Here is a 50,769-nt window from a genome sequence, read left to right as displayed (position 1 = left end):
ATGCCATGGTGAGATTAACCATCTCATGTGGGTTCAAAAATCTTGCATCCCTTGAGATTTGGAAGTCCCGCCCACTCCGCTCTATACATGGATAAAAATAAAGGTTTAAAAATGTTCATAGAAATACTTTTAGCAACATTGGTTGGTATAACCGCCGGGATCATCACCGGCTTAACTCCCGGTATCCATATCAATTTAGTTTGCGCGGTAGTGTTGACAGCAAGCTCACTTATTTTAAAATATATTTCTCCGCTTAGTTTAGGATGTTTTACTATTGCAATGGCAATAACCCATACATTTCTTGATGCATTACCGAGTATTTATTTAGGCGCGCCATCTGAAGATCAAATATTAAATGCATTGCCAGGACATAGGATGCTCTTGGAAGGAAAAGCCCATGAAGCAGTTGTTTTAACCATTATAGGCAGTTTTTTTGGATTAATAATGACAATAATATTTTTTCCGGTGATAATAAAAAGTATGGACTTTCTTTATCCCTTGACTAAAGATTACATGGGCATTGCTCTAGTCATAGTAGTTTGTTTTCTTATTTTCAGAGAACCAACTTTGCATAAAAAATGCTGGAGTTTTATGTTATTTTTCACTTCAGGTATTTTAGGTATCTTGGTGTTAAATTTTCCTGAGATAAAACAGCCATTATTTCATCTGCTGAGCGGCTTGTTTGGATTAAGTTTATTAGTGATGAGTATTTTGGAAAAATCAACTATTCCTCAACAAACATCAGTTCAAGAGATTATCATTTCAAAACTTATTTTAATAAAAAGCACCATCGGAGCTGTGCTTGCAGGGTACTTTGCAGGCTTTCTTCCTGGTTTTGGGAGCAGCCAGGCTGCAATCGTTGCTCAAACATTTCTTAAAAATATAGAAGATAAAGGTTTTCTCATATTAGTGGGAGGTATCAATACCGTGAATATGGTTGTTTCAATTGCTACTATTTATCTTTTAGAAAAAGCAAGAAATGGTGCTGTTTTAACGGTGGGGAAAATAATGGGGAAAGTTTCTTTTGAAGTGATGATATTATTTTTAATAGTTAGTATTATAGTTGCTGGAATTGCTGCATTACTGTCATTGTCATTATCTAAAATATTTGCGTATCTTATTTCAAAAGCGCCTTATGCAAAAATAATTACAGGTATTATAATATTTATTATATTATTAAGTTTTTACTTTGATGGTTTGATTGGATTATTGATATTAGGTACTGCAACAGCAGTTGGCATAACAGCATCATTGCAAAAAATTGGCAAGAATCATCTCATGGGATGTTTGTTAGTGCCAGTTATAGTGTATTTTATAGGGTAAAAACTACATTTTTACCGGAGCCTCTCCTTTAATCAAATCTTTAAATAATTCCAATGCTTGTTTTCCAGAGTTGATTACTTTCTTTACAAAACCAAACGCAATGTCATGTAATCCATTGTTTGCAGGAATAAAATCCAAATTAATATTATCTTTAAGATTGGCAATGTTATGTTTAATAATTGCTTCCATCCATGGAATCTCAAAGGCAAATGCTTTTGCTTCCTCGTCATGCTTGTTGTCAAGAGTATTAGATAATACATGGCCGATTTCATGACCAACAACAAGCATAACTCTATCTAAATCTCCTTCTTTGACAAATACTTGCCGTGTTTTATTTAAAGAAAATCCTTGGATGCCATTGCTCCATTCGCTGCTGAATTGTCCATGTATTCTCTGCAATTGCTCTGCTGAGGATATCGTAATTGATATGTCGTCAGGTAATTCATTTCCCGTTGTTAATTTAAATGCTTCCAGAATATACTGTTTAATCTGTTCAGCATTGCCAATAAACTGCGTTACTGGTCGATAAATATGAAGAAAATTATCAACAACATGATGATATTCACGAGGTGGGTGCGGTAGGTACGCAGATAAACAGCTCTTAACTCCATAATATTGTTGTTTTTGATGGATACTATCTAAATTAATTACTTCAGTTTGGGAATCTGAAGCCCTAGTACTAGGGGATACATAATGAAAAACAAGATCATCAAGTCCTGGAGAAGAATCAGAGTGATAAGTATTTGAGAAAGAAGTATGGTTAGGAACATAAACTTGTTGTTGATAAATCATGTTATTTACCATTTTGCAAAGATATGTCTCCATAACCTGGTAATTTCTGATTCATATCTATAATCCCTAGAGATTTCTTCACAGTTTCCGGTAATGTTCCTGTTGATCTATTTGTCATTTGTGCAATAGGATCATAACCTTGAACCATACTGCTACCGTTATAACTAAGTGGACTTCCGTGACTTAATCCAAAACTGCCATATGCCTGTGCTGTAGGCATTGAAGGCGGTGTTTGCAAGATGCTTATATATAATTCAGCCATAGTTATTCACCATTATAATATATGCCATTGTTATAAGTTGCCATATAATCGTTTAATGTGCTAATATGATCTATCTGTCACAGTATAAATCAAACGGATATTTAAAGAATTAGGGATTCTAATAACAGTTAGTGGGACTAATAAATCATAGAAAAGTTTATATATTAATGTATCATTAATCATGAATAATGAGGGATAACATGATTGTAACTATAAGTAGGGGTCAACAAATAACCATACCTGCAAAATTGAGAAGTGCATTAGGATTAAAAATAGGTAGCAAAGTAGAGATTGAAGAAAAAGATAATATGTTACTAATAAAACCTATAGGTAATGAATTAGAAAAAATGTTTGAAAAAACAAAGCATATTCAACCAAAAAAAGTACTAACTGCTCAAGAGATGGATAACTACAATGAGAAGATGTTCAGATGAAATTTGTTGATAGTAATATTGTAGCGTATGCATTTTATGCAAATGAATTTCAAGAGAAATGTCAGAGGACAATCAGAGAAGAAAACCTCATTACTGATGCAATTGTTTTAGTTGAAGCATTTAACATCATTGAATTTCAAACATCAAGAGAAAATGCAACTCTCTGCATTAAAGCTCTATTAAAATCAAATATCACTATTAAAGAGGTTAATATTAATATTATTTTTGAGTCGTTAAAAAGAGCTAACAAATATCCTCAACTCAAGTTTATTGATTTAATTCATTATACGATTGCTCTTTTAGAAGATTGTGATAGTGTTTTAAGTTACGATCATGATTTTAATAATCTTGAAATTCCTAGAGAAGAACTTGTATGATGTTCATATCAACTTCAACTTCTTAGCTTTTCTATGTAATACTTCATACCGCAATCCTATAGTACGCGCTGTTTTAGCTATGTTATGTTCGTGAAATTTCAAAGCTTCTTCTACATATTTCTTTTCAAATTCCAGTAATGCTTCGCTTAATGATAATGGCTGTTCAGGTAATTCTTTAAGAATTTCATCTGAAAGAACATCAACATTTCTATACAAGCTTCGTAGCTTCTCAGGATGCAGCACTTCTTTGTATTTGTCAAGAACCTGTTCAATTTCAACATTTAACGCAGACAACTGTACTGCATAAGGCTTTACCATCTCTTGTTTTATTTTATGTGCATCAATATGTAAATCATTGAGTAAGCGATGAATAGAACGCCGATCAGTCTGCGTTAAACGAGCAACTTCAGTAATATTGCCAAAGTGTAATTTCAATAATTTTTCTAAATATTGCTGTTTAAATTTTTTTTTTGCATCTTTAAATGGAAGTGTCATGTCGATTTTAATTCCTAATAAAGTTGGCTTGTGAAGCAATGAGGTTATATCTTCATTCAATTTCTCAACTGAAACGCCAAGGAATTTGCTTGTTGTTTCTTTAATAATAGGTTTTACTTTTTTAGTAATGACTTCTTCTAATGCTTGTTTTGCTACCATGTTTAACATCTATGATCACGGAACTTTATAAATATTAAGTTACTATTCCACAATAATAATAAACGTTTATATACGTACTTCAATATGGGATGAAATAATGAAGTCTGAGATTAAACGTAAAGAACCTCCTTATAAAGCAAATTATACTACTGAGGATTATGATGTTGCCCGTAGTTTTAGCACTAAAGTGTATAATGAGTTTGGTGGATTTATACGTGCAATTATGATTTTTGGCGGTGGATCTCAGATGAACACCAAAGGAGATATTGATATTCTTATCATTGTTGATAATGTTTCATTTTATTTAACTCCTGAAATTATAGAAACATATCGCATTATTGTTGAGAAATGCGCAATTGAAACCTCAAATAGATTGCATATAACTACATTAAGGCTTACCAGTTTTTGGGAATATGTCCGCATTGGTGATCCTATCATTATGAATATGCTCAGATCAGGCGTTGGATTAATTGACACAGGTTTTGTCTTTCCCTTGCAATTATTATTATTTGAAGGAAGAATACGACCAACACCAGAATCAGTCAATGCTTATTTTGGGAAAAGCAAGGCAGCATATTACAGCGCCAGATCAAGAATGATGCAGGGCGTTATGGATTTATATTGGGCAGTAATGGATTGCGCTCATGCTGCATTAATGCATGCTGGTGAAATTCCTGCAACACCGCAAGGAACTGCTGATAAATTATACGAACGATTTGTAAAAACCAATAAATTGGATAAAAAATATCCTGAAATGTTGAGAAAATTTTATGATATCTCTAAAAAAATACTTCACCGAGAACTAAAAGAGATTAAAGGCGAGCAATTAGATAAAATGATAACTGATGCCAAGGAGTTTATTGCTGCAATGAATGCAGTATGCGGAAGAAAGGTATAGATTTACGTACGTAATAAGTCTGGAGTTTTAGCACCTACTTTTGTGAAGCTTTTCTTATATTTGCTGTGAGGATTTTTCGGAGTTCCAGAGAGAAAAATCCAACCGAAATCCACTTAAAAAGTTGAACCGGCGCTAAAACCAAAAGGGGACTTATTACGTACAGATTTACGGCACAATCCAAAAAACGAGTGATATTGCGAAAATGCTTTCGGCAGCCACCATCGGCTCGGCTTAAGATGCAGTTATCGATTGTGCTATCCTCTCTGGAACCTCGGATAGCACTCGATGAAAGATAAGAAGAGCCTCGCAAAAAAGATGGTGGCACTTTTCGCAATATCACTTACAAATTGGATTGTGCCAGATTTACGTAAACCTTTTAAATAACTACCTAATTATTCCTAAGATGCCAGGGCAATACCAATTGATTAAAGATTGCAAGATAGGTAAAGATACTAAAATATGGCATTATGTTAATCTTTATGGCTGTGAAATAGGTAATAATTCTATGGTCGGTAGTTTTGTTGAGATACAACCAGAAGTCAAGATTGGCAATAATTGCAGAATTCAATCACATACTTTTATCTGTTCGTTAGTCACTATTGAAGACAATGTTTTTGTTGGACATGGTGTGATGTTTATTAACGATATTAAACCTCCTGGAGGAAAGGATAATTGGAAACCAACACTTATTAAAAAAGGTGTTTCTATAGGGAGTAATGCAACGATTATGCCAGTAACTATTGGAGAGAACTCTATTATTGGCGCTGGCGCAGTTGTCACTAAAGATGTTCCCAATAAGGTGATTGTTGCAGGAGTTCCAGCGCAAATAATCAAAAGATTAAAATAGAAGGAGATAAAGACTTCGTCTTTATCTAAGGTGAAACAATGGTTACAAAACAAGATAAACAAGAAAAGCAGGAATCAGTTGCTCCAGCAAATGTTAGCAAGGATGAACAAGTTGGTTTTCATAAAGGGGCTTTGGCTACTTTAGCAAAAGAACGTGAAGAAATGGTTAAAATAATTTCTATTGTTGAACAGCTTATGCAGATGCATATTAAAGCCTTGAAAGACCTTGGTATTGATTTAGAAGCGCAGGCGCGTGAAATGGCAAAAAAACAGCAAGGAACTGAGAAGAAACCAGCATCAGCTTCAGGTAAATTAGATCAGTTGTTATAACTACTATGTTATTATTTTCTTATTTTTCCTGATGCTCTCTTTAGAGAACTTTGCAAAATACTCGCATAGCTCGGGTTACTGCCAGTTCGCATTGAGATTTCCATTTAACAAAGCAATTTTCTCTCTGGAACTCTGAAAATTGCTCAATAAGTATTTCGAAAATGCTCACCATTTTGGCAGTAACCATAATTTTGCAAAGTTCTCTTTATTCTTTCGGAAGAACAAGTACCTGATAACTTCTATGATTAGAAGGAAAATAATCTGCGTGTTGAGGTGATAGTTCTAAATGTAATGTTTTAATTTCAGCAGCTAACGGTGGAACACTATTAGTTATACGTCGAGGATTAAGATACAATCTTTGCATTGTTGTTTGCCTTAATAATAATTTCAATAGTACTACTGGACATCCATATAACGGACAAATATAATCAATAAAACCAGTGTCACCATCGTCTTCATGTTGTTTGAATATTCTAATATATCCTTTAGTGTCACCATCTAAATAAATGAAATATTTTACTGCAGGATTATGTTGAAAATCATCACACGCAATTTTACTCTTATCATATGCTGGAAATACTGAACCAAACGATGAATCAGGGGTTATACAACTATTCGTGCTGCGTAACACCTCTTCAAGTTCTCCCCACTCAGTAACTTCAGCAAACTCCATAGTATAATACTAAGAAACAGGTCATATCTTTTAAATATTAATCTTTATATACTACTTACTTCTTTAAGTAACATTATGGGTTTTCGCTATCAAACTGATGGATTATGTTATGTTTGTGGTATACAAACTGAATTTTATTGCGACCATTGTAGGCGATACACTTGTGAAAATCATCGTGTCGATCAGGAAATTTCTGCTGGGCCAGGTAGAAATGTCCCAAAATTCTTTCGTTTTTGCCAAGAATGTCACAAAAAGGGGAAAACTAAACCAATTGACCCCTACCGTCATATTAGAAATCTAGATCATACTTAATTTTACGATATATTTATATAACTAAAGTTCTCAAATTTATAAAATTTAAGAACTTTAGTTATATAAACTATTTAAAAAAGGTTGGTATGTAATGCGTAAAGCTAAGAAAAAAGCAGCTCGTAAACGATTATCTTCATCAAAATCTCCTAATGAAAGAAATACGCATATCTTAGTGTTTGTAGTTGTGATCTCTTTAGTGCTTTTTTATTTTTCTATATTTAAATCAGGCGAGTTGTCTCTTTCATCATCAAAAGATATTTCAGGAAAAGGTTATTTTGGTAGTCTCCAATGCGGGGAAGTTGTTTGTGATTACAAAATTACTGATCAAGCGAATAAAGATCAGCTTGTTTCTTTGTCCGAAGGCAGTACTACTGAGTTAAATACCGCTGACCATACACTTGAGGTTACCCTTGTTGGAAAAGGAGATATTCCAGATTCTTGTAAAACGCATTTCAAATGGTGCAATATAAATAATGGAGAATGTCTCGAAGAAGACAAAAATATGATTAATGGACAAATAGCAGCATATTCTTATGGTATGTCAGTTACTTTGGATCAAGGCTTTTGCTTTGAACCCATTATTCCTCCCTGTTTAACTGACGCAGACTGTACTGAGAAAGAAATCTGTGAAATTTCATCGGGGAAGTGCATTATATCATCACCGCTTTTAGAAGATTGTATTCAACATAGTGATTGTAGTGAAGGAAAAGTATGTGAGAACAATCAATGTGTCAATGAAAAAGATGTTATTTGTGTTGATACCGATGTTATTAGCAGCAATGATCTTCTTCCGGGAGGAATAGATGTTTCCCTTGACCAAGCCCAATATATCAATTATCATGAACCTGGCAAAGTGACTACAGAATCGAATAATTTTTCTGATGCATGTATGAATATTACTGGTACTATGTATCTTATTGAACAATTTTGCGATCCGACAACAAAACAACATGGAACCTTAAAATACCTTTGTCCTGAAGATGAAATCTGCAGTCGAGGAGAGTGCATTCCTGAAACATTTCTTCAGCCCCCCCTTAAAGGAAATTGTCAAGACACAGATATTATTTCTCAAAATGATCCGCTCTCTTCAGGGATAGTTCCTTCTTTAAGCCAAACAACTTATGTTAACTATGGCGTCAAAGGTACTGTTTATTATAATGAACAAAATTACACAGATGCTTGTTCAGGCATATATTTAACCGAATATTTTTGTGACGTGAAAACTAATCTTCCAGGGAAAATCCAAATGGTTTGCCCTCAAGCAACGCGGTGCAATCCTGACAAAGGTGCCTGCATTTCAACAGATGCTCTGATTCCAACTCCAAAACAAGAACCTGTTGATCTTTGTTTAGCATTAGCTATCAAATGTCCTGCAGGAAGCAGCTGTTTCGCAGGAAATTGTTATCAAACAGACAATAAAGGAAACATTGGTGAAAATACTTGTGCTGAAAAATGTCCTTTTAATACTGTTTGTTTTAGGGGAATATGTTCAGGAATTACATCACTGCCACAAGACATTGGAAAACTACTGGAAAAAAATAAAGTTGACTTGTGCAAAAACATTAATTGTCTGGCAAATCAAGCATGTTTGAAAGGAATTTGCTTGAATAAAAATCCTGATGGAAGCCTTGGTGATGGAACCTGTAGCAATGCATGTCCAAAAGATAATATCTGCTTAAATAAAGAATGCCTTTTAGCTGATGATGTTGTTATAAATCCAGCTCAAACACCAAAAGAAGATGCACTTCCTAGTGAAGGTGATACTTGTATTGACAGCAAATCTTGCGCAGCAGGTTTATCATGCCAGCAAAATATTTGCGCTAAGATTACCTGCTCTTCAAAGCAAGATCCTCTTTGTCCTGAGAATTCAGAATGTAACAGTAACAGCAAACAATGTGAGCCTACCAATTGTAATGCAGAAAAAGTTTGTAAAGGATATTACTATTGCGCTGAAAATATTTGCCAACCAATGTATGGTGTAACAATTTCTCCAAAAGAACCTTTTGATTCTGAAGCTCTTACTGCTAGTTCTTCAGCATATGGTGGTAAAGGAATTGTTGAGGATGCAGTTACTGTTTATAATTGGTATAAAAATAACAATTCAATTACTGTTTTTAATATTCCTGTTGATGCATCCCACGTTAAGGAAACTAAAAATAGTATCAAAGATATTAGTGGGAATAATTTATTTGTAGAAAAATATGGTGGTCAGCTTTATTCAGATGCAAGCTTGCCAACGGATAAGTACAGTTTATCCATTTCAGGCAATAATGAATATCTTAAAATACCTTTTAGTTCTGAATTAAATGTTGATGCATTTACTCTGGAATTGATGATTAATCCGCAAAAATTAACGGGTAAAAGATATATTATTGGTGTTGAAAATGCATTTAGCCTGATTCATGATTCAGAAAAAGGATTATTGTTTACTATTCATGGTGTTAAAGGAGGAACAGCAAATGTATCCTTGGCACCGCTAAAAGAAAAACAGTGGTATCATGTAGCACTCCAATATACAGCAAAAATCCAAGGCTCAGAATTATCTTTATTTGTTGATGGAACTCTTGTTGCAACAGAATCGAGTAAGGTGGTTATGCAGGATATTGAGAACGATCTCTATATTGGTTTATCACCAGAAAAGAAACAAGCCTTTGAGGGTTATCTAGACGAGTTACGCATGTATTCTTTCTTAGTTCCAGAGATGCAACTTAAGAAAAATGTTAAAGGATTTGATACAATTCATGAAAGTCTTACTAGTGCAGGAGATGTATGGAAAGTTGTAGTGTATGTGTATGATGATCAAGGAAAGCTGGTTATAAATAAAAATATTAAATCTTATGATCAAGTTGAGATCCAAAAGAATCAACCTCAGCAAGATGTTAAAAAAGATAACAGCGATGATAAAAAAGGTGGCAAGAAAACACCTAGTAATTTGTATAAAGGCAATATATTTGATAAAACAACGTCAAGCGCTTCAGTTGTTTCAAAGAATAAACCTAATTATTTTAGCATAACTAAACTAGAGAAAAAACAAAAATCAAGCGCTAAAGCAGCTGCATCAAAACCTGTTATTCAGCAAACAAAAGCTATTAAGGAGGAAGCAGTTAAACCAACTTGTTCTGACAACATCAAAAATCAAGACGAAACCAATATAGACTGTGGCGGTTCATGCGAACCTTGCAGTGAAGAACAAGCGAAACTTGCGCGCTGGTGGATATGGGTTGTGCTAGCTGTAAGCTTATTTGGTATTCTAGTATTAATTGGTGAAGCACGTGTTTATAACTTATTTTCACGCACTCCTAAATTAACAACCTCAAAACAAGTACCGCAAACAACTATTGTGCCTAAAGAAGATGGCGCTCTTGCATTTATGAAAGAACAGCTTAATCAGGGCATTAAAAAAGATGAAATTATTGATCATATGCTTGCTGCAGGATGGGATGAAGAGTTTATTCATAATCTTTTTGACAAACATTTTGAGCATATGTTGTCAGAACGCGACAAAGCACAGCTCACTAAATTTGTTGATTATTATAAGAAGAAAGGCATGTCTTCTGAAGAAATTAAGCAGACGTTAGAAGACGGCGGATGGGATAAGGATGTATTGGATAAGTTATTAGGGAAATAACTTATCCAATACATTTATAAAGTTCAAAGATAAAAATCAATAAAAAAGAGTGTGTAGGGATGAAGCATAAACATAAAATAGGCTTAACCATAGTTTATTTGATTATTATAATCATATTTACCTTCTATTTTACCATATACATTGACTTAACTCCAGAACAGCGAGATAAAGATATGTTTGGGAAAGCAATTAATTGGCTTTTGAAAGAAGATTTAGCTGGAAAAGGTGGAAGCATAGTAAGTGCTCCATTCTCTCAACCAAGTTATTCTATGTTAGATTCTGAATTTACCACTTTTCTCAATCAACAGTTGCCTCCAGAAAAAACCAAGTTATTGTTTGAACAGTTTTATACGCTGCAAATATTTGGGCAATCAATTAATAAGTTCCAAACATTAATCCCTTTTATTATTTCTTACTCATCTACGGGAAAATCAATCACCGAGCAATTTCTTGAGTTTTATGTACCCCTGTATGATCAACAAATAGCAACGCTGTTTGTCCATGATACCACTATTCCAAGAACTGATTTAGTTGGATTAGGTGGTGGAACCATTGATATTTGTCAATTTAATTATGGTGTTTCAATAGGAGTTCCTTTTTGTGAGAATGGTCAAAAGATAGTCAAATGTAAAGATTATGGCAAAGGTGTAGCAGGTACTGATATAGTTAATACTTGTAATAATCTAGGATGTGATGTAAATACTGATACCTGTAACCAACCTACTGGCACCTGCCAAAGTTTATATGGTGCTCCTCAAGGTGGTGTAGGTTGTTGGGATGGAAATGATATTACACGATGCCATGATGGAAAACTTCTTCTCTTAAAGGATTGTCCTAATGGATGTCAAAAAGGAACTACAACATGCAAAGCTCAGCAAGCAACATCTTCTACTCTTTCAGGAAAAGTATATCTCCGTTATGATACAACACCAGAATCAGGTTTGTACTTATATGGTGAATTTGATGATAAACCTTATTACTTAGGATCTGAAAAAGAGTTTGCAGAATTAGATCAAGTCATAGTTAAATATACAGATAATACAGAAAGTGAATCTAAACTAACCTGTTCAAATGGAAAATGTCTTATAGGTGGACAAGGAAAAATAAAGATTAAACCCATGAGTTGGTGTATGCCTCTTACAGTATTAATTGATTTTTTATATGAACCCAACGATGTATTTGCACCTACTTTTTCAATCGACTTAAATGCTGATAATAATTATTTTTATGGTTCATCAGATTGGAATAACGATGCAATACACGATCCTTATGATCCATTGCTCAGTAATGTTCAATGTGAAAATGGAAAAATAAAACTAATAACTCAATCTAATCCAGCAGAGAAATTAGCCAATTATGCAAAATGTAATACTGATGCACAATGTAGTAGTGAACTATGTACTGAATTAACTGGTAAAACAGGTCCAATAGGTCCTTATGGTCAATCAGTAACAAGTACAGGAAAATATTGTATCCCCTGTAATGAAGAATTAGATTTTGAAGATAATGGATTACACTTTTATTATAGCAAAGGATTTATGTGTAATCAAGGATTAGGACAAATATATCCTACTACTTGTAATTACAAGCATTCATGTATTTCTTGTGATGGACGTGGTGATTATCCTGAATGTGTTGAAGCTTGTAAACAAAATCCTAATTATAAATTCTGTATCCCTCAAGGCTGCACTGACAATTATTGTCCACAGCAAAAAGGTCTAGCAGATGAAAATGGTTGTGCTAATCAACTTCCTTATATCATAGATCCTACAACAGGGGCTACAACATTCAAACCATTTGAATCAAAAGGAAATAATCAGGAATATCGGTTTGTTGATCAGTCAGTAAAACTGTGTCCAGGAACATATCAATTTGATAAACCATTGATATTTATGTCTAAAGAGAAAGGCAAGGATTTAGTATTAGATTGCCAAGGTTCAACAGTAAAGTACGCATCAAATACCTATTTTACTACTCCTTTTATTACTCCTTTGGATGCAGGTGAAAATCTCATCATTAAAAACTGCAATTTTGAAGGGTTTAATACGGTATTTGGAGCATCATATGGAAAAAACATTGCATTCTTGAACAATAAATTCACTAATGTTGCAACAATCGCTCAATTTGATTATAGTAAAGGTATTATTTTTGATGGGAACAATGTTATGAGTTCAAAATATACAGCTCCTGATGGAAAAGTAACTAACAGTGCAGGCACTCTGTTCTTTAATAATGTTGATCTCGTTACTTTTATTAATAATAATCTGTACATAAGCGGCACAGTAAAATTCAATGGTGGCAGCAATCATATCATCTACAAAAATAATCTTCAAGGCGGTTATTATGAGTTTTCAGATTCAAAAGTAGTTTCAGTTTCAGACAACACGTTTGCACCATTAAAATATCCAAGCCAAGCAGATGCGGTATTTTTTGAATCAGTTGGTAATCTTGTAGTGATTAATAATAATTTTGCACTTCCCTCAGTAGGTGCTGATACCTTGGAAAAACCAATGTTTGTATCTAATAGTTATCAAACAACAATTCAGCCAAATTTCTTAGGTGTTACTGGTGGAATGTTTACTAATGAAGAAATACTTAATGAACCACTTTATTTTGAAGATAATGAATTAGCTAATTATTTTATCAGCATTCCAGAAGATAAAATTCAATTATCTGGCTCTGTAGGAGCATTTTACTATACTTTTGATCCGAAAGTGCTGCATCTTGATCAAACACCTGCTTATTTTGCAACAATTACGGTTAATGATAGTATTGATAAAGTGTATGCTGAATATACAGCTCCTGATAAAAATAATAAAAAGATTTATTTTGGTTTTGCTAAGAAAGATGATAATTATATCCAACCAAAATTACAGAACGATGTATTTCAACCTGATTATATTATTGGTGTTAAACATAATACTAAAAATTATGCAACAGAAGATATTCTTGTAGATCAAGAACAGAAGATTTTTGTTGAAGATATGTGCTTCCAAACTCCATCTGAGTTTGATGTCATGTACAAATATTATGATTTTAATACACAACAATATGTTGGAATTATAGCACCTAAAAAAGAACAATATGAGGCTGATATTAACGAATTAAAAGGAGCAAAGCTAAGCTGTGAAGGAGGAGATTATAAAACTCCTTGTAATAGTGATGCTGATTGTTTAAATGACGAATATGTTTGTAATGTAGATACTTGTGTTTTAAAAAGTACATTAGGGACTTTTGAATCGGAATGTGAACAAGCTTCTGACTGTGATGATGGATTTTATTGCAAACCGGAATATCAAGCTGGTTATTTTGTGGGTGGACTATGTTTAGCTTTGCCTGATTCATGTTCTGGTGCAAATGATTGCCCTCAATTTTATACTTGTGAAAGTGGCGACTGTGTTTTAACTGGTAACCAAGATTTTAATTGTGTTGATAGTGATGTTGGACCTAAATTTGAAAACTATGCTTATTATAATACTGGAGTTCCTGGTATAGCAAAAGGATATTATCCTGCACTTAATACTGTAGATACTAATTTAGATTATTGTGTAGATGAGAATAATCTCATGGAATTTATGTGTGATCTTAATTCAAATATATTAGATTATGATCAACAAGATTGCGAACATGGATGTGTAGATGGTTATTGTAAACAACCTTGCAGTGTAACACAACCATGTCCAAATGGATTTACTTGTTTTAATTCAGGAACAGAAAACTATTGCAAACCTGATGTATCTCCATTAGATGATATTTCATGCACTACTAATGATCAATGCCCATTCCCAGCAATATGCGAGAATAAAAATTGCATAATTCCTGATGAAATTCCAGAATGCACTAAAGACATACACTGCACATCTGGAGAGAAATGTGAAAATGGTGGATGTGTTCTTGACATAGATACTAAAGGAAAGACATCCTGCAATCAAGATAGTGATTGTGGAAGTGGTTATTACTGTCCGCAGTATGGTGATCTACTCATACTCCCACTTTGCACACCTTTACCATCAAGCTGTACTGATGATGCTTCATGCAACAGCAATAATTACTATTGCGGATCCGATAAAGTATGCAAGCCATTAATCTCAAAAACATGTTCAGCTGATGTCGACTGCAAAGATTCAAAATATACCTGTACTTCAAATAAATGCAGCTTAAAAGTGGATAAACTCCCAACAGGAGAATTGTATTATTACACTGCTTCTGATGGAAACCAAAAATTAAATGTAACTATTAAAGATGATGATGGTGTAAAAGCTGTATTATTGTATTATGATTTAAGCAAAAAAGAAATTTCATCAGATAAAAAAGAATCTGCATTATTAATCGGTTGTTTTGGTGCTAATGTTGAACAAGGAACATGCGGCAAAGAAACTAATTCATTTACTTTTGTTGTTAAAGATGGTATTTCAGGGGTTTGCAGTCAATCTTGTAGTTCCTCAATCACTGGCGTTATTATTGAAGACAATGCTGGTAATCAATATCAATATTATCTTGAAAAAGAAAATGATTTCTATGTCAATGTTGCAAATGATCAGATTAAATCAGTTGTATCCGGGCATCCAGGGGTGTGCAGTTGTGGAACTCTACCAGCTAATTACTGTTATACAAAAACTGCTAATGATAAACAGGGAACTTGCAAGTATTCCTATGAATTCTGTGATATTGCTGAAAAAGTACCGATTTGCAAGCTAAAATTAGAAACCTGTAATAAAGATAGTCCTTTTAATTTTTGCGGAGCAGGAAATGTTTGCACGGGAAATATTTGTATGATTGATTGTTCAGGTGATAAAAAATGTCCTGAAGGATTGACCTGTGCATCAAATGTTTGCATTAAATCTGGGGAAACATGCATTGATAACAGCCAATGCACTTCTAGTGAATGTAAAAATAATATTTGTCAGGTTCTAAAAACAGCAGATGATGATGATAACGATGATAACAAAGATCTAAACAAAAAGAAAAAGAAGAAAAAAGATAAAGATTGTGAACCTAAATATGCCCAATCGTGTTATAATGATGCTAAAAAGCAAAAATGCATTAATGGCATACAAACAATAAAATGCAAGCCATTAAATGATTGTTATAGGGATGGCGGCATATTACAAATAACCTGTGACACTTCGAACCAAGCATATGGAACAACTAAGGCAACTTGCACCGATGGTATTAAAAATCAAAATGAAAAAGGTGTTGATTGCGGCGGTTTATGTGCAAAATTATGTGTACCATTAACCATTAAGAAAGGCACTGTTCCACAATCAACATTAACACCGTCACAACCAAAGTTTACACAACCTGAATTTAAGGAAGCATCCTGTTACGATGGTATACAAAATCAAGGTGAAGCAGGATTGGACTGCGGAGGACCTTGCAATGCCTGTGAATCATGCTTTGATGAAATACAAAATCAAGATGAAGAAGGAGTAGATTGCGGCGGCAGTTGTGAAGTCTGTTCATCTCCTTGGAAAACATGGTTATATATCTTAATTCCCGTTGTCTTAGTGATAGGATTGTTACTTATGCTTTTAATTAAATCTGTTAGAGGTAATATATACGACAATCATGGTTTAAATTTAGGATCATTGTCTGTTGGTAAAAATGATAGTCCTGAACAGCATGGGCGATTTGCTCAGCTGAGCCAGCATACATCTTCTTCTAGAGAATCACTTAGTGATATTCCCCAAGTTCACACTTCAAATCCTGCATTTGATAATCAATTGCAGCATTATATTCAAGTAGAATTAGATAAAGGTTATACTAAAGAACATATTATCAAAAACCTTAGTTCTGTTGGTTGGCCGCAAGAAAAAGTGGAGCAATTATTTTCAAAAGAGGCGCATACCTTTTTACCTCAAAAATATAAACAGCAGCTTTCACGATTTGTTACATTCTACAAAAAGATTCAATAGTATAGGTATTAAGAACATGATCGACTAATGCAATAATTATTGCTAATGGTATGATTGCATCAATTTGGCCAAGAACAGAATCACTTGTTAAAAAGAATTCAATTATCATAATATTTGCTAAATATTTATTATGTAATACCCGGTATAATAAAATATAAGATACAATATCCCAACTAAGGTTAAAATACGCGAAATTAGCAGCAATCATATCAACAACATCTAGGATAATTGCTGCTAAAATTGGTCCTCTTTTAATAAATCTGAACAATCTTTGTTTTCTTGTTTCAATATCTACAATTTCTATGGATGGGTGCATGGGTATTTACAGGTAACTATGTTTATATGTTTTATGTCAGTTTTTTATTAAAGTACTATCTATAAATAGTTTCTATTTTTGAGTAGTACTTTAATAAAAAAACAAAACACTTAAATACCATAAGTTATCAAAAATAATATGGCTTTAATTAGTTTGACAAAAAAACCAACCAATGTTATTATTGTCGAAGGTTTTCCAGGGTTTGGCTTGGTTGGTACCATAACAACAGAATATCTTCTTCAGCATTTAGAATGTGAATTAATTGGATATCATATATTTGAAGAATTAGCTGCAACATTAACCATACACGGTGGTAAGATATTATATCCGTTAAGCATTTATTATAATAAAAAGTATAATCTGGTCATTATTCATTCAATTATAAGCACTTCTGGCATAGAATGGAAATTACAGAAAATTATAGAAGATATTGCTCAACAAACAAAAGCAAAAGAAATTATCAGTTTGGAAGGTGTTGGTTCAACACAGCCATTACGCCAGCCAAAATCATTTTATTATACCAAGCATCAGCCAGCAGCAAAAAAATTATCTGTTTTATCTGAACCATTAAACGAAGGGATTATTATTGGAATAACATCAGCTTTATTGTTAAAAACAAATAGTGTTCCTGTGGTAGCCTTATTTGCAGATACAGCAAGTTCTCTTCCTGACAGCAAAGCAGCAGCTAAATTAATTGAGTTATTGCATGGTTATCTTGGCATAGATGTTGATACAAAACCATTATTGGAAATGGCAAAGAAATTTGAAGAAAAAATAAAAGGACTTCTTGAACAATCAGCAAATGTACAAGAAGATGCTAAGAAAAAGCAATTGAGTTATGTTGGATAGTTATCTTTTAACCAAACAAACATATGCTTCTTTGCCAAATACATATTCCTTATCTTCACGATAACTGTGTTCTAATTTCTCTCGTACTCTTGTGGTAATTTCTTGTGCTTTTTGTTTATCAGATAAACTATATTCTAATCCAGCTTCAAGATACGTTAACATATTCTGGTACATGGTCATAAGATTATTCTTAGAATAAGCTAAAGGAACTTCTTTATATACTTTTAAAGTAAATCCATTTCTGCGTACCTTTGTTTCAAGATCTTGTTTTGCATATTTTGGTTCTTGTCCTGTATTTGGACATGGTAATTCCACTTTTTTGCCAAACATATCTAAAAGTACTTCTTCAACAGTCTTGAGAAATGATCTTTCAAGTGATGGATGTTCTTGATCAATAATAGGTACGCTAAAAACATACTCTCCTTCTGGTTTAAGTACAGCATAAATCTGCGGTAATACTTTATCAAGATCTGGAAAATACTTGAAAACTGCTACTGAAACAACTTTATCAACTTCTTGAACAAGATCAGAGAGTTCTTCTGCATTACCTATTTTAAGTTCAATTTTTGGCTCATGTTCAAACTTTTTTCCTGCTTCAGCTAACATTGCTTCAGAAAAATCAATACCTATCACTTTTCTTGGATTTTTTTCCAGAATTCTTCTTGTAGAAAGTCCAGTTCCACAACCAAGATCAACAATAGTATCATCTGGGGAGTATGTTGTAATATTTAAAACTCCATCAATCTCATCATCATAACCTGCAAGCTCTTTTCCAAATACAGCAGCTGCATCCTGTTCGTATCTTTGCGCAACTGAAGGATCTTTAAATAAATCTCCAGGTTTACCCAGATCAAAAAGTTCTTGATAATGTTCTACTATTGTTGGTGTCAGTTTAACCATAAAATCTCTCACTTTTCTATCCAAAACACATGGTGGGTAACTATTAATAGTGTTTTTCATCTTTATTATAAACAACATAAATAATCTGGATGTTTTTACATCTTCTGCTTCGTGTTTTATGTGAAGCTATTTGGAACAATAGTCTTTTGTTACTTTTTGCTTTATTACTATCTCTCACTTTTTATATTTTTATTGCTTAAATATTTTTATCAATTTTTGATTTTATTCATAAAATACCCTGCTAATAAATTTTTAGCAGTTTTTTATTTTAGTCGGAATTATATACTATTTTTATTCGTGAGCAATATTGTTATTTTAATAAATATTGTTTTTGCTTGAATATTTTAAGTAAAAATATAGCTAAATTATGATGTTATAGCTGTTCTACAGCTATCTTTGAATAGTTTCTTCTAATAGTTTAAGTCGTGTTTCTAATTGGATTACTTTGACCTGAAGTTGTTTGTTTTCAGCATTAAGATACATAATCCAATCATTGCTATTCGCTTTTATAGCTTGCATATTAGCGTTTAAACCGCTTATATCACTTTTTACCTTGTTGAATGCATGTTTTATCTGGGAGTTTTTATTGTCAAACATATTTTCACCTTCATAAAGTAGCTACATATCTATTTTATAAATATTTATAGTTTTTAGTATATATCTTCCCTATTTTTCAATAAATCACATCATCGAAAAATTGTTTTAAAAGTTCAATTTTTGCTTAAATAGTTTAGTTTGTCGGTATTTTACACTACATTAATATTAAACCATCAAAAATCATGAGTTGGCCATACTTTTTGTTGTTAAGGGGGGCTTCATCAATCAAAGGAAAGTAAACTAGTTTTGATTATAAAGTCGGTATTTTGGATGAATTTATGGTATTTTTAACGAAATTTGTTTGAAATTCGGTATGATCCAAGAAAAAGGCAGTTTTAATGTTTTTTGTTAGTTAGGAATAATGCCGAATCTGCTAATTTATTAGGTGGAAATGAGGTTTTATAGGCGTTTTAAACGTGGTTTAAGTGGTTTTAAGCTGTATTTTTTGTTTATTTGAGGTTTAATTAGTTTTGATAATAATATTTAATCTTTAATTGAATATTATAAGCTTAAATTTATCTAATTTCACTTAATTAGTGAGACTATTAGTGTATGGGTCTGATATATCTACTTAACTATTGTGCTTTTAGTTGATTTTTTTATCTCTAATTAATTGAGATTTTTTGTCAATTTCTGCTAAAATATTTTAAGCGATTTAATCTCAACTAACTGCTAAAAAGTTTTAAGCAAATTTGTCTTGATTTTACATGGTTTGTTGTTATCAGTTAGACCTTAGATTTATTTAACTTAACTTTTCGATATGTTTTTGATTAAAATATGTAATCTGATATATGTCTTGATTTGAACTGTTAGTTTTGCCAATTTTAATAGTTACAGTAACAGCTAAAATTTCAGAAAATGAATAATTTGTGAAACTTAGAATTAGGCACCATTAATTTAGTGATAAAAGTGAGTTTAAGCTAAATAATTTAGTTTATTCATCAGTCATTATTGTTACTAATAAATAGTTAATATTAGAAAGATTTATATAATCCACTTGTTTGTATTTTTTAAATTAAAACAGTGACATAAATTAAAGTGATATTATGGTTTATTCATCTATTGCAGAATTTAATGATGATCTTGCTAAATCTGAAACTTTTGTAAGGAGAATCGAACGTATTGGTCGAAGTTTACGACAAGAGTTAAGTGAGAGAAGAAAACTTATTGAGACTAAGTTTGAAATTATGTATTTGGGATCTACAAGTTTGGAACGTTTGACTGCAGTTGTTGATCCTAAAGCTCCAGATGATAGATATCAATCTGATTTTGATATAGGTGTGATTACTGAAGACGAATTAGATTTAGAGCATAAAGTGAGGATAGTAGAACATTTGTTACCTACTGGTTCAACTTTCCGTACCAATGGTCGTGTAGAACGCCGAGCAATTACTCAAAAATTTCCTATTAATATGGCTATACTTTCTGTAAAAGAAGCTGATCACTTGCCCCCTATTGTTTATTCTCGCCAATATCCTGATATACCACCTGTTATAAGGCGAGATATTCGAGCATTAAGATTATATGTTATGCGAAATGGACTTTATGGTGGTTTTACGCGTGGATTTAAAGGAATAGCTTTAGAAAGATTAATTATTGAACAGGGAAATTTTGAATCTGCATTGGATTGGTTGCAAACTGAAGCGAAAGCTAATATTGTAAATAGTGGCAAAGAAAGTTATTTAGAAAATCCTATTAATGGATCTAATCTATTAGGTAGGCTTATTCCTCGAGTTTGGCGAGTCTTGGCTACATCTGCTGAAGAATATTTTCAAAGATCACGTGTAAGGTCAAGACCTTATGATGGTTTAACATGGGAAGAAGATAATCATAGTAGTTATACATTTATGTTTAAAACTTCGAAAATAAGTGATCCTGATAAATGTTATAGGTTAGTAGATAAATATTTACATCGTGCTCTGCAAAGAGTACATAAACGATTAAAATCAGATTTAGATATCACTTATGATATTTTAGTTCTACCTCATCTTAAAGATTTACAAATTTTTGTTAGTTGCACTAATTTAACAAGAGAAGCACAAAGCGTATTTAATGCAGAGTTTTATAGACGATGGAATTGTTTAGTAAAGTATGATTTTAAATAAATTAATCAGTGCAAGTTGATCTATTTCTTAAATCTTTCAATCATTTATTAAACTATTTGTCGGTATAATCACAAACTATATATAGGTATTGTATCAGAATTTATTTTGATATGTATGCCCCAAGAAAAAATAATCTTAACCAATCATGAACCAAGTCTTAATCCTGATGCTGAGCAATTAGCTCAAATTATCATTGCAAGAATAGGTTTACTGCCAAGAAAAAACAATGCTACAGATAAAATACACAAAGTATTATTAGAATTATACGAACGTCAGAAAACAGCGTTGAGAGAAAAGGATCCTTCCAAAGCAATCATTACTGTTGAAGAAATGGCTATGTATGCTGGCATCACCCGCCAAACCATGTATGATTATCTTAAACGATGGTTATTATTGGATTTCATTACTAAAACCAGTTTTGTCAGTGCTGAAAAGAAGATGGTTATTGGCTATAAAATGAATGGTTCTACGCTGGAAAATGCGTTTGAAAAATCAAAGAAAAGAATATTGGATAATTTAGATGCAACTCAACGATATATTGTTGAATTGCAGAAATCCATTAAGAATGAAAAGATTAGTCAGACTGTTCAAGAGAAAAATCAAGAAAAAGAAATGCCTATTATGTAAGGAGAACTTTGCAAAATTATGGTTACTGCCGATTTTGTGAGCATTTTCGAAATGTATATCAAGCAATTTTCGAGGTTCCAGAGAGAAAATTGCTTTGTTAAAGATATATCTCCATGCGAACTGGCAGTAACCCGAGCTTTGCGAGTATTTTGCAAAGTTCTCTAAAAGTTTCTTTCTACTAAATGCCACTATTACTAACCCACCTTTCAGAAATAACGCTATTAAAACGGAAAACTTTTCTTAAATAATAGCATTAAAACAGAAAGTTTATAAATATTTTAACGTAATGCATTCGCAATTCTCATAAGTAAATTAGGCTTGCCCTTAATAGTTGTTTGTTGTTTTTCGGTTAATGGTTCAGGTGTTGCGCTTTTTTTTACTAAACTGGTTACATATGCTTTTCCTTCAAATACTCTGACCGTTGTTGTTAATGAATCTCGATGGTAATTAACTTCAACAACGCCATCTATTCTTACAATAGCATTTGGTGTTTCAATATCAGGCTTAATTTCCGGTGTTTTTGTTATTTTATAGGTGCTTGTGCCTGTTTCTTGTTTTAAACGAACAGATTCAACAAAATTCTTCTTTTCTAATTTTTTAACTAAAACTTCAGAATTTTGATCAATTCTTGCCTGTATGTTTTTCTTGTAATCAATATTGGTTGAACTTTCCTGTCCGGTAACTATTCTTGTTTTCTCTCTTACTATCGCACCAGTGTGCGCTTGGGTAATAGTTTCATCAATTATTCTTACATCAGTGCCATCAATTTGTTTAATAATTATTTTATCCCCAGTACTTGCTGCTTCCAGATCTTTTTTCTCTTCTTCTGTTGTTTGTTGTTCAGCGTCAGCTTGAGTTTCATCTACTGCAGGTGTTTCTTCTTCAAGTACTTCTTCACCTAATGCTTGTTCTAAAGAGAGATCTTCTTCGGAAGTAAGTTCACCATCTGTAAAAGGAGCTTGATCTGTTGTAGCATCAATACCTTCAAGCGACCCCTCGCTTTGATCAGTTAGTTCGGTATCAGAAAACTCATCTGTTGCTTCATTGTTAAACTCATCTCCAAAAGAATCTGCATCATCTGTACCAAAATCATCAAATCCATAATCATCAGTATTAAATTCTTCTTCAAAGGTGCTGATATCAAATTCGTCATCTGATCCGAATGCATCACTTTCATCATTTGTAAATTCATCTTCAACACTAGTTGTTGTATCTGCAGTATCATCGGTAAATTCTTCATCCAGCCATTGTTCTAAATCATCTTCTTCTGGGTTTAAGTCAGATTCTTCAACATTTGCATCTTGCTTGATGGCATCTTTGATCGCATCATCAGTTTCTTCTTGAAGTTTATTTTTTTCTTCGTCAACAGTATTTTCATCATCAGGAGCTTCTTCTAAATCTCCTTGTTCTTGTTTATTATCTTTTTCCTTATATTCAGACTTTTGAGATAAAGATTGAGTATCTGGTGTTTCAATTGATTGGTAGAGTAATTGTTTTAAATCATCGTATGTTTTAACCCCAGCTTTAATATCTTTCAAAAGCGATGCTGCTTGAGTTGTATTAAGTTGCGGAAATGTTTTTTGCAAACGTTCCATGTTCTTAGCAAAATTTTCATCAGTAACTTTGCCATTTTTTACAGCGTCTAATAAAGCATCAATTCTTTTTTTGTAATCATCAACTTTTATTTGTGGTTGAGGTTGCTGTTGAGATGTTGTTGGTATTGATTGTTGAGGACGCGCTGCAGTCTGTTGCGGTGTTACAGAAGCAACTTCACTCCCTCTGTTCTCTGTTCTTACTTCAAGAGTTGAAGCTACTTGTTGCTGCGTCTGCCTTCCGCGTGAAGTTGAGACTATTTCTTCTCCAATTCGAGTTGAAGTAGAAGCAACTTTACATTGTTCTAACCCTGTATTACAACTCTTGTCGCATGTTTCCTGTTTTTTAGTTGCACACTTTTGTTTACAGCTTGCTGGATCTGTTTTTTGCTTGCAGCTTTCTCGACATTCACCTATTTTAGGATTGCATTCTTGTTCACAGGTATTTTTCTGTTGGGTGCATAGTTTAGTAATTTCACTAAGAGGTGTTCGTTTTTGACGCTCTGCCTTGAAACAAGTATCGTAGGTTGTAGCGCATTTTCCTGAACAGTTTGGGTCTTGCTTACTGCAGTAGCTATAACACTCTTCAATAATTGAACCAGAATCGCATTTTTGATTGCAGGTATCTAACCATGCATTGCAGTCAGTTGAACAGCTATTAAACACTGTTTCACATTGATTTTGAGTAAGTTCTGCAGCAACAAAACCAGTCATGCTTTGTTTTAAGGAACCCACGCAAGAAGGTGACGAAAGAATCATACTCCCTGTTAAGAGTAATAAGCTTATGAATATGCCGCTGATCATGATAATTAAATACTTTTTCATAGTCTTCACTTATCCTTTAATAAAATACGCAAATCTTAATAATATATTTGGAGTTCCTTCTACGTTGGTTTCAGTATTTTTAAATACTTCTGTTACTTGTGATTCTACTTTGCTTTTAACAAGCGCAGATCCATCAGCAACCTTGACATTTGTTGTTGTATCATTCTGATTATAGGAGATCTCTACACCGCCATTAACTTCAATAATTGCATTTGGTGTTTCAACAATAACCTTTGATAATGCATCTTTGTTTTTATTCATTTTTATAAGACCATATTCAAGGCTTATTTCCAATTCTTTTATAGTCTTTTTTTGTTTTATTTTTTTAATTTCTATTTTTGATGCTGGTTCAGCACGAATTTTTAATTCATTAGTGGCTAAGATAATAATTCCTAGAGTTCCTGTTTGCAGCCTGCTCCCTTGAGCTAATGAGGTTCCTTTTTCAAGAATTCGATGCTGGTTTCGTCCCAACCTGATATTATTGTCTCCTTCTGTTTTAAGCACTACAAACCTATTATTTGCCAGTCTTTTTTGAATTTCAAGCTCTTCTTGTTCTTCGAGTGATTCAGGAGAAGCTTGTTTAAGCTCTTCAAGAATAATTTCCTCAGCTAGTTGATCGCTTGCTTGTTGCTCCAGTTCGTCACCAAAATCAATCCCTTCTGCTTCTGGATCAAATTCAAAATCCTCCCTAATTCTTTCAACCTCTAAATTATCTTCAAATTCACTGTTAATATCAACATCAAAACCAAAGACATCCGGAACAGTAAAATCTTCTTCATCATATTCAAAATCATCATCTTTTATATCATCGTCTAATTCCTCAGGTACTTCACAATCACCGTTTTGTAAAAGCGCGTCATATTCTTCCTGGCAAAATTCATCCCATCCTTCATCACAGCACATAACATCAAGCTTTATAGTTTCAATATAACATCCATTCTGATTGTTATAAGGTGATGTACCTTGGCATACTTTGTTATTAAAACTTTCAGGATCTGCGCAAGCAGCATAAGAATTTTCACAAAAATTGTCCCATCCTTGTTCACCAGTGCAGCAAACATCGTCTTGAGCAATAACTTGTTGATAACAAGGATCGTCGGGAGTATAATCAGTCATGACCGAACAAATCTCCTCACTACTTTGTGTTTTGCTTTTGATTTCTTGATCAAACTCTTCATCAGTTATTCTTCCTGCTTGTTTAGATTCAAGCAATTGGTCTATTCTTTTTTTAAGATTTTCTTGTTGAGTTATGGAGAGTTGCCTTGTTACTAAAGGTTCTGTTCTTGTCGTTGTGGGTTGAGTGGCAGTAGATGATGTTTGAATTTCAGATGGTAGTGTTCTTTGAGGCACTTCGGCTCTTGTGCTTGACTTTGATTGATTAGAGGGAATTATAGATCTTGGTACAATTGGAGCATTGCATATATTTTGCACTGAATTACAGCCATTTTCGCAGGGAATATTAATCAATGTTCCATCAATACACTGCTGTAAAATTCTTGTTGTTTTGCATTTAAATTCATTATGCTTCATATTTTCTAAAGAACAGTCTTTGGGCGGATATTGTTGTTCTACTTGTTGTTTACAGGTAAGAAGTTGGTCATCGCAAATTTTATTATTTTGGTTACACTTATTTTCTGTTTGAGTACAGACATCCTTACAAGCAGTTAGATTAAATTCTGAATTGCATGACACCGTACAACTAGTTTTACTCTGTGCACAAGTGTTAGAACATGCTCTTGCATTTTGATCGCATATTGTTAAGGTCATTCTAGTAGTACCAGCACGGACTGATTCTACACAACTTGCATGGGTTTGTCTGCAAGTGGTGCTACAACTAGTACTTTGGGTGTTACAGCTAATTAAACAACTATCTGGTACCGATGTAGTTTTGGCATCGCATGTCCTTAAACAAGAAGTATAAGGGGTAAGACAATCTTTTTTACAAACAGAATTCTGATCCTCACATTTTTGTGTTTCTAAATCATAGGCAATAAAGCCAGTAAGCCAATTTTTGAAAGAAAATGCTATTGCACTATCAATTAATAATAGTGCAAAAATAAGAATGATCACTAGTTTGTGAATATGCCTTTTCTGCACACCAACACCTCTTTAAGCACCTTTTTACAGGAAAGTAGTATATAAATATTACCATCACTCGCACAATCCAATTTGTAAGTGATATTGCGAAAAGTGCCACCATCTTTTTTGCGAGGCTCTTCTTATCTTTCATCGAGTGCTATCCGAGGTTCCAGAGAGGATAGCACAATCGATAACTGCATCTTAAGCCGAGCTGATGGTGGTTGCTGAATTGGTGCCATGCTTGTGATTATCTTAAGAATAAATAATCGAGAAAAAAGGGAATTCCAATGGGAATTTTTTCCTTCTTATCAACAAGTGGGATAATCACGGCACCAAAACCGAGGCGTAAGCCGAGATTCGGGACAGAGCCATTTGTTCGAAAAATTTATATCTATAGTAGCTATAGCTGTTATAGGATGGTAACAACAGCTATTAAAGAGCAATTACGTGAATTTCTCCTTTCTTCAGAGAATACTATCTCTTTAGCAGAAGCCCGCAAGAGACATGCAGAACGATGGCAAAAGTAGGGGAACTAAAACCATTAATTCACCACTACATAGTGTAAAAGATACATAACATTTATATATTAGTTAATGATTACTACCCAGTAGCACTGCTATGTTGTAGTGTTTAGTTGAGGGGGTAGACTCACATGAAATATATCAAAAGTATGTTATTTATTGTATTAATGGTTGTTTTAGCAAGCTTTGTCAGTGCTGAAGCACCTCTTGAAGGAAACGCGTATGTTTATCTGCTTCAAGATGAACCAACATTAACGTACACGCTTACTAATGATGATGGTATTTTTTCTGTAACACTTAATGGTGTTGGGCAAATTCCTTGCAGCGGAGAAAAATATTGCCAGTTTGTTGATTATTCTTTAGAAAATATTAATTTAGGTAATTTATGTACTGAAAAGTCATATACTAACCAAAAATTACAAGTAGAAGTTACTGATATGTTGACAAATAAATATACGTTCACGCTTGATAAGAGTAATGGATTCATTGCTTTTAAACCGGATAATAATTGGGTTGAAGATCCAAATATGGTAGCTCTTTTTGCTACTTCCCATGTTTGTGGTAGTGAATTATTAGAAGAAGCATTAGATATTGAAAAGAATCTTGTTGAAGTAGAAAAGGCATATAATCATATTTCAGATAATTTCGCTGCTGAACCAAATAAAAACAATGATCTTGTTCAAGCAGAATACTTAGAAGATGTTAAACCAGTATTATTCAATTTAGATGATTTAAGTAATAGTTTCAATGAATTAAAAAGCGACGTAGGTCCTGAAACAGTTTTAGATACGCTTTTCAAAAAGATTGATCAGAAAGTTGCTCAACTTGAAAATGATCTTGAAGCATTAGAAACACAAATTACTCAAGGAGAAGAATTTGCCTGTGCTAAACTATTTGGAGAAGTTAAATGTATTAGTGTAACTGATGATGCACTTGTACTACAACAACAAAAAGTATTAGATGATCTTAAATTGGATGTAGCTGATGCAATAGAAGATAACAACAAAGATGAACTTAGTGAGCTTCGTAGTAAAATTTTAGCCAATTTAAATGTTTTACAAACAAGTGTTATTCAATTTAATACAATTATTAAACAATATGAAGTTCAAAAAGCAGAAAACCCAGATGTTCAGAAAATCATTGATGTTCTTTCTGGAGTTGTAACCAGTTTTAATAACATGATAAATGACTACAATGCTCTTCTTGCAAAAGTAGATGTAGCTCTTGGATTGAAACCTGTGCAAAATCCTAACACTGCGCCAACAGCAGATTTCACTGTCGGAGCAGCTGTCGTAAATCAAGCAGTACCATTCACCGGAATTGTATCAGATGCAAACAATGATGCTTTAACCTATGTATGGAACTTTGGCGATACCGCTACCAGTACAGTACTTAGTCCTACACATACGTACACTGCAACAGGAGCCTATACAGTTACGTTTACAGTAAGTGATGGAAAAGCACAGACAACTGCAACTAAAACAGTTACTGTTGCTGCAACACCAGCTCCAACAACTGACGCTGCTAAATTCAAAGAATTACAAGATAGATTTGACAAGCTTGAAAAAGATTGGTTTAAATTAGAAGATGACTACGAAGAAGCAGTTGACGATGATGACAAAAATGACATTGATGATGCTGAAGATGACTTAAGAGATTTAGAAGATGACCTGCAAGAGTTAGAAGATGATGTTAAAGACTTTAAACGAGCTACAACTGATAACAAACTAGAAGATGATGCACAAGATTTACAAGATGACATCAATGATGTATTAGATGACATTGATAAAATCTTGCATCCTGAAAAGTTTGAATCAAGTTCAGGCGACAAGGGTTTTACACCAAGTGATAACTCAAACAGTTATACAAGTCCATCAACCACTTCAGGCAAAAAAGTTACTGTAGGCACAACTACACAAAAAACACAGCCTGAAAATGTGCAAGTGCAAGTTGTTGATACACCAGTTATGCCTCAGCAACCAGTTATAAGCACTACACCTGCTGTTGACACACCTGTTGAAGTTGACTTTAAAGACAGTCCAGTATACATTGCATTAGTCATTGGATTAGTGATAGTATTACTTGGATTAGTTGGCTTTATGGTAGCTATGTTGATGGTTAGAAAATAATTTTTTATTTTTTATTATTTAATATTTTATTCTTAGAAAAAATTTATAAAATAAAGCATGAAAATGGTTGCTATGCTCAAAATTGCTCATCGTGGAGCCTCAGGCCATGAAGTAGAGAATTCTCTTGCAGCTTTTGAGAAAGCAATAATGATGGGTGCTGATGGCATTGAGTTAGACATCTGGCAGTGTAAATCAGGTGAATTAATTGTATTTCATGATCAATTTCTTGATAGATTAACGATAACTGCCGGTTTAGTTTATGAAAAAACATTGGAAGAATTACAGCAATTAAGATTATGGTTTAAAGGGGAAGAAACGAGTCATACCATCCCTACATTTCAGCAGGTCATTGATCTTATTAAAGCTAAAGCTTCTGAAAACTTCAAAGTGTATATTGAATTAAAAGGCTGCGACCTTGAACAACCAATGGTTGATAGTATTCAAAAAAACAATTTCCATAATAATGCTGTTGTTATTTCCTTTCGTCATGACCGAGTTTTAAAAATCAAAGAACTTGATCCAAAAATCAAAACAGGAGTTACCTTATATGGCGTACCGGTAAATCTTACTGCTGTGGTTGAAAAAGCGCAAGCTGATTGCTTAGTAATTAGCGACAGATTTCTTATTTTTAGAGATATTTCAAGTGTGCAGAAAAAAGGCCATCAGGTTTTGGTGTATACTATTAATGATGCAAAAAAAGTTGAAAAACTTAAAGAAAAAGGTGTTGATGGGATCATGAGTGATTTTCCTGATCGTTTGATAAATTAAAAATAGTGATTTTTAATTTATCAAAATTCTTCAAACTCATTCAAATTATTAAGAAGACCATTTTTTTTAAGATGCTCTACTTGATTTTGCTTGTATTTAAACACAATATCGCCGCGTTCATCACCGCCATCAGTCCATGGTTCAACAAGCAAAATATCTCCTTCCCTAACCCACAGTTTTCTTTTTAATCTTCCTGGTATTCTGCAAATCCGTGTTTTGCCATCCATACAGCGCACTCTATTCCGAGAGCCGCCAAGACGTTGTTCAAGAACACCAAATGTTTGATTGCCTTTAGGAAGTCGAGCCCGTCTGATTTCTTCTTGAGCTTCTTCCTCAGCAGAAAGAATATTGCCGTGCTTATCACGCATAGGTTTGTTCATTATTGAATAAAAAACCAAAGTATTTATAAATCTTCTCACCTGCCAAGAACATGGTGATAATCATGGTGAAAGCAATTCCAAAAGATGCAATGATTAAAGAATCGGGAACAGGAAAAAAGATTTTTATCGTGCTAGGTATTATAGGGTTGATTATTGTTGTGCTTATTGCTCTGGTTATTTTTGGAGTTATGTTCACCGCATCAAATAATTTTTCTAGGTCAGGAAACGTCGCAGTTATTCCGTTGCATGGCGTTATTGTTACTGAAGATATGCCAGGATTATTTGGAAGTTCATATATTGCTTCGCCGAAGATTATTGAAAAAATAAAACAAGCAAATGAAGATAATTCAGTCAAAGCAATTGTATTAGATATCAACTCCCCGGGTGGAAGCGCAGTAGCCTCAGATGAAATTGCTCTTGCTCTTAAGCAAGCAAATAAAACAACAGTCGCTTTAATCAGAGAAGTTGGCGCATCAGGTGGGTATTGGATTGCAAGCGCTGCAGACCATATTGTTGCAAATAGAATGTCAATTACAGGCAGTATTGGTGTCATTGCATCGTACCTTCAGTTCACTGGGTTGATGGACAAATACGGCGTAACCTATGAAAGAATGGTTGCAGGAAAACATAAGGATTTAGGAAGCCCTTTTAAAGAATTGACTGAAGAAGAACGCGCGCTGTTTCAAGTATCGCTTGACAAAATTCATAATTACTTTATTGAGGAAGTTGCTCATAATAGAAACATGGATGCAGCTAAAGTTCGTGAGCTTGCTACAGGAAGAATTTTTCTTGGTGTGGAAGCATATGAGATTGGTTTAGTCGATGAACTTGGCAATAAAGATACAGTAAAAAAATATTTAGAGCAAAAATTAGGAACAACCGTTGAGTTTGTAGAGATGAAAGATCAATTAAGTTTCTTTCAATTGCTTGCTCAAGCGTCATTACAGAGATCATTTTACCTGGGGAAAGGTATTGGAAGCATGTTATTGGAGGAAGGAGAATTGAGCATTAAGACTTAAATGATATTTGATTGTAGTACCTATTAAGTCTTCCATGGTTTTAGCGCCGGTTCAGCTTTTGAAGAGTACTTCGGGGATTTTTCTCTCTGGCACTCCGAAAAATCCCCGAAGTGAAATTAAGAAGAGCTTCACAAAGGTAGGCGCTAAAACCCCAGACTTAATAGGTACTAATTATAGCTTTATCTTTCCTTTTTGCCAGTCCTGAAGAATAAGCCTTCCGACAAGTTCAAGATCAAGTTCGTTGTGTTTTTTAAGTTTGTTAAGCTTTTTTGCTATTTTTTCTAATGCAACTTCACTATCTGATTGCTTTTCTAAACCATAATGAGCTTCTGCTTTTCCTTCAAGAATCTCAATTAACCTCATCGCTGCAACATCAGGATCTTTGACTTTTGTTGCATCTATTGCACCCATTAATGCATGCTTAATCTGATCTTTTTCTTCAAAAGGAATTACTCCCGGAGTATCAATCAAATAAATTCTATTATCAGCTCTAACAAGCTGTATGGCTTTAGTATAACCGCTTTGCGAAGATGCAGGAGCTGATTTCTGTCCTTTTAAGGCATTAATCACCGAGCTTTTGCCGGTATTAGGATATCCAACAACACCAACAGTTATTTTCTCATTTTTTTTCTTTTTAGCTGTAGCAAATATTTTATCCCGCAACATGGTAGTGCCTAAATGTTGCAATGAAGAAATAAAAACAGCATTTTTCAAGGTTTTTTTCTTTTTCTCAAGGTATTCCTTAGAAGTAAGATCGCATTTGTTTAATACTAAGATAAAGGGCTTGCCCTTTACAGTTATTTTTTTTTCTAATTCTATATTTCGTGTTTCATCAACAAGCCGAGCATCTAATACTATTAACAAAAGGTCAGCTCTGTCGATAACTTCATTAACTAGTTTCCAAAAGTTTGCCATGTTAGTTAACTATTATTTGCAATTTATTTTTATCAATTGGCTCTAAAATGACTTCTTTACCTTTTTTCAAGGAAAAAAATCGAGCAAGATTGCTTGGGATTCTTACGTCTAATGCATTACCAACTTCTGAAATTTTAGTTCGAGCACGTAATCCCCATAACCCTCTGTTTTTAACTTCTGCTTCAATTTTATTCGAAGCATCTGATTCAAACAAGGTTTCATTGCATTGATTACAAACTAACGCATCAAAAACTCCTATTTTTTCACCGAGAAAAAAATAAGACACTTTCTTTTTCTGATAGTTTCCTTTATTACAATTTGTACATTTCATTTTATATTCCACCCTTTTGGTCTTCCTAAATGAACAGTTATTACCTTGAAACGAGCATCATCTACTTTTTCATAAACTACGGTAAAATCTCGGTATACTGTTACAAAATGCTTTCCTTCAATCACTCGCGGTCCTCTGCTAATTGCCTCAGCTATTTCTACGCGAGAGATACCGTCATCGTTTGCTTCATCCTGTGCATGCTTTGTCATCAAAAGATCGTCTTTAGTTACCACCGTACTCCTCGTTGTATATACATGTAATAACTTGTTTTATTTAAAGGTTTCTATTTTCACAAAATTTTATAAATAAACATTTATTACCCTATTTGTATGGCAAGCAGAGAAACCATTAACCGAAGAGCACAGAGACGAAGAGAAAGGAAAACTGCTGAAAGAAGAGCAGCAGCAACCATAGTAACTTCTTCTGATGCTGCTATACCTACTCCAAACGGTGATGGAAACCTTGAACACAGAGTAACTGGTGGTCCATTTATTCCAGGAGGATCTTTTCAAGCCGTTTTAGCAGGACAAACTTATCCCTCTAATCCTCATGTAAACAGAGAAGAAACAGTCGAATCATTATTAGAACAAATAAGTACTGGTTTAGGAAGGATTTATAATATAATTAAACCTGTTTTTGAAGATGTGAAAAGAGATAGAGCAAGATATGAAACCAGTAGATATGATGCTTTTGTAGCTATGCATGATCGTATTAAAGGAGCTTATGAAACAGCTCAGGCTTTATATGCTGTAGTTACTAATCCTGAAGCAGGGAAGCAGTATAGTTTGTGGCATCCATTCAAAAGAATAAATGCTGAAGAAGCTCAGCGTGCAAAGGTAGAAGCAAAACAGAGATTTCCTCTGTATAGATTAAAGGAATATATTGAAGCAACAAAAGAAGTGTTGGATTATCAACGTACTTTAAATTTAGGAGCAGTATTACATTTAGGTTTAAATGATCAATTACCATATAATCGAGATGATCCTATCAGGGGTGCATATAACTCTATTAATAATTTGAGATATATAGTGAGAGATCTGAGATTAGATTAAGGTAAAAAATAATGTTACATGAAAATAATGTAAAAAATCTTTCTAATTAGCAGCCATTGCTGCTTTGCCGTTAGTTGTTTTTACCTTAATATTATAACGAGGCTCGTCATAGACTACACTTTGAACAAGCTTCAAATAATCCTTTGCTCCTCGGGAGGAATTAGCATACTTGAAAATTGATTTTCCATGCTGGGGAGCTTCTTTTAGTTTAGTATTAACCCGGATAGGATCAGAAACCAGTTCATAATATTCATTTTTGATATCATTTAATATTTTAATGCAATGTCGTGAACGCCCATCAAAAAGCGTCGGCACAATTTTTGTTACTTTAATATCATGATCAAACTTTTCAGCAAATTCTTTTACCATTTTATGAACTTTATGCAATCCTTTAAGTCCTAGAAAATCAGTAGATACTGGAATAAATGCTTCATGGGCAAATAAGAGAGCATTCTGCGTTAAAAGACTTAATGACGGCGGGCAGTCGATAATAACATAATCATAATCTGTTAAGTTAATTAATTTCGTTCGCAATAATGCAAGATTATTTTTTTTAGTTACTAATGATAATTCAGCATCAATCAAATTATCTTTGCTGGTGATAATATCAAAGTTTTTTCCAAGAGGCTTGATGCATTCTCTGATATCAGCGCCCTCCATAAGAAGATCAAACATATCTTTTTGAGAAATATCATTTAAGCAGGTTCCAACACTGCCTTGTGGATCAAGATCAATAAGAAGCACTTTTTTATCCATGCGAGAAAGTCCAGCGCCGATATTTACGGCAGTTGTTGTTTTTCCAACACCGCCTTTCTCATTAACAACACAAATTTTTCTCATAATTTCACCTTTTTTTCACTATATAACACCTATTCCTATTTCAAAATAGTAACTCATATTTAAAGATTATGGTAAAAAGCCTAATAGCTTAGAATTCAACGGTTATAACGTCTCGATCAATTCGATCAGCGCAGTCTTTGAGAATTGAACTTAAATCATAATCAGTGGTTGCTCGCCTTAATTGCCGTATAATATCAAGTAATCTTCTAAACATTCGGATGATATCGCCTTCTAAATAATTTGATAAGGTTAATAATTCTTCAAAACTTCCTCCAGAAGCCCAATGGGTTATAAAAGCAATCATCCTATGCAGGTTTGTTTTATTAATATTTTTGTTGATAAAATCATCTTGTTCTAACTTTTTGCAAATTGATTTATAGGCTTGTGTTGTGTTTCTGAAGGAAAATTCGTCTGCTCTTCTCGGCTCATAAATAATAGCCGCAATGAGAATTAATAATTCAAACTGGGTAAAATGCTGGTGAAAGTCAGTTGCAAAAAGCTCTGCTATAAGCAATTCATTAAAAAATATATGGGTAGTGAATTCCCCTTTTTCTGTAAGCGTGTTAGTAGCGCCATGGCTGGTTATATACTTTTTTTTGTGCAATAACTCTAATTTATGGTTAAAAGTAGCCATAATTCGCACATTTTTATTTTGTTTTTTTCGGAGATAATAATCAAAATTACTCTTTAAAATGATCTCAATTTCTTCAGGCGTATGATTTTTAATCAGATTTAAAACAGTATTAAAGGTTAATTTAAACTGAGAGATAATAGGATCAACATCCCGAGAAGTAAATCGTATAATTTTGTCAAGGTCAGCATAATTCTTGTCAACAATGGCTATGGCATATCCTACCGTATCAATGCCTCGCCTTCCTGCACGGCCGGCTAATTGGAAATATTCTTTTGAATTAAGGTATCTAAATGAAATGCCATCATATTTTTCCAGCGCGTCAAAACAAACGGTTTTAGCGGGATAATTGACGCCAACAGCAAAGGTTTCAGTGCAATAAAGAACTTTAATCAAGTTCATGGCAAAGAGTTCTTCAACAATATCTTTAAGAACAGGCAATAAACCTGCATGATGGTAAGCAATTCCTTTAGTGATAATATTTTTTAATTGATGCACTGATCTCAGGTTTTTTACTTCTTCAGTTATTTTTCTATTGAATAATTCAATAATTGTTTTTTTTTCTTCAGGGGTTGTAAAATTTTCTTTTAAAACAAGCTCCTTTGCTTTAACTTCGCATTCTTTTCTTGAAAAAACAAAGAATACTGCTGGCAATTTATTTTTAATTTCCTTAATTAAATCAAGATGGATTGTTTTAGGAAGCTTTTTTAAGTGATGTTTCTGCTGTTTCTTTTTGTTTCCCATAGCTTCGTCGTAGACTGGGACATCTTTCATATGCTTAAATTCCTGCGCAGTCACTAATCCTACCCGAGGGTCATAGACAAAATGCTCTAAAGGAACAGCCCGTTTTTCATATTTAACAACCTCAACATTATGATGTTTAATGGAAGCAATCCATTCGGCAAATTCTCGCGCATTAGGAATAGTTGCAGAAAGGCAAAGAAAACGTATATGTTCAGGAGAGAATATAATTGATTCTTCCCAGACCGTGCCTCGTTCAATATCATTAATATAATGGATTTCATCAAAAACAACAAAAGCAATATCTTGAACAGCTGGATCCCGAGTGATTAGCATATTTCGATAGATTTCTGTCGTCATAACTAGAATTTCAGCAGTGCTGTTGATTACGACATCTCCGGTAATAATACCTACTCGTTCAACACCAAAATCCTGTTTAAAATCCTTATATTTTTGATTTGACAGCGCCTTGATTGGCGCCGTATATACTACTTTTTTGTTTAAACCTACAAATTTGTTGATAAGATAGTCAGCAACTAGTGTTTTACCAGTGCCTGTCTGCGCAGAAACAACAACAGAATGGTTCTGTTCAATAGCATTTATAGCATCTATTTGAAATTGATCTAAAGTATAGCCTTTGTATTGCATACAGTGCATTTTCCTTGGTTGGTTTATATATTTATCCCTGTTTAGGGGTTCGGTGAAAATGTAGTTTTTGGTGCCATGCTGGTGATTATCCTTCAAATTAATGAGTGAGAAAAAAGGAAATTACAATGGGAATTTTTTCCTTTTTATCAATAAGTGGGATAATCACGGCACCAAAACCGAGGCTATGCCGAGATTTTCACCGGAGCCCCTGTTTAGTCATCGACATATCCTTTAAATTCCCCTGTTACATCTTTGACAACTATATCTTGAGGAACGAGAAATAATTCATCGGATAACGATGCTGTAACACATTTGAAATCGGTATTTTTAATATTAAAATAAGACAGAGATTCTGAAGCATCCAGCGAAGGAAGTAAAGAGAGATTGAGAACTGTTCCTATTTTTTGATCAGGACTGAAAGAATACAAAGCACTATCATGATAGATTGTCACCAACATTCCAAGGTTAGGATTATTAGTTTCAATTCTGTAGTGGAAACCATCAGAGAAAACTTTTCCTTTATTGCCGTCAGGATCAGTATAGGTACATTCAGATTTTAATGATTTTTTAAAGAGGTCCTGCAATGAAGACAATGGTATTTCTTTGTGTTCTTGAGACTTGCAGCCTGCAAGAAAAATAATTAAGACAAGCAAGATTGAAATGAATAATGGTGTATAAAATGATCTTGTTTTAGAGAACTTTGCAAAATTATGGTTACTGCCAATTTCGTGAGCATTTTCGAAAGACTTATCGGGCAATTTTCGAGGTTCCAGAGAGAAAATTGCTTTGTTAAACAGAGATCTCAATGCGAACTGGCAGTAACCCGAGCTTTGCGAGTATTTTGCAAAGTTCTCTTTAGGTTGTAGTGTTGCCATTTTTTATGCTATTCTTGGTCTTGCCCAGATATTTGTCGGTCACATCAACAAATGCAACATCAGATGGAATCTTGAATAATTCATCTGAAACTGAAACATTAAAGCAAACATGCCGTGCAGCATTCAATGCCAGGGGAATGGTATTGTTTCCTGATAAATCCAACGCTGTTAAGTTTAAAGTTGTTCCTGAAGTGCCGCTTAAGGGCATAGAATAAATCCTTCCTCCAGTTACAAGAGTAATAATTTTTCCAATTTCTGGATCAATTACTTCAATATGGTAATTCCTGTTTTTAGCATAAACAACTCCTTCATTATTTTTCTTATCAGCAAATAAGCATTTTACTTGAATATTTTGATTAAAAATATCAGAAAGATAAGGAATAAATACTTGTTGAGGCTCTGGTTTAAGATCTTTAACAGGCGCTTTATCTTCAGAATTATCACCGCAGCTCACTAACAGAGTTAGTGATAAAAGAACGATTAATAACCTATAATTAAAGAGTACATTATGCATAATGTACTCTTTAATTATAGGTTATTTAAATGTTTAATCGATTTGATAGTGCCAAAGTCATAAACAGTGTCTTCAACAATATATACTTTAAAATTATCAATATTGCCTTGCAGATAGGGACTGAGGAGATCATAATGAAGAACATCAGTGCCAATAGTTAATAAATTCAATGAAGGCATTGCAATAAGCATTCTTTTTTTAAAGGTGCCGACAAGAAAGCATTTATATCGCTCAATTCTATTTCCTTTCTGCAATCCAATGGCGCAATGTTCATGACCAATAATAATGGTGTTAATCTCTTTGGTCATTTCTTTTTCTTTAATTGCATCGCCATGACATATAAGAATATCATCTATTTTAACATAATCAACATACGTTAATGTTCTTTTTTTTAAAACAGGATCAAGCATAATATCGTGGTTGCCTTTGATAAGGACAATCTCATGACAATGTTGTTGTAGATAATCAATAAATTTCAGCACATTTCGCCATTCTTGGACAAGAATCTTTCCAAATTCATGCTTTAAATCGCCGGTAATTACAATCTTTTCAAGAACCTTTTTGTTAAATTTTGTCTTAATTTCACCAAATATTTTATCAAGCCGTTGTATAGTATCAACTAATTGAAATCTTGGCAGCATAACACCCTTCATTGCTTCTTCAAAACCCAGGTGAATATCTGAAATAACAACTGCATGGTGTTTTTGAAGATAGATTCCTAAATCTATTAATTCTATACCTGGTGTGATTGTTGCCTGAATAGCCATAATTATAAGATAAGGTTCCTATTATTTTAAATAGTTTTATTATGATAAGCAGCTATTCGTTGAGCAGTTCTTAATGCAATGGTTATTTTTTCATCATAGGTTCTGCCATGACAAATTGCAATGAGCTGCCGTTCAATTACTGATGCTAAATTAACTGCCGTTGGCATTATTGCTTGCAATCGTGCGCCAGCATCAAAAATAAAACGATCAAATTCATTATTTTGCGGAGCAGATAATGCAGCTAAATACATGGCATACCCAGCAGCTGCGTCTATCAATTCTGCATGTTGAATATGCATATCCTTGATTGCCATGACAACATCATTCACTGAATGAAGATTTTCTATGACAGAACGATCTGGAAGAAATCTTTGATCAATCACTTGGATAATCCGAGGATTGTCGTGTTTAAGCCAGATGGCGCAATAATGCTTGTCATTGAGAGTCATAGATATTGAATAGTTTAATATTTAATAAAGATTATTGTTATTTTGGCTCTGTAGAAAATGTAGTTTACTTTGCAGCTTCATATTGTTCTGGCATGTATTCTACTAATTTCGTTTTAAATGCCGCGCTTAATTTTTGCGCACGTTCAGAGATAGTTAAAAAATAACCATTCGTTGATGGATTTTCCCAACCAATAGCATGAGCTTCTTTTGATATTTCATCTAAATTCCATGCTAATTGCGTAAATAGGTGGTGATATTTTGCCAGATTGCTGTTAGGATTATTAAAATAGCGGCTCGGAGATTTTGATAGCTTCAATAAAGAAAAAGGAGTTTATTTATAAAGATATATGTCAAAAGGCTCTGTCCCAAATCACGGCACCAAAACCGAGGCTATGCCGAGATTTGGGATAGAGCCTGCCAAAAACTACATTTTCTATATTTTCTATTGAGTCCTTCTGTTCATAAACCAAAGAACACTGATAAATAGAATTACGAGCAATCCCAACGCAATCCATGAAGTAGATTTAAAGTACATGACTAATCCTACAACCGTTGCTAATACTGATCCAATGAACAAGCCGTTATGAATCTCTTTTCTTAAAGTGAGAAACAAAGTTACTAATAAAGCAACAATTGACAATCCCAAGACAATAAAGAAACGGTACATATCATATTTTTCTTTCATTGCTTCATATTCTTTCTGCTTTTCTTCCTGTTCTTTCTGGCATTTTTGCCATTCAGAACGCTGCGTTTCATTCATTTGTGTATAATCGGCAGGCATTGGTTTTGCCATGTATGGAGCATAACAATCTTGATATTGATAATAATCTTTGTATTGAGGGAAGATTGTATTTGCAGCAAAAAGAGCTAAAGGGATGAATAATATTACTATGAGCAACGGAAATACTATTGTTTCTAATTTTGATTTTTCTTCGGGCATACAAATAATATAACTACGTTTATTTATTAATGTTTTTATTGTTAGTACGTAATAAGTCTGGGGTTTTAGCGCCTACTTTTGTGAAGCTCTAAGATTTAGCGCATTGAGGATTTTTCGGAGTTCCAGAGAGAAAAATCCAATTGAAGAACACTTCAAAAGCTGAACCGGCGCTAAAACCTAAGGAGGACTTATTACGTACTATTGTTTTTTAATGCATCTAATGCATTCACTGCAGGAAACACTAATTTCTCAGGAAGTTTGTCAAGGTTGAACCATGCGATCTCTTCACATTTTTCAGGTTCTTTATTTTCAATAGTTCCACTCATTATTTTGCAGAGGTATTGGGGAGAAACCCAATGCTGACCCTCTTCTTTATTGAAATATTCAGTTAAACAAAGTGTTTTAATAATTTCAATATCCAAGCCTACTTCTTCTTTAACTTCTCGCTTCAGTGCATCTTCAATCTTTTCAAAGAATTCAACGGCTCCACCTGGAATACTCCACCACCCAACTTTACTTCTGCATGCTTTGCCTCGCTTCATTAAAAGAACTTCATTCTTTTCATTAAGAATAACAGCGCCGCAACCAACACCAATATGATCTTTTCCAGGATACATACTATTGAAAATACAAAGTAATTTATATTCTTTTCACTTAAGCAGTGGTTATTATGGATCATACTCTCAAAAATATCGTTAAAAAAATATCTCTATACTATTGCTAAACAAGCAAAAAAAGATGATATTCTATCAGTTGCAGGAAGAACATGGCTAGGAAAGATGTTTTGTGAGAAGATAGTTAATCATGGTAAGGGGAATAAGAAGTATTTTGAAAGAGAAGAAGTACAAAAACGATTATCATAACACTATTTTTTATAACTATTTTTTAGCTTTTTCTGACAGTCTAAGCATATCAATATTAGTTAGAACTTTCACTTTATGTTGTTTTCAAACACTAACCTATGTTAGGTAAATTTATATATACGGAAGGCTTACCTATATGATTAATTAAGGTGGTAGCTATGGATAATGCAAAACAAATGGTAACGGTATATTCTCGTCTTGTTATAACTCCCACAACTACAACTACTCTGTAAGTAGTTCATAGTCTTTTCTGTTGGCCACTTTTACTCCAATATAAGATAAGATTATTCTGAATTACATTATCATTGCTTTATTATCTAATCAAATAAAATACAACTAAACAATGTAATTAAAATAACGGTGCCCTATGTGGATTGGAAAATTCAAAATCAAACATGACTGTTTCATTTTAAATAAAATGGAGCAAAACAACATCAAAGTGCTTGCCTATGTCTTAGGCATTCACGAAGATAATGATAGTTTGTACTATACTACGTTTCTCATTCCTATTGGTTCTGAAGAGCGGATTATACAATTTATCAATGACATGAAACAAGATGCTGAAGTGATCAATATAGAAGAGCATGGCGGGCAGTTAATCACCTTAACGAAAGTTGGCAAAAATAAAAAACATGTATCAAGCAATTTTTCCCATGAATTGTTTTTAATGGAGCCAATATTGCACGAGCATGGTTATGAATACTGGCATGTGGCATCATGGAACCGTGAAAAATTAGTTGAATTTTATGAACGAACGCAGCAAGTAGGCTCAATTGAGATTTTAAAATTGCAGGAAGAGCAAGTATTTGATATATTTTATCCCAGAATTATGCCTCAGCTTTCCCGGCAGCAAAAACGCGCATTTGATCTTGCTCTTGAATTTGGCTATTATGATTATCCGCAAAAAATCCATTTGCATAACCTTGCAAAACACATGCAACTTTCAAGAATGGGTTATCGAGAGCATTTGAGAAAAGCAGAAAGCAAATTGTTTCCTTTCTTTGCGCATTCATTGCCAACTAATATTAGTGATTAACCAATAGTGTGCATGTTTTTGCGTTTGCTAATTCGTGTTAATAAAGCGTTGAGGAGAAAAATAATATTGGCGCAAACGAAATGCTTCATTTCGAGCTTCCCTCTTGCAGGGTACCAAAAATCTTTGATTTTTTAGTACTACCGCAGTAAAAGCGGTTTGCCTGCCGATATTATTATTTTTTTCGAGTACGTTAAAAGTTCAAAAATCATTCAAACAACCGAGATTCTATCCATTGTTTCAATGGTGGATAGGATATCGAATATTTTCAAAGTTATTGATCATTCTCAAACCACTCGTCAAAAATTAGATGGAATATTCGCATTCAACTAAAGATGATAATCTCTAACCAATGTTAGCTAAAAAATAATCTACTTCTTCTTCTTACCTTTCTCAACGACAAAATCGTGGAGTGTGTCTTTATGGTAGACGTTGTTTTAGATGAAGCAAGAAAACAGAAATGGGAATCAGGAATGGATGCATTTGTCTATCGAAAGGATGGATTGCGTCTTGAACGAATATCGGTTTCACAATTGGATGATAACGATAAAGACGATCAAGATGCAGTGTTAGTAAAACTTACTCATTACAGCGCTTGCGGCAGTGATATGCCTTACTTAGTTAATCCTTCACTTCGTCCAGATTTAGAAGGCGTTGTTGCAGGACATGAAGGTGGCGGAGAAATTGTTGCAATTGGAGAAAATGTTTCTCACTTGAATGTGGGAGATTTTGTTGCGTTGGAATCCCATCGAGATGAGAAAAAATATGATATTGGCAAAGATTCTTTTGCAGCCATCCAAGGTTTTCGGGCAGGTGTTGACGGAAAAATTCCTCAAGGAACGTGGGTAGAATATATTACAGTTCCTTCGAATGTTGTAATTGGAGTTTTACCTGAATATGCCAAATTGTGGCCTTTATCTTTATGGGAACCATTAGGAAATGCGATTAGAGTTGCATCTGTTGCAAATCAATTTGGAAGCAAAGATGATGCGGCTGTTGTTTCAGGACTTGGCTTTCAAGGCAATATGATTGGAGCAATTCTCAAGCATTATTATAGATTCGAACATATCTCTGGTATTCAACGCAGTCAAGCGCGGCGAGATTTTGCAAGATCTCTTGGGATTTTTGAAGGTGTTTATGGTAATCAAGAACTTCAAGCACTTCCTCCAGCAAATCTTTGGATTGAAACCAGTGGTGATCCAGAAATGATCTATGCTGGATTAAATCGCGTTAGAGGAAAACATGATCTCCAATTATCAGAAGGAATTGCATCTGATCCATTTGCAAATGTTATTTTATTTGGACTTTATCATGGGAAAGATCAATCAAATGCAACACTTAATTTTATTGATGGACAAAAATCTCTTAATCAATTTGTTCTTCAATCGCAAAAAGGAAGCTATCATCAGCAAGCTGGGAGAAGAGTAATTCCAGTTCATGGTGTCTGCGGAAGGTATGAAGAAGATTGGATCAAAGCCCATGATGTAATTAATGCATTAAGCAAGAAAATGGATCTCTCCAAAATGTACACTGACGTTGGATCCTTGATGAATGTCAGGGATATTTTAGCGCAGCCTGGTGACACTTTGATTCAAAAAGCGCAGCAGTATCAAGCGCAGCATGGCAAAGTACAAGAACCTGTGCTGAAAGTCTTGTTTAATGGCTTTAGAAGATCAAGCTATAAATAATGTTTGTTCTTTTTTTTATTTTTTTGTAACTAATTTCATTGCTAAATATTGCTCTTTCGTCATATTTGCATTAAATTTAAATAGAATTGATTATTCGTTTAATTATGACTAAAGCATACATATTAGACAATAATATACTTATCATTAATAGGGATTTGACTCAACTTGATATTTTTGTCCGTGACTTCTTAAAAGTATTAAAGAAATATAGCACGTATCTTCTAGTAAGTGGTTATGTAAGTATTTGCACTGGAAGAACACGAGCAACTGAAGATATTGATCTGCTTGTTCCATTACTTGACAAAACTACTTTTGTCACCCTTTTTAGAGAACTGGAAAAAAACCTTTTTTGGTGTTATCAAACAAATAACCCCGAAGAGGCTTATAAATACCTTTTAAAAAAAATAAATATTCGCTTTGCAAGAATTAATGAAATATTTCCTAATATTGAATTTATTCCAGTTACTAAAGAAAAGAGATTACAATTTTTTGAATTGAATCATCCACAAGAAATACAAATTAAAGGCTTCCATTTTAAAATATCACCATTGGAATTTGAGATTTTATATAAGGAAATTGTTTTAGGCAGTGAAAAAGACAAAGCAGATGCAAAACATCTCAGAGTAATGTTTTCTGATATTCTTAAAAGCGAAAAATTTAAAGAGTATGAACAGCTTATAAGGAGTGAACACCAATGAAGAATTTAACTTCCCTTGAGTTTGTTGAATTTTATTCTGAAAAGATTAAAGAAGATAATACACTTTTCAAACAACAAAAAATGTTAATTGAATCACAAATGAAAAGTAGTTCATCATTCTTTCTTAATAAACTTGGCAAGAAAAATTTTAAAGAAAATGCTCGAAAATATCTCCGAGAAATGGGTCTTATTTAAGTTCACTTCTTCATTATCTATCATCTGATATCATCTTCAACCTAACCTTCTCATCAGTCTGCTTCCTCACCCAATCATATCCTTTTTCTTCAAGCTGTTTTACTAATTCATTATTCCCAGACATAACAATTTTTCCATGGATCATAACATGCACAGCATCAGGCTTAATATATTGTAAAATGCGATTGTAGTGAGTAATAAGTAAAACACCCATTTCTGGATGTTGCTCTTTTACTTTGTTTATACCTTCTGCAACTATTTTTAATGCATCAATATCCAAGCCAGAATCAGTTTCATCTAAAATTGCAAGCTTTGGCTGCAGGAGAGCAAGCTGTAAAATCTCGCATTTTTTCTTTTCTCCACCTGAAAAACCTTCATTTAATGACCGGTTAACAAATGATTCATCAATATGGAGCCATTTCATTTTTTCATGAAGCAGCGTTCTAAATTCACTCACTGAAAGATGTTTATTTTGAACAGCATTGAGCGCAGTGCGCAGAAAATTAGCAACACTAACACCGCTAACTTCTGAAGGATATTGGAAACTAAGAAATAGTCCTGCTTTTGCGCGCTCATGCACTTTCAAGTTAAAAACATCCTGATTATTAAACAGAACACTGCCTTTCTCAACAGTGTAACGCGGATGTCCCATAATAACCTGTGCAAGGGTTGATTTACCTGAGCCATTTGGCCCCATTAATACCGTGATTTTTCCACTAAGCGCCTCTATATTGACGCCATTAAGTATTTTTTTGCCATCAACAGAAACATGGAGATCTTTAACAACTAAATTATTGATACTTTTATTCATATTCCTTGCCTCCAAGATACTGTATAATTGCTTTTTGTATAGTTTTTAATCCAAGCAGCGCACATTTCATACGCATTGCACTAACCTTTACACCAAGCAAGTCTAACACAAACTTATTTGGCAGCCGCAAAACCTCTTCAATATTTTTTCCTCTTAATTCATCAGTCAACATAGATGTTGCAGCAATTGATATTGCGCAGCCTTTTCCCGTGAATTTCAATTCTTTGATAGCTGTTTTATTATAATTATTATTATTATTATTATTATTCTGATTATAATCAAGTTGGATAAAAACTTCTTGTTCATCGCCGCATAAAGGATTTGAATCAAACAGATGAAGTCCTGGATTTGGAACAGTCCCTTTATTATGGGGATGTTTATAATGATCGAGTATTTCTTCCATATACATGTCCATATTATTCACCCAAAAATTTTGCTGGCTTTTTGCAATCCAGCAACAAGCTTATCAATCTCTTCAAAAGTATTATACACATAGAAACTTGCGCGCGATGTTCCTTGGATACCAAGAACTTTCATCAATGGCATTGCACAGTGATTTCCTGCGCGAATAGCTATTCCCTCAGTATCAAGAATTGTAGCGACATCATGAGGATGAATATTATCAAGATTAAATGATACAATCCCGCCTTTTCCTTCACCCTCAGGTACACCGTAGATGGTTATTCCTTTCAATTTTCCAAGTTGTTCATGCGCATATTTCGTTAAACTAACTTCATGTTTTCTAATCTTTTCCAAACCAATTTTCTGCAGATACTTAAGGCCAGCGCTATGTCCTATGGCACCAGCAATATTTGGCGTGCCTGCTTCAAATTTCCAAGGGAGATCATTCCAGGTAGTTTTTTCTTTTGTTACTTGCCTGATCATATCTCCGCCAAATAAAAATGGCTCCATGGTATCAAGGAGAAATCTTCGTCCATATAATATCCCTATTCCTGTTGGACCGCACATTTTATGGCTTGAAAATACCAAAAAATCACCATTTATTTTTTTCACATCTACCGGCATATGCGGCACACTTTGCGCAGCATCAATAATGCTTAATGCTCCAACTTCATGAGCCATTTTAGTAATTTGTCGAACATCATTAATAGTGCCAAGTGCATTTGAAACATGGCTTACAGAAACAATTTTAGTTTTCTTTGAAAAAAAATGGCTAGCATGGTTCATATCAAGCATACCATCTTTTTTTACAGGAATAAAATTTAGTTTAAACCCATACTTTAATGCCATCTGCTGCCATGGCACAAAATTAGAATGATGCTCCATCTCAGTAATGAGAATTTCATCGCCTTTTTTCAGTTGCTGCGCTAGTGAATAAGCTAATAAATTAATGCTTTCAGTTGTGTTTTTAGTAAAAATAATTTCGTCACTGCTTGCATTGATAAAATCCGCAGTTTTTTTATGGCTTTCTTCATAGGCAAGTGTCGCTTCTTCGCTTAAGGTGTGGATTCCTCGATGAATATTGGCATTGAATTGCTCATAATAATCATTCATAGCTTTTATTACTATTCGAGGTTTCTGTGTTGTCGCAGCATTATCTAAATAAACTAATGGTTTACCATGCACTTTTCTTTTTAACACAGGAAAATCTTTTCTTATTCTTTCAATATTCCTCTCCATATTTATTTGCATCTTAATGCGCCTCCTGAACAATTTGTTGATGAATAATTTCTTTCATCTCATCAATAATGCTTTGCTGAGGAAAGTGGTCTAATACTTGTGAAAAAAACCCTTCGACGATCATATGTTTTGCTTTTTCTTCGGCTATTCCTCGTGACATAAGATAAAATAATTTTTCTTGATCAACTTGGCCAATTGATGCGCCATGATTGCACTTTACATCATTTTGAGCAATTAATAATTTAGGAATTGCATCTGCTTCTGCTCCTTTATTTAAAATAAGGATGTCTTCTTTTTGATTTCCCTTGCTTTGGAATGCATGTTCTTTAATATCAACAAGCCCTCTATACAATGCTTTTGCCTTCTCTTTAACAGCGCCTCGCGCAAAAATTTCTGAATGGGTATGGTTGCCTTTATGAACAATAGCGGTATTAAGATCGAATTGTTGCTGTTTACTTGCAAGAAATAATCCATGAATATTGCATACACTTCCATTGCCTGCAAGTTCTGTTCTGGTATCAGCTTTTACATAACCGCTGCCAAAAGTTCCAATATACCAATTAATAGTTGCATCATTGCCAATAACAGCATTGTTTTGTTCAAAGCTGTAAATATGTTTTGCATAGTTCTGTGTTTTGACGATTTTTATACTGGCATTTTCTTTGACAATAACTTCGACATAATTCGTTCTGAATAGTTCTTCATTATTTGGAACGCGATTAGTAAATATAATGGTAGCAGCACTTCCTTCTTCAGCAATAATCAATGTATGGTCAAGCTGTGTTTTATTTAATGTTGAAAAATCAAGATAGATCGGTTGTTCAACAACAATATTTTTTGGAATAAAAACAAATGCGCCCCTCATAAAAAAACTTGTATGAAAACAATTAAATTTAAACCATTTTGTTTCATCATGTTCAAGATAATTATGGTGATCAGTACTTAGATTAATACTTTTGAATAAATATTGTTTTATCATCGCTTGATATTTCTCATCCTGTAGAGCTTGATGAAGATCAAGTGCAACGATGTGATTATCATTACTTTCATCACTAGTTTCATTATTATCGTCATTATTATTATTATTATTATTATTGCTGTTGTTATGGTTATTGGTGATGGTAAGCGATTGAATAGCAGGATTCAATTGCAAGGTATCAAGATCAAGATTATGTAGTGAAAAAAGAATAGTTGTTCCATACTTCATCTGTGGTTTCAGCAGTTCGCAATATTTATTGTATGCTTCTTTTCTTTTTTTTATAAGCCATGAAGGTTCCTGCCATTCTTCAGCCAATTTTTCAATAAATTCCATAGATGGAGTTATTTCAGAGAGCCTATTCATTATGATCACGTCATTATTTAGCCTATGCTATTCTCCATTTCAAGTTCGATCAGTCGATTTAATTCAATAGCATATTCTCCTGGAAGAAGCTTAGTTATTGGCTCAATAAATCCTGAAACAATCATTTTCATTGCCTGTTCTTCAGTTAATCCACGGCTCATAAGATAAAATAAATGTTCATCATTGATTTTACCAACAGTTGCTTCATGCGCTACTTCTACGGTATCTTCTTTAATTTCATTAAAGGGAATAGTATTAGAAACAGATTTTTCATCGATTAACAATGCATCGCATTGCACTGATGCTTTAGCGCCTTCAGCGCCCTTAATAATCTTAAGCAATCCCCTATACGTTGTTATTCCACCATCTTTGCTTAGTGATTTTGATTTTATGACTGAGGTGGTATTTTTCCCAATGTGGATCACTTTCATGCCAGTATCTTGGTTCTGTCCTTCGCCTGCAAATGCAATGCCAATAGAATCTCCCCGGCTGTGATCTCCTTTCAAAATAGTGCAAGGGTAGAGCATGGTTACACAACTTCCTAAATTACCATTAATCCATTCCATAATCCCATTTTTCTCAACAACAGCTCGTTTTGTATTCAAGTTATAAGTATTTTTACTCCAGTTTTCTACGCTGGAGTACCTTACTCTTGCGCCTTCCATAACATAAATTTCTACACAACCAGCATGAAGGTTGTTTTTTGAATAATGCGGCGCTGAACAACCTTCAATATAATGTACTTCACATCCTTTATCAGCAATGATTAAGGTATGTTCAAACTGTCCTAAACCAGGAGCATTCATTCTGAAATACGCTTGTAAGGGAACATCAACTTTCACGTTTGGAGGAACATAAATAAATGTCCCGCCGCTCCAAACAGCAGCGTGAAGCGCTGCAAATTTGTGATCACCAATAGGAACGCAATTTGTCATAAAAAATTTCTTCACCATTTCTGGATATTTTTGCAAAGCTACATCCATGTTTTCAAAAATAACTCCCTTTTTTTCCCATTCTTCTTTTAAGTTATGATACGCCATGGATGATTCATATTGTGCCCCAACTCCTGCAAGGCTTGTTCGTTCTGCTTCAGGAATCCCTAATTTTTCAAAGGTTCGTTTTATATCTTCAGGAACTTCATCCCATGTTGTAGCGTTCTCTGCACTATCAGGCTTAAAGAAATAGGTAATCTTGTTTAAATCGAGTTTATCCAAACTTGGTCCCCAGGTTGGAATCGGCAATTGTTTGAAGATTTCCAAAGCTTGCAATCTTTTTTGGAGCATCCATGCAGGTTCTTTTTTTTCATGTGAAATAGTCCTCACAATCTCTTCATGCAGTCCTTCGTCTGTTTTAAAGACCGACCGCGGAGTGTTTTTATGATCAAACATATCTCTGTTGATCTTATATTCTTTATACTCCTCCACTATTTGTGTTTGGGAAGCTGAACTCATATTTTATTCACCTCAATGTGTTTGTCGCATAATCTGCCACCATCATTATTGCAACGCAGATTATGCGACAACTCTCTATACTCTCACTTTATGAAGTGTAGCTGGATAGTTATCATGATGAATACATCCTAATTCAATAGGATTACATTGTTCAGGCATATCAGCAACTTGCTTATGAATCTTGCAAATCTCTTCACTATTTCTAATATGTTTTAAGATCCTTTGAATTTCGCGAATAGTATCAAATTTTTTTTGGATATGGCTTGCAGCAGTTTTGATCGCTGCAAGAGTTTCTTGGCTTAACTCAATTTTACAGCCACGCTTATTACTCATATATTGGCTTACCGTTGATTCTCTCAAAGCCAGGATTTCAGCAATTGTTTTTTGTGATCTCCCCAGTTCCTTGAGATATAAAGCAAGATATCTTCTAATAGTCGGAATAATATACATAACTTCAACTTCCTGCAATAACAATAAATCTACACTTGCCATGTTACATAACCTTAATCTTCACTATTGTGAACTAATTTATAAATATTGTGGATTTGAAGAGACAAATATTTATATACTCTTAGGTGGTGTACTACGCTAACATAAAATGTAGTGAATGAGAGGTGAAGTGTATGTCAGTCATTGTAAAAGCTAAAATAAAAGATGTTGCGAAAGGATTTAATGTTAGCGGTGATTTTGCCGATACATTGAGCAACAAAGTTGAGCAGTTAATAAAAGATGCTTGTTCAAGAGCAGAAGCCAATGGACGAAAAACAGTAATGGCAAAAGATCTTTGATTTTTTATTAATTTAAATATCGTACGTAATAAGTCTGGGGGTTTTAGCGCCTACTTTCGTGAAGCTCTTCTTAAATTTATATTGGGGATTTTTCGGAGTTCCAGAGAGAAAAATCCAATCAATAATCACATCAAAAGCTGAACCGGCGCTAAAACCTAAAGAAGACTTATTACGTACTAAATATCTAACATTTTAATAATTGTATCTTGGTCTTTAGAAAGGTAAGCTCTTCTTTAATTGCTTCCAGTCTTTGTTTATCAGTGACTTTTCTATTCATTTCCATAATTTCGTCAGTAAGAAGTTTAATTCTTTGTTTAAGAAAATGAAGCTTGTTATGATTCTTCTTTAAAGTATCTAAATGCAGTGTTCTTCTAAACACCATATCATAAGCGCTTTTTCCTGCGCT

At 33.7% G+C, this 50,769-nt stretch carries 50 protein-coding genes; 21 read left to right on the top strand and 29 right to left on the bottom strand.

All coding sequences use genetic code 11. The annotated features are described in order from the left end of the window. Nucleotides 1-111 precede the first annotated feature (111 nt). Nucleotides 112-1,323, top strand: coding sequence for a tripartite tricarboxylate transporter permease (locus HYY69_06895; GenBank protein MBI3033177.1), 1,212 nt, complete (start codon nucleotides 112-114; stop codon nucleotides 1,321-1,323). Between the two features lie 3 nt (nucleotides 1,324-1,326). Here the strand turns inward: HYY69_06895 and HYY69_06890 are convergent, their stop codons facing one another. Both HYY69_06890 and HYY69_06885 read right to left on the bottom strand, forming a co-directional pair. Next, on the bottom strand, nucleotides 1,327-2,115 hold the full coding sequence (locus tag HYY69_06890; protein MBI3033176.1) for a hypothetical protein: 789 nt from the start codon (nucleotides 2,113-2,115) through the stop codon (nucleotides 1,327-1,329). 1 nt (nucleotide 2,116) lies between these two features. Beyond that, a complete protein-coding gene (locus HYY69_06885; GenBank protein ID MBI3033175.1) occupies nucleotides 2,117-2,377 on the bottom strand; it encodes a hypothetical protein in 261 nt (86 codons plus the stop codon). A gap of 188 nt (nucleotides 2,378-2,565) precedes the next feature. On the opposite strand from HYY69_06885, the gene HYY69_06880 reads away from it, so the two are divergent. Both HYY69_06880 and HYY69_06875 read left to right on the top strand, forming a co-directional pair. Further along, the gene (locus HYY69_06880) at nucleotides 2,566-2,811 is read left to right on the top strand and encodes an AbrB/MazE/SpoVT family DNA-binding domain-containing protein (GenBank protein MBI3033174.1); all 246 of its coding nucleotides are present in this window, start codon (nucleotides 2,566-2,568) and stop codon (nucleotides 2,809-2,811) included. Then, nucleotides 2,808-3,188, top strand: coding sequence for a PIN domain-containing protein (locus HYY69_06875; GenBank protein ID MBI3033173.1), 381 nt, complete (start codon nucleotides 2,808-2,810; stop codon nucleotides 3,186-3,188). The genes HYY69_06880 and HYY69_06875 overlap by 4 nt, the downstream gene beginning before the upstream one ends. 3 nt (nucleotides 3,189-3,191) lie before the next feature. Here the strand turns inward: HYY69_06875 and HYY69_06870 are convergent, their stop codons facing one another. After that, nucleotides 3,192-3,842, bottom strand: coding sequence for a hypothetical protein (locus HYY69_06870; GenBank protein ID MBI3033172.1), 651 nt, complete (start codon nucleotides 3,840-3,842; stop codon nucleotides 3,192-3,194). 97 nt (nucleotides 3,843-3,939) lie between these two features. On the opposite strand from HYY69_06870, the gene HYY69_06865 reads away from it, so the two are divergent. From HYY69_06865 to HYY69_06855, 3 genes are all read left to right on the top strand, one after another. Next, the gene (locus HYY69_06865; protein MBI3033171.1) at nucleotides 3,940-4,740 is read left to right on the top strand and encodes a hypothetical protein; all 801 of its coding nucleotides are present in this window, start codon (nucleotides 3,940-3,942) and stop codon (nucleotides 4,738-4,740) included. A gap of 403 nt (nucleotides 4,741-5,143) precedes the next feature. Further along, on the top strand, nucleotides 5,144-5,587 hold the full coding sequence (locus HYY69_06860; GenBank protein ID MBI3033170.1) for an N-acetyltransferase: 444 nt from the start codon (nucleotides 5,144-5,146) through the stop codon (nucleotides 5,585-5,587). 38 nt (nucleotides 5,588-5,625) lie between these two features. Continuing rightward, nucleotides 5,626-5,916: a hypothetical protein gene (locus HYY69_06855; protein MBI3033169.1), complete on the top strand. Its 291-nt coding sequence runs from the start codon at nucleotides 5,626-5,628 to the stop codon at nucleotides 5,914-5,916. A 205-nt stretch (nucleotides 5,917-6,121) separates the two neighbouring features. Here HYY69_06855 and HYY69_06850 read toward each other — a convergent pair whose 3' ends face one another. Next, nucleotides 6,122-6,589: a hypothetical protein gene (locus HYY69_06850; GenBank protein ID MBI3033168.1), complete on the bottom strand. Its 468-nt coding sequence runs from the start codon at nucleotides 6,587-6,589 to the stop codon at nucleotides 6,122-6,124. Between the two features lie 75 nt (nucleotides 6,590-6,664). Between HYY69_06850 and HYY69_06845 the strand changes: the two genes are divergently transcribed. From HYY69_06845 to HYY69_06835, 3 genes are all read left to right on the top strand, one after another. Further along, nucleotides 6,665-6,901, top strand: coding sequence for a hypothetical protein (locus tag HYY69_06845; GenBank protein ID MBI3033167.1), 237 nt, complete (start codon nucleotides 6,665-6,667; stop codon nucleotides 6,899-6,901). A 91-nt stretch (nucleotides 6,902-6,992) separates the two neighbouring features. After that, nucleotides 6,993-10,529 carry a LamG domain-containing protein gene (locus HYY69_06840; protein MBI3033166.1) on the top strand — a complete coding sequence of 1,179 codons (3,537 nt, stop codon included), beginning with the start codon at nucleotides 6,993-6,995 and terminating at the stop codon, nucleotides 10,527-10,529. A 59-nt stretch (nucleotides 10,530-10,588) separates the two neighbouring features. Next, a complete protein-coding gene (locus HYY69_06835) occupies nucleotides 10,589-16,444 on the top strand; it encodes a hypothetical protein (GenBank protein MBI3033165.1) in 5,856 nt (1,951 codons plus the stop codon). Here HYY69_06835 and HYY69_06830 read toward each other — a convergent pair. After that, entirely contained in the window at nucleotides 16,419-16,760 is a 342-nt protein-coding gene (locus HYY69_06830) for a hypothetical protein (GenBank protein ID MBI3033164.1), read from the bottom strand. The two genes, HYY69_06835 and HYY69_06830, sit on opposite strands and share 26 nt — an antisense overlap. Before the next feature lie 138 nt (nucleotides 16,761-16,898). Between HYY69_06830 and HYY69_06825 the strand changes: the two genes are divergently transcribed. Further along, complete coding sequence (locus tag HYY69_06825; GenBank protein ID MBI3033163.1) at nucleotides 16,899-17,609, top strand: proteasome assembly chaperone family protein; 711 nt, start codon at nucleotides 16,899-16,901, stop codon at nucleotides 17,607-17,609. Here the strand turns inward: HYY69_06825 and HYY69_06820 are convergent, their stop codons facing one another. Beyond that, complete coding sequence (locus HYY69_06820) at nucleotides 17,610-18,509, bottom strand: class I SAM-dependent methyltransferase (GenBank protein MBI3033162.1); 900 nt, start codon at nucleotides 18,507-18,509, stop codon at nucleotides 17,610-17,612. Between the two features lie 390 nt (nucleotides 18,510-18,899). After that, nucleotides 18,900-19,106 (bottom strand): hypothetical protein, encoded by a 207-nt coding sequence (locus tag HYY69_06815; GenBank protein ID MBI3033161.1) that lies wholly within the window; start codon nucleotides 19,104-19,106, stop codon nucleotides 18,900-18,902. Nucleotides 19,107-20,152: 1,046 nt separating this feature from the next. Between HYY69_06815 and HYY69_06810 the strand changes: the two genes are divergently transcribed. Beyond that, complete coding sequence (locus tag HYY69_06810) at nucleotides 20,153-21,211, top strand: hypothetical protein (GenBank protein MBI3033160.1); 1,059 nt, start codon at nucleotides 20,153-20,155, stop codon at nucleotides 21,209-21,211. Nucleotides 21,212-21,316: 105 nt separating this feature from the next. Next, nucleotides 21,317-21,838, top strand: a complete 522-nt coding sequence (locus HYY69_06805; protein ID MBI3033159.1) for a hypothetical protein — start codon at nucleotides 21,317-21,319, stop codon at nucleotides 21,836-21,838. Nucleotides 21,839-22,116: 278 nt separating this feature from the next. Here HYY69_06805 and HYY69_06800 read toward each other — a convergent pair whose 3' ends face one another. Further along, nucleotides 22,117-24,255 carry a FecR domain-containing protein gene (locus HYY69_06800; protein MBI3033158.1) on the bottom strand — a complete coding sequence of 713 codons (2,139 nt, stop codon included), beginning with the start codon at nucleotides 24,253-24,255 and terminating at the stop codon, nucleotides 22,117-22,119. Nucleotides 24,256-24,264: 9 nt separating this feature from the next. Continuing rightward, nucleotides 24,265-26,352 (bottom strand): FecR domain-containing protein, encoded by a 2,088-nt coding sequence (locus HYY69_06795; GenBank protein ID MBI3033157.1) that lies wholly within the window; start codon nucleotides 26,350-26,352, stop codon nucleotides 24,265-24,267. A 634-nt stretch (nucleotides 26,353-26,986) separates the two neighbouring features. On the opposite strand from HYY69_06795, the gene HYY69_06790 reads away from it, so the two are divergent. Both HYY69_06790 and HYY69_06785 read left to right on the top strand, forming a co-directional pair. Next, complete coding sequence (locus tag HYY69_06790) at nucleotides 26,987-28,984, top strand: PKD domain-containing protein (protein ID MBI3033156.1); 1,998 nt, start codon at nucleotides 26,987-26,989, stop codon at nucleotides 28,982-28,984. A gap of 72 nt (nucleotides 28,985-29,056) precedes the next feature. Beyond that, on the top strand, nucleotides 29,057-29,752 hold the full coding sequence (locus tag HYY69_06785; GenBank protein MBI3033155.1) for a hypothetical protein: 696 nt from the start codon (nucleotides 29,057-29,059) through the stop codon (nucleotides 29,750-29,752). A 20-nt stretch (nucleotides 29,753-29,772) separates the two neighbouring features. Here HYY69_06785 and eif1A read toward each other — a convergent pair whose 3' ends face one another. Beyond that, on the bottom strand, nucleotides 29,773-30,120 hold the full coding sequence (gene eif1A, locus HYY69_06780) for a translation initiation factor eIF-1A (GenBank protein ID MBI3033154.1): 348 nt from the start codon (nucleotides 30,118-30,120) through the stop codon (nucleotides 29,773-29,775). A gap of 62 nt (nucleotides 30,121-30,182) precedes the next feature. Here eif1A and sppA point away from each other — a divergent pair, with 62 nt between their 5' ends. After that, nucleotides 30,183-31,151 carry a signal peptide peptidase SppA gene (gene sppA, locus HYY69_06775; protein ID MBI3033153.1) on the top strand — a complete coding sequence of 323 codons (969 nt, stop codon included), beginning with the start codon at nucleotides 30,183-30,185 and terminating at the stop codon, nucleotides 31,149-31,151. 171 nt (nucleotides 31,152-31,322) lie between these two features. Here the strand turns inward: sppA and HYY69_06770 are convergent, their stop codons facing one another. From HYY69_06770 to HYY69_06760, 3 genes are read right to left on the bottom strand one after another with little or no spacing between them, the layout of a single operon-like run. Next, nucleotides 31,323-32,066, bottom strand: a complete 744-nt coding sequence (locus HYY69_06770) for a 50S ribosome-binding GTPase (GenBank protein ID MBI3033152.1) — start codon at nucleotides 32,064-32,066, stop codon at nucleotides 31,323-31,325. Nucleotide 32,067: 1 nt separating this feature from the next. Continuing rightward, nucleotides 32,068-32,397 (bottom strand): hypothetical protein, encoded by a 330-nt coding sequence (locus HYY69_06765; GenBank protein ID MBI3033151.1) that lies wholly within the window; start codon nucleotides 32,395-32,397, stop codon nucleotides 32,068-32,070. Next, entirely contained in the window at nucleotides 32,394-32,630 is a 237-nt protein-coding gene (locus tag HYY69_06760; GenBank protein MBI3033150.1) for a DUF4258 domain-containing protein, read from the bottom strand. The genes HYY69_06765 and HYY69_06760 overlap by 4 nt, the downstream gene beginning before the upstream one ends. Before the next feature lie 96 nt (nucleotides 32,631-32,726). Here HYY69_06760 and HYY69_06755 point away from each other — a divergent pair, with 96 nt between their 5' ends. Next, nucleotides 32,727-33,449: a hypothetical protein gene (locus HYY69_06755; GenBank protein MBI3033149.1), complete on the top strand. Its 723-nt coding sequence runs from the start codon at nucleotides 32,727-32,729 to the stop codon at nucleotides 33,447-33,449. A gap of 42 nt (nucleotides 33,450-33,491) precedes the next feature. Here the strand turns inward: HYY69_06755 and HYY69_06750 are convergent, their stop codons facing one another. From HYY69_06750 to HYY69_06710, 9 genes are all read right to left on the bottom strand, one after another. Next, nucleotides 33,492-34,289, bottom strand: coding sequence for a ParA family protein (locus tag HYY69_06750; protein MBI3033148.1), 798 nt, complete (start codon nucleotides 34,287-34,289; stop codon nucleotides 33,492-33,494). Nucleotides 34,290-34,377: 88 nt separating this feature from the next. Then, the gene (locus HYY69_06745; protein ID MBI3033147.1) at nucleotides 34,378-36,309 is read right to left on the bottom strand and encodes a DEAD/DEAH box helicase; all 1,932 of its coding nucleotides are present in this window, start codon (nucleotides 36,307-36,309) and stop codon (nucleotides 34,378-34,380) included. Between the two features lie 212 nt (nucleotides 36,310-36,521). Next, nucleotides 36,522-37,184, bottom strand: coding sequence for a hypothetical protein (locus tag HYY69_06740; protein MBI3033146.1), 663 nt, complete (start codon nucleotides 37,182-37,184; stop codon nucleotides 36,522-36,524). Further along, nucleotides 37,165-37,698 carry a hypothetical protein gene (locus HYY69_06735; GenBank protein MBI3033145.1) on the bottom strand — a complete coding sequence of 178 codons (534 nt, stop codon included), beginning with the start codon at nucleotides 37,696-37,698 and terminating at the stop codon, nucleotides 37,165-37,167. Before HYY69_06735 ends, HYY69_06740 begins: the two co-directional genes overlap by 20 nt. Before the next feature lie 14 nt (nucleotides 37,699-37,712). Next, the gene (locus HYY69_06730) at nucleotides 37,713-38,465 is read right to left on the bottom strand and encodes a metallophosphoesterase (GenBank protein ID MBI3033144.1); all 753 of its coding nucleotides are present in this window, start codon (nucleotides 38,463-38,465) and stop codon (nucleotides 37,713-37,715) included. 26 nt (nucleotides 38,466-38,491) lie between these two features. Beyond that, entirely contained in the window at nucleotides 38,492-38,914 is a 423-nt protein-coding gene (locus HYY69_06725) for a hypothetical protein (protein ID MBI3033143.1), read from the bottom strand. A 64-nt stretch (nucleotides 38,915-38,978) separates the two neighbouring features. Next, nucleotides 38,979-39,230, bottom strand: a complete 252-nt coding sequence (locus tag HYY69_06720; GenBank protein ID MBI3033142.1) for a hypothetical protein — start codon at nucleotides 39,228-39,230, stop codon at nucleotides 38,979-38,981. Between the two features lie 126 nt (nucleotides 39,231-39,356). Next, nucleotides 39,357-39,854, bottom strand: a complete 498-nt coding sequence (locus HYY69_06715) for a hypothetical protein (GenBank protein ID MBI3033141.1) — start codon at nucleotides 39,852-39,854, stop codon at nucleotides 39,357-39,359. Nucleotides 39,855-40,045: 191 nt separating this feature from the next. After that, nucleotides 40,046-40,471 carry an NUDIX domain-containing protein gene (locus HYY69_06710; protein MBI3033140.1) on the bottom strand — a complete coding sequence of 142 codons (426 nt, stop codon included), beginning with the start codon at nucleotides 40,469-40,471 and terminating at the stop codon, nucleotides 40,046-40,048. 613 nt (nucleotides 40,472-41,084) lie between these two features. Here HYY69_06710 and HYY69_06705 point away from each other — a divergent pair. The 4 genes from HYY69_06705 (at nucleotide 41,085) to HYY69_06690 (ending at nucleotide 44,330) form a co-directional block, all read left to right on the top strand. Next, nucleotides 41,085-41,753 (top strand): helix-turn-helix domain-containing protein, encoded by a 669-nt coding sequence (locus HYY69_06705; GenBank protein MBI3033139.1) that lies wholly within the window; start codon nucleotides 41,085-41,087, stop codon nucleotides 41,751-41,753. Nucleotides 41,754-42,172: 419 nt separating this feature from the next. Beyond that, nucleotides 42,173-43,438: an alcohol dehydrogenase catalytic domain-containing protein gene (locus tag HYY69_06700; GenBank protein ID MBI3033138.1), complete on the top strand. Its 1,266-nt coding sequence runs from the start codon at nucleotides 42,173-42,175 to the stop codon at nucleotides 43,436-43,438. A gap of 104 nt (nucleotides 43,439-43,542) precedes the next feature. After that, entirely contained in the window at nucleotides 43,543-44,136 is a 594-nt protein-coding gene (locus HYY69_06695; GenBank protein ID MBI3033137.1) for a hypothetical protein, read from the top strand. Continuing rightward, nucleotides 44,133-44,330, top strand: a complete 198-nt coding sequence (locus tag HYY69_06690; protein ID MBI3033136.1) for a hypothetical protein — start codon at nucleotides 44,133-44,135, stop codon at nucleotides 44,328-44,330. The genes HYY69_06695 and HYY69_06690 overlap by 4 nt, the downstream gene beginning before the upstream one ends. Before the next feature lie 13 nt (nucleotides 44,331-44,343). Here HYY69_06690 and sufC read toward each other — a convergent pair whose 3' ends face one another. From sufC to HYY69_06660, 6 genes are all read right to left on the bottom strand, one after another. Beyond that, nucleotides 44,344-45,129 carry a Fe-S cluster assembly ATPase SufC gene (gene sufC, locus HYY69_06685; GenBank protein ID MBI3033135.1) on the bottom strand — a complete coding sequence of 262 codons (786 nt, stop codon included), beginning with the start codon at nucleotides 45,127-45,129 and terminating at the stop codon, nucleotides 44,344-44,346. Between the two features lie 4 nt (nucleotides 45,130-45,133). Then, nucleotides 45,134-45,556: an iron-sulfur cluster assembly scaffold protein gene (locus HYY69_06680; protein MBI3033134.1), complete on the bottom strand. Its 423-nt coding sequence runs from the start codon at nucleotides 45,554-45,556 to the stop codon at nucleotides 45,134-45,136. 5 nt (nucleotides 45,557-45,561) lie between these two features. Beyond that, a complete protein-coding gene (locus HYY69_06675; GenBank protein ID MBI3033133.1) occupies nucleotides 45,562-46,782 on the bottom strand; it encodes a cysteine desulfurase in 1,221 nt (406 codons plus the stop codon). A gap of 13 nt (nucleotides 46,783-46,795) precedes the next feature. After that, complete coding sequence (gene sufD / locus HYY69_06670) at nucleotides 46,796-48,124, bottom strand: Fe-S cluster assembly protein SufD (GenBank protein ID MBI3033132.1); 1,329 nt, start codon at nucleotides 48,122-48,124, stop codon at nucleotides 46,796-46,798. Between the two features lie 17 nt (nucleotides 48,125-48,141). Continuing rightward, nucleotides 48,142-49,575 carry a Fe-S cluster assembly protein SufB gene (gene sufB / locus HYY69_06665; GenBank protein MBI3033131.1) on the bottom strand — a complete coding sequence of 478 codons (1,434 nt, stop codon included), beginning with the start codon at nucleotides 49,573-49,575 and terminating at the stop codon, nucleotides 48,142-48,144. Between the two features lie 75 nt (nucleotides 49,576-49,650). Continuing rightward, on the bottom strand, nucleotides 49,651-50,067 hold the full coding sequence (locus HYY69_06660; GenBank protein MBI3033130.1) for a transcriptional regulator: 417 nt from the start codon (nucleotides 50,065-50,067) through the stop codon (nucleotides 49,651-49,653). A 131-nt stretch (nucleotides 50,068-50,198) separates the two neighbouring features. Between HYY69_06660 and HYY69_06655 the strand changes: the two genes are divergently transcribed. Beyond that, the gene (locus HYY69_06655; GenBank protein MBI3033129.1) at nucleotides 50,199-50,363 is read left to right on the top strand and encodes a DUF1931 domain-containing protein; all 165 of its coding nucleotides are present in this window, start codon (nucleotides 50,199-50,201) and stop codon (nucleotides 50,361-50,363) included. A 184-nt stretch (nucleotides 50,364-50,547) separates the two neighbouring features. On the opposite strand, the gene HYY69_06650 is transcribed toward HYY69_06655, so the two are convergent. Next, nucleotides 50,548-50,769, bottom strand: a 222-nt coding sequence (locus HYY69_06650) for a hypothetical protein (protein MBI3033128.1), incomplete at its 5' end; no start/stop codon positions are given.

The sequence above is a fragment of the Candidatus Woesearchaeota archaeon genome (genome assembly GCA_016192995.1).
In the GTDB taxonomy this organism is placed as follows: domain Archaea; phylum Nanobdellota; class Nanobdellia; order Woesearchaeales; family DSVV01; genus JACPTB01.
The sequence above is the reverse complement of the archived record's forward strand: the minus strand, read 5'-3'. Positions and strand labels throughout refer to the sequence as shown.

Bases quoted from the DNA above. Each gene is read 5' to 3' on its own strand.
- HYY69_06865 (MBI3033171.1), top strand. From the start codon at position 3,940: ATGAAGTCTGAGATTAAACGTAAAGAACCTCCTTATAAAGCAAATTAT.
- HYY69_06750 (MBI3033148.1), bottom strand. From the start codon at position 34,289: ATGAGAAAAATTTGTGTTGTTAATGAGAAAGGCGGTGTTGGAAAAACA.
- HYY69_06855 (MBI3033169.1), top strand. From the start codon at position 5,626: ATGGTTACAAAACAAGATAAACAAGAAAAGCAGGAATCAGTTGCTCCA.
- HYY69_06700 (MBI3033138.1), top strand. From the start codon at position 42,173: ATGGTAGACGTTGTTTTAGATGAAGCAAGAAAACAGAAATGGGAATCA.
- HYY69_06730 (MBI3033144.1), bottom strand. From the start codon at position 38,465: ATGGCTATTCAGGCAACAATCACACCAGGTATAGAATTAATAGATTTA.
- HYY69_06830 (MBI3033164.1), bottom strand. From the start codon at position 16,760: ATGCACCCATCCATAGAAATTGTAGATATTGAAACAAGAAAACAAAGA.
- HYY69_06740 (MBI3033146.1), bottom strand. From the start codon at position 37,184: ATGGCAACACTACAACCTAAAGAGAACTTTGCAAAATACTCGCAAAGC.
- HYY69_06770 (MBI3033152.1), bottom strand. From the start codon at position 32,066: ATGGCAAACTTTTGGAAACTAGTTAATGAAGTTATCGACAGAGCTGAC.
- HYY69_06675 (MBI3033133.1), bottom strand. From the start codon at position 46,782: ATGGAGAGGAATATTGAAAGAATAAGAAAAGATTTTCCTGTGTTAAAA.
- HYY69_06875 (MBI3033173.1), top strand. From the start codon at position 2,808: ATGAAATTTGTTGATAGTAATATTGTAGCGTATGCATTTTATGCAAAT.
- eif1A (MBI3033154.1), bottom strand. From the start codon at position 30,120: ATGCGTGATAAGCACGGCAATATTCTTTCTGCTGAGGAAGAAGCTCAA.
- HYY69_06660 (MBI3033130.1), bottom strand. From the start codon at position 50,067: ATGGCAAGTGTAGATTTATTGTTATTGCAGGAAGTTGAAGTTATGTAT.
- HYY69_06710 (MBI3033140.1), bottom strand. From the start codon at position 40,471: ATGTATCCTGGAAAAGATCATATTGGTGTTGGTTGCGGCGCTGTTATT.
- HYY69_06895 (MBI3033177.1), top strand. From the start codon at position 112: ATGTTCATAGAAATACTTTTAGCAACATTGGTTGGTATAACCGCCGGG.
- HYY69_06790 (MBI3033156.1), top strand. From the start codon at position 26,987: ATGAAATATATCAAAAGTATGTTATTTATTGTATTAATGGTTGTTTTA.
- HYY69_06765 (MBI3033151.1), bottom strand. From the start codon at position 32,397: ATGAAATGTACAAATTGTAATAAAGGAAACTATCAGAAAAAGAAAGTG.
- HYY69_06840 (MBI3033166.1), top strand. From the start codon at position 6,993: ATGCGTAAAGCTAAGAAAAAAGCAGCTCGTAAACGATTATCTTCATCA.
- sufD (MBI3033132.1), bottom strand. From the start codon at position 48,124: ATGAATAGGCTCTCTGAAATAACTCCATCTATGGAATTTATTGAAAAA.
- HYY69_06725 (MBI3033143.1), bottom strand. From the start codon at position 38,914: ATGACTCTCAATGACAAGCATTATTGCGCCATCTGGCTTAAACACGAC.
- HYY69_06880 (MBI3033174.1), top strand. From the start codon at position 2,566: ATGAGGGATAACATGATTGTAACTATAAGTAGGGGTCAACAAATAACC.
- HYY69_06785 (MBI3033155.1), top strand. From the start codon at position 29,057: ATGCTCAAAATTGCTCATCGTGGAGCCTCAGGCCATGAAGTAGAGAAT.
- HYY69_06810 (MBI3033160.1), top strand. From the start codon at position 20,153: ATGGTTTATTCATCTATTGCAGAATTTAATGATGATCTTGCTAAATCT.
- HYY69_06850 (MBI3033168.1), bottom strand. From the start codon at position 6,589: ATGGAGTTTGCTGAAGTTACTGAGTGGGGAGAACTTGAAGAGGTGTTA.
- HYY69_06715 (MBI3033141.1), bottom strand. From the start codon at position 39,854: ATGCCCGAAGAAAAATCAAAATTAGAAACAATAGTATTTCCGTTGCTC.
- HYY69_06705 (MBI3033139.1), top strand. From the start codon at position 41,085: ATGTGGATTGGAAAATTCAAAATCAAACATGACTGTTTCATTTTAAAT.
- HYY69_06890 (MBI3033176.1), bottom strand. From the start codon at position 2,115: ATGATTTATCAACAACAAGTTTATGTTCCTAACCATACTTCTTTCTCA.
- HYY69_06860 (MBI3033170.1), top strand. From the start codon at position 5,144: ATGCCAGGGCAATACCAATTGATTAAAGATTGCAAGATAGGTAAAGAT.
- sppA (MBI3033153.1), top strand. From the start codon at position 30,183: ATGGTGATAATCATGGTGAAAGCAATTCCAAAAGATGCAATGATTAAA.
- HYY69_06870 (MBI3033172.1), bottom strand. From the start codon at position 3,842: ATGGTAGCAAAACAAGCATTAGAAGAAGTCATTACTAAAAAAGTAAAA.
- HYY69_06825 (MBI3033163.1), top strand. From the start codon at position 16,899: ATGGCTTTAATTAGTTTGACAAAAAAACCAACCAATGTTATTATTGTC.
- HYY69_06755 (MBI3033149.1), top strand. From the start codon at position 32,727: ATGGCAAGCAGAGAAACCATTAACCGAAGAGCACAGAGACGAAGAGAA.
- HYY69_06845 (MBI3033167.1), top strand. From the start codon at position 6,665: ATGGGTTTTCGCTATCAAACTGATGGATTATGTTATGTTTGTGGTATA.
- HYY69_06745 (MBI3033147.1), bottom strand. From the start codon at position 36,309: ATGCAATACAAAGGCTATACTTTAGATCAATTTCAAATAGATGCTATA.
- HYY69_06820 (MBI3033162.1), bottom strand. From the start codon at position 18,509: ATGGTTAAACTGACACCAACAATAGTAGAACATTATCAAGAACTTTTT.
- HYY69_06655 (MBI3033129.1), top strand. From the start codon at position 50,199: ATGTCAGTCATTGTAAAAGCTAAAATAAAAGATGTTGCGAAAGGATTT.
- HYY69_06695 (MBI3033137.1), top strand. From the start codon at position 43,543: ATGACTAAAGCATACATATTAGACAATAATATACTTATCATTAATAGG.
- HYY69_06800 (MBI3033158.1), bottom strand. From the start codon at position 24,255: ATGAAAAAGTATTTAATTATCATGATCAGCGGCATATTCATAAGCTTA.
- HYY69_06690 (MBI3033136.1), top strand. From the start codon at position 44,133: ATGAAGAATTTAACTTCCCTTGAGTTTGTTGAATTTTATTCTGAAAAG.
- HYY69_06885 (MBI3033175.1), bottom strand. From the start codon at position 2,377: ATGGCTGAATTATATATAAGCATCTTGCAAACACCGCCTTCAATGCCT.
- HYY69_06835 (MBI3033165.1), top strand. From the start codon at position 10,589: ATGAAGCATAAACATAAAATAGGCTTAACCATAGTTTATTTGATTATT.
- HYY69_06735 (MBI3033145.1), bottom strand. From the start codon at position 37,698: ATGCATAATGTACTCTTTAATTATAGGTTATTAATCGTTCTTTTATCA.
- HYY69_06680 (MBI3033134.1), bottom strand. From the start codon at position 45,556: ATGGACATGTATATGGAAGAAATACTCGATCATTATAAACATCCCCAT.
- HYY69_06815 (MBI3033161.1), bottom strand. From the start codon at position 19,106: ATGTTTGACAATAAAAACTCCCAGATAAAACATGCATTCAACAAGGTA.
- sufB (MBI3033131.1), bottom strand. From the start codon at position 49,575: ATGAGTTCAGCTTCCCAAACACAAATAGTGGAGGAGTATAAAGAATAT.